Consider the following 57,671-nt stretch of genomic DNA (forward strand, 5'->3'; position numbering starts at 1 on the left):
CGCTCTGGTCATCCGCTTTAATAGCTTTTTGCTTTCTGCTTTCAGCTTTCTGCTCCTTCTAAAGCAATCACTTTGTTACGATGGCTATTTTTCACAATTGGGTCTATCTTAGGCGGAATCAGCTTGTACACTACCGGTGTTACGATACGCGACAACAAAGTAGAACTGATCAAACCTCCAATCAATACTATCGCCAGCGGCGCAATTAACGGGTTGGTAGAAATAGCTACCGGTATCAAACCTCCAATAGCGGTGAGTGAGGTGAGTACTATCGGCAGAAAACGTACTTCTCCGGCTTCACGAATTGCCGCTTCAAGGGAGTGACCCTCCATACGTAGCTGGTTGGTGAAATCAACCAGCAAAATGGTATTCTTTACTTCGATACCCGCCAGCGCAATGAGGCCTATAATCGCTACAAACGACAGCGAATTACCTGTCAGCCACAGCGCGATGGCAGCTCCTACAATACCCAATGGAATCACAGACAATACGATCAACATGCTCTTGAATGTTTTGAACTGCAGGATCAGCACCGCCACAAAGAGGAATACGGTTACAATGATGATACTCATGAAGCCACCAAAGGAATTTTTCCGGCTCTCTACTTCTCCGCCCATTTCATAAGAGTAACCGGCAGGGAGCTTCAACGCATCCATTTGCTTTACAACATCTCCAATGACCTGGTCGGTCAGGAAACCCTTGCGGATAAAAGCACTCACGGCTACTACGCGGTTCTTTTCCTGGTGACGGATCGTCAGGGGAGATGTTTCCAGCTTCAGCTGTGCTACCTGTGAAAGCGGAATCGCGGTCCCCTGGCTGTTGTTGACATACAAATCTTTGAATACATCCATGGTAGGCTTACCTGTTTTTTGCTTCGTGAGCAGGATGTCGTAGTCATTGTCGTTCTGATCATTGTACTGGCCCAGGTTAATACCAGCAATGGCTAAACGTACTACACGATCGATATTTGCCGTGGGAATTCCCAGTTGTTGCGCCTTTTCACGATCTATTTGCACGCGGATATCTGATTTGAGTGTACTCACCGGGTTGTTGATGTAAATAGTGCCCGGTGTTTTTTCCAGCAACTTTTCTACGTTTGCCGCCATGGAGCGTAAGGTATCCAGGTTGTCGCCGAATAAACGTACTTCTACCGGTGCTACCATAGGGGGGCCCTGTTCAAAGTTCTTTACTTCTACTTTTGCACCTGGATAAGGTGTCCATTTTTTACGCAGGGTCTCAATCAGTTTGTTTTTTTCAGCCGGACTGGCATGCTCGTCAAGTTGCACAAAGATCTGCGCATAGTCGCTTCTTTCGTTCTCCTGCGTTTCATTATAGTAGATGCGTGGATTCCCTTTACCGATATTGCTCGCATAAGATTTGATCGCTTTTTCCTGCTTCAGTTCCTTTTCCAGCTGCTCTACCACTTCGTTGGTATAAGCGAGATTAGATTGAGGCGGCGTAAAAATGTTGATCAGGAATTGTGGTTTTTCGGAAGATGGGAACAGGCTGAAGCCAATCACTTTAAACAATCCGATGGCCGCTCCAAAGATCACTAACGATACCACTACGGTCAGTAACGGACGATGTAATGCTTTGTCCAATAGTTTGGCATAGCTGCCATGGATCATTCTCTTCAGCAAACGCATAAAGAAGTTCCCTTCCGGGTTGCCGGTATGTTCCTTCAGCAAACGGCTGGAAAGGAAAGGTATAATAGTCAGCGATACCGCCATGGATGCCAGCACACTGAATATCACGGCCAACGGGAGACTGCGGATAAAATCCCCGCTACCTTCCGGCATAAATACCAGCGGCATGAAAGCAATGATCAGGGCTGCGGTACAACCAACTACCGCTAATCCAATTTGCGAGGTGGCTTTCAGCGTGGCTTCCATGCGACTATGTCCTTCCAGCATCCAGCGCTCTATGTTCTCTACTACCACAATGCTGTCGTCCACCAACAGCCCCAATGCGACTACCAGTCCTACGATACTCAACTGGTTCAGGTTGAATCCAAACAATTGGAGCAACACAATTCCAATAGACAATGACAGCGGAATGGAGATCATTACAATCAGTGCCGGTCGTTGTCCCAGGGGCAGTAAGGTGAAGGCTACGAGCAGGATGGCAATGATGAAATCCTTACCCAGCCCGCTTAAACGGTTGTTTACGGCAGTGGCCTGATCAAAGTATTGCACCAGGTCAATATTGGCCGGTAGTGTTTTTTTGAATTGCTCAATAACGGGCTTGTATTGTTGTTGTGTTTTGGTGATGTTTTCACCGGATTTCTGCGCAGCAGACACCACTACGCACCGGTGGCCATTCAGCCGGACAAAATATTTCTCATCTTCAAAACCATAATAAACGCGGGCAATATCTTTCAGGAAAATATTTTTACCGTTGGCGTTAGAGACGATGGTGTTGCTGATTTCTTCTATATTTTGATAGTTGCCGCTGGTTTTGATATTGAAGCTTTTTTCGCCGGCATCAATACTACCGCCGGGTATATTGGCCATTTCACTTTGAACCGCCGCCATTACTGCGTTAACGGGCAGGTGTAGCTGCGCCATTTTGTCGAGTTGTAATTCCACGCGTACCTGTTGATCCGGTAAGCCGTGCAACTTTACATTTTTCAGGGAAGACACTTTTTCCAGTTCATCCTGCAGCTTATCGGCATAGTAGCGGAGTTTATCACGGGAAGCATTTTCCGAGATGAGTGCTACCTGCAGTACGTTTACATCGGAAGGTTCCTGTTTGTGTACTTCTATGCTGTAGATGTCGGCTGGGAGGTCTTTCCGCTTGTTATTCACTTCTCTTACCAGTTCCTGGTATTTCTGGTCTACGTTGGAACTGTATTTATATTCTACCCGCATCACGGCTACGCCATCGTTGATGGATGTGCGTATCCGTTTGATATCATCCAGTGCATAGATCTCTTTTTCCAGTGGATCTACTACCAGGTCTTCCATGTCTTTAGGGCTGGTGCCGGGATATACCACTACAAGGGTATATTGTGGCGCTCTCATTTCCGGATCTTCAGAGCGGGGCATATTGAGGATGGTGGTGATGCCCAGCACAATGATCATAATGAATATCACCAGGGTAAACTGGTAATTTTTGACGGCGTATCTGGATATTTTCATGATAGTAATTGTTATTGGATGATACGGATGGGAGATTGATCCTTGAGATAGGCGCTGCCGGAAATAATGAGTGCCTTTGCCTGTTCCATGCCATTGCTGATGAGTACATTTTCTTTTTCCATGCCGGCAATAGTGACTGGTATTTTCTGAGCGATTTTGTTATCGTTGGTCACGAATACAAAACCGCTGCTGCCGTTACCGTCCAGCAGGGCAGCATAAGGAATGCTCCAGGCGGTGTTGTTGTTGCCGGCAGCGCCCGTATTGATATGGCAACGGCCAAACATGCCGGCCGCGATAGCGGCGGGCTTGTTGCCGGATAGTTGTACGTCGATGAGGAAAGTACCGCTTTGAGCGTCCACACCTTCTGATTTGCGTGTAACCGTTCCGGTGAGTGTATCGCCTGGTATTCCAGAAATTTCAATGGTGGCTTTGTCGCCGTTTTTCACCTGTGCCCATTCTCTATCGCTAACGCCTACACGTAATAGCCAGTGCGCACTGCTGGCGCCGTTGGTTTGCAATACCGGTGTACCGGCATTCACCATTTGGCCGCTGCTCACCAGCTTATGCAATACATAACCATCCTGGGTGGCGTGAATGGCGGAATAGCTGCGGTTAAACTGGGAAGTACTCAGTTGCTGTTTAGCCTGGTCCATGGCTGTTTTGCTGTTTTCCAACTGCTCCTGTGTGGCCACGCTGTCGTTGTGCAGGCGTACAATACGCTGGTAATCCCGTTGGGCTTTTTCAAAAGCCAGTTGGTCTTTTTGCACCTGGGCATCTATTTCGGTGAGGTTCAGGGTGGCCAGCAATTGTCCTTTACGTACCGGGTCACCTTCTTTCACGAGGATATTGCTGATGATGCCATTGGTTTTAAAAGAAAGATATACTTCGTCGTCGGTGGTAAACTGACCGGATGCATTGATCGTGGTGCTGGTACCTTGTTTGGCCAGTGCCATTATTTTCACCGGGATGGTATCTGAAACAGTGACGGTAGCTGCGGGTTTAGTGCCGCAGGAAAACAGGATCATAGAAACCGGGAGGAGAAGCAATGTATTTTTCATGTGAGTACATTTATTAGTTGTTGTGATTGTCGATATTGTAAGATGCCTGCGCACGTTCTACTCCGGCATACGCCGTTTGCACAGCGGCCTGTGACACGGTAGTTTGCAATTGTGCCTGGGTGAGTTGATTTTGCGCGTCCAGTAATTCTATATACAGTAGTTGTCCTTCCTTATATACTTTCATCTGGTCGCGGTAATATCTTTCTGCAAATGCCAGTTGGCTTTGGGCAGTTTTGAAATTCCGCAGTGCAGTTTGGTAGTTGTTGAGGGCCTGGTATAGCTGTAACTGCAGCTGTTCCGTGGTTTGAGAGGCGGCATTGGTAATGGAAGCCACATCGTTGGCTGCCTGTTTGATTTTGTATTTGTATTTATGAGAAGCAAACAGGTTCCATTCCAGGTTTACCCCAAAAAGATAATAGCGGGTATTGGCATCGAAATTAGCGACCGTTCCCTGCGAGCCCAGGTCAATGAAGGTGCTGAGTTTCGGTACCAGGTAGGAGCGTTGTAATTGTTCGTTTAGTCGGTACACGGTAGTGGCGCTTTTGTATTGTGCCAGCTCTTCACGTTCGTTGATATCCTTCCCTGGCAGCTGTTCCGGCGTAGTCAGCAGTGTGCTGTCCAGTGTAATGTTTTCTTCGAGGCCACGGTTCAGCAGGAAGTTAAAATAGGCTTTGGCATTCTGCCGGTTGTTGATGGCTTTGTTGATGTCAGCGGCTGTTTTCTCTTTCTCTGTTTGCGAGCGGTACAGGGCGGTGTTGTTTCTTACACCGTTGCGTACCATGCTCTCATTGATGCGGATATTTTCGTTGATCAGGGAAAGGGCATTGTTATAAATAGCTACTGCCTGTGCTGCCTGGTAGTATTGATAGTACGCGGTTTTGATATCACGTACCAGTTCCCGTTTATACACGTTCAGGGCTGCCTGTTGCTGCGTGATTTGTTCTCGCTTAATTTTTTGGTTGTAATAAATTTCTGCATTGATCAGTGGTATACTGGTCCTGACTTTAGCGTCATAAAAGTTATCGGGGTTCAATTGAACGCTGGCGTTCTCCAGTGATTTGAAGTTATGGCTGTTTGTCAACTGGTTCAGGCTGTTGTACACTGGGTTCATAATGTCGCCAAGCGGGATGTCGATAGTACGGCCTCCTTTCGATTTGGTGTAACTGCCAAGTAAGGATACATTGGGACCAAACAGGCTTTTGGCTTCCTGTAATGCCAGTAGCGATTTGGTCAGCTGAAAGTTCTGGTCTTTCAACCCTTTATTGTTGCTGAAGGCAGATTGTATGTATTGATCCAGCACGGTGTTTTGTGCGAAGGAGCTGAAACCCGCTACCAGCAGGCCTGTTAACAATGCTCCTTTTGTGAGTGATGTGTACATAGTGAACGGTGTTTATTTAAACCGAAAAAAATAAAGCCGGTAAGGCTTTTGTTATCATTGTTGATATACTAAACGGTGTTTAATTCTGCACTTAAAAAAAAGCCAACACGGCTTTTTGAATTGTTTTCAACGACACATTACTTTCTCACGAATAGAGGGACCTTCACCAGAATGCCTGTTGACGGGCTTCTACCTGTTAAGGCGATTAACTCCAGGAAATATTTTATGTTCTTGAAAAAAAATTAAAGTTTAATCATGCGTAAGTATTCCCGGATGGCTTCGTCTACTACTTTCGGCATATCTTCTTCTGATACCCTCGATACTTTGGAGCATCGGCCACGCAGGTGAAGGCTGATCAGGCCATGGGCAAAACCCCAAACAGAAAGCGTAGCAATGGTAGGATCTTTAAACTTCACTAACTTTTTATCGATACATTCTTTCATCAGGTAAAACAAGGCATCATATGCCGGATCCCCGTTTTTCCATTTCTCTTCTTCTACCAGGGCATTCATCGGCGCCTTAATAATAAACATCAGGTCATACAGCTCCGGATGTTCCCTCGAAAAATCTACATACGCTTTTGCCAGTTGCTCTAGTCGCTTAAACGGATCCGCTTCGGTTATCTTTGTCTGAAACTCTCTCGACAGGGTAGCAAAAGCATCTGTCTGCACATCATACAGCAGTTGGTCTTTATCTTTATAGTAAAGATAAATCGTGGCAGGACTGTACTCTATCTTATCTGCAATGTTGCGGATAGATACTTTTTCATATCCTTCTTCCACAATCATTTTGGCAGCAACGTCTACAATACGCCTGCGCATTTCTGCTTTTTCCCGCTCTTTTCTTTCTATAATGCCCACATTGGATGGTTTACAGTGCAAATATACTGAACGGTGTTTATTTTCCAAATTTTATTTCTGAACCCGGGCCTGACGGGGCCATACATGCGCTAAATGCCCTGATATTGACGTAAATACCCCCACTGAAAAAGCAACGCCACTTTTATCTTTGTTACCAGTAACCTAATAAAAAGCAATATGAGCAGTATCAATAATACCATTGCAGCACTGGAACTGGCTCAGATAGGCTGGGTAGTTCCGGACATTCACACCTCCGTAAAATTCCTGTCTAATGCCCTGGGCATTAGCTTTCCCGAACCGGAATATATCCGTGCGCAGGATCTTGATATGACCTATTATGGCAAAATAGTGGCCGGCGACTGGCTAACTACCCAAACTTATAACGGGGGGACTTTCATTGAACTGATCCAACCTCTTTCCGGTCAAAGCATGTTTCATGATTACCTGGCTAAATACCCGGCAGGTGGCACACAACATCTTGCTTTCCGTTTACCCATCAGTGGTTTTGAACAGGTGGTCCATGATTTGAGGGAGCAGGGATGCACGGTGATCAGTGAAGTAGATCACCCCATAGCCAGGATGGCTTTCTTTGATACCTACCAAACGCTCGGCGTTGCCACCGAAATTATGGGCATTACGCCGGAAGGGTGGACCGCCATCAAACAAATGGAAAAGAACCGGTAACAAAATGTTTAACCATAAAAAACCTGTAATCATGACAGTAGAACAGATCGCCTCACGGCTGGCAGAACTTTGCCGGGAAGAAAAATTTGATGTGGCACAAAAGGAACTGTATGCAGATGATGCAGTAAGCATAGAACCTTACGCTACGCCTGAATTTGAAAAGGAAACCAAAGGCTGGCAGGCTTTAGTGGAAAAAGACAAAAAATTCAATTCCATGGTAGAAGAACGGCATGGCACCACCGTATCTTCACCGCTTGTTGCGGGCAATGTTATTGCCTTTGTATTAACCATGGATCTTAAAATGAAAGGCAAGGAGCGTATGACCGTGAGTGAGCTTTGTGTATATCACGTAAAAGATGGCAAAATCATCTCAGAGCAGTTCTTCATGTAACAACATGTGTCATCAGGACCAAAACGAAACGGTGTTCTAACGGTTAACATCCCCATTGCGGCATTTTTTGCGCAGTCAGATGGCAGGGCGCTGTGCATCCTATTCCACACTAACTTCATCACAGCACAGCGCCGGCTTCTTCCCTTCCACTAACCGCCAATCCGGCAATGTTACGGGGCATTTGGCTGTCACCCGCAGATAGCGGGCGGAGGTGGCTGGCAGTGAAAAGGAGTAATGCAGGATATGTACTCCGAAATCTTCTCCCGGCACAGGAATGTCCTTTACGCCCGCTTCTTTGAAATTAATACCATCGGTAGAAGTAGCAATCAGCAGTTGTGTTGGATTAAAGATATAATGCCGGGCGTCCTGTAAAAAATTCATTTGCACCGTGTGGATGGTTTTATTACTCCCCATGTCAATAGTGGCAATCATATCTTTCCCATAAGTGAACAGCCAGTTATAGGTGAAGTCGTTGCCCCCGAACAGACCATCGGTGAGCGTTGCTTCTTTTTTAGGTGTGTACTCCGGCGTATAGCCGTTCACGAGGGTTACCGGCGCATGCAGCGCCAGGCTGTTGATCCACTTACGGGAGAATAGCGCCTGCCATTCCTGCGCATAGGCATCCGGTGATAAACCGCCTTCTGATAACTCCGTTACCCCGGCAGCTTTACACTGCTCCACGAAACGATTGACCCGCGCCGGCCATTTTGGTACCACGCTGCCGTCGGCCTGTAAATAACCATACTTTTCATTGCCATAAAAACGCGACTGCTGCAATACCACATACTCCAGGAATAACCGGGTCTGATATACATGCTGCAGGTAGGGCGTTTGGTCGCCTGCTGCGGCTTCAGCCTTATCCAGCAGGGTAGAGTATTGGTCAATCAGCGAGGGCGATAAATAATCGCGGGCATTGAAGATAGGATTGCCATAAATATCCAGGGTACTGCGGGTGCTTTTAACGGCGTTACTCAGCGCATCGAGGTATTGCCCTATAAAAGGAGCAGCAGGGCCGTAATAACCCTTTAAAAACGCTGCTTTCACGGTTTTAAGATCTGCATTGGGCTGCCATAACAGTGCCGCCTGCACGTAACTGTTGTATTCCGCCATATCGCCATAGGTTTCCCCACTGCCCTGTGAGAAAACGCCTTTCACCTGGTGTGCGGCAAAATATTGCAGATTGGGTTGCAGGTTGTTGTAATCGGGGAATGGCGCCAGGTAGTTGGTAAACTGTGTAGTATAATCCCAGATGAACAAATTGCCCGTAATAGCGCTCCAGCTCTCAAGGTTTTTCCGGAACCCTGCAGCGGAAGGCGTTTGCGATAATGGATCCTGCCGGAATGCATCAATGGTACTTAGCATAATGTATACATTCCCGGCCGGTTTTGTTTTCAATGGCGCTTTGGCGGTATAACCATAGGCCAGCGTGGTGAAACGCTGCTCCGGGAACTGAGCGGCTACCCGGTTCACAAAACGGATCAGCGATCCCTGTGGCCCGCCTTCTTCGGCATCTGCTTTCTTACACAGGTCACAGGTGCAGGCGCCACCACCATCTTCCGGTGCAATAGACCAGTACATGGCATCCGGGTTATCTGCAATAGCTTTTTTAAACCAGGTTACCGTTAACGCATAAACGTTTTCATTGCTCAGGCAAAGTTGTTGCGCCTGCCTTTTCCCATTTACCAGCGAATAATATTCCGGGTGATCTTTAAAATAAGTAGCCGGTGGTATCAGCTTGAAGAAGGAATGCCCCCAAAGCCCCCACAGATCCTCGAAGCGTTGTAATCCGTGCCACGACAGGTACTCCGCGTCCGTAGAAGCGGGGTAGTAGCTTTCCCGGTAAAGAAATGCCGGCTCCTGTAAGTCTGCAATGTTGCCGGTAATGCGTATATCCTTTGACGTGGGCACTACTGCCGGCCCTTTGGTATCCTTACGGCAGCCCATATACGTTTCCAAAGTATGGTACACACCATATACTACGCCCTGGCCACTACCACCGCGGATATATAGTTGTTTGTCTTTGCTCCCGGTGAAATAGCCATCGCCCTTTATTTTTTCCGGCCCCGTAGTACGTGCGGTGTTACCAATAAAAACGGCCGGCTGATCTTTATATTGACGTTCGGGTATCACCGTTAGTTTTACGCCGGAAATACGTTGTACATAATCCTGGAAAATACCGGCAGCTTTGGTTTCAGCTTTGGTGGCCGATTCTGGTATCACAATCACATAAGCGCTCTGGCCCTGCTTTACCAGGTATAAGTCGTCTGCTTTACCTGGTGCACAGGCACTGTGTAACAACGTCGTCATCGTCAACAAAAGGTAACTCATAGTCCTGTACATTGTAAGTCAGTTAAAATTTCCGCTGAAGCGATACATAAATATCGTATTGGTTCTGGAACCCGGTATCCGTGATTTTCTGGTTAATCCAGGTGCCATATAATCCCAGCGAAGTACGGTAATGCAGTACTTTCTGGTAGCCGGCCCCAATGCTGTGTGTCAGCAACCCGGTAAGATTGGGAAAGTTGACCAACCGGCTCCGGTCGTCCGGAGAAGTACCCAGGCCTGCCACTACCTGCAGATAATCCTGCCGCCTGTTCATATAGTAACGGGTGGTCAGGTTAAACGCTGTATAATTTTTGGAAGACTCACTGATCACAAAGCCACGCAGGTTCACCCAGAAATCGCCGAACGGTTTCGCTACGGACACTACACCGGATACACTGCTGACACTGTCGAGGTTCAGGTAACGTCCACCCAGCTCCACTTCAAAATCTTTTCCGAATGTTTTGAAAATAGAGTAGGCGGCGCGAAGTTGCGGGAACACGGTTTTATTGGAATAAGCTACCATCCCGTAAGAATATAATTTCGGGTTGTGGGTATAATACATTTCTGCAAGGCCCTGTAAGCCGTTACCGGTTTGCCTGCCGGCGTAGTTAAGCTGAAATGCATAAGAACCCCGCTTAATAAACCGCCGGTATTCTATGGTGGCAATATTGTATTTATTATCAGAGTAGTCGTAGCTGGAATTGAGGTAGTACAACCCAAACTGGTTCTTCAACGTTTTGCTTTGGAGATAATCGCGGTAGTCTGTATTCACGGCAGTAGGCTGCAGCTTCACCAGCGAATCCGCTGCCAGTGCGGCGGCGGTAAAATCTTTTTTATTCTCCAACGTTACTACACGCTTCATTAAAAACGCTTCGTTATTGGGATAGTATGTCAATCCCTGCGCGGTATATGCCAGTGCGCTGTCATAACGTTGTTGTCCGTTGAGCGCATTGATGCTATACAGCAATACCATGGAGTCTTTCGGATTCAAGGCCAGTACCCGGTTAAACATGGCCAGCGCGCTATCCGGTTGTTGCCGCCGTTGGTACTCTGTACCGGCGTAAGTAAGACTGTTGATATAAGCAGCTTTGTACTTGAGCGTATACGGATATCGCGCCATCAGGTCAGCGGTGATAGCTGCTGCTGCGGCGTAATCGTGATTGTCCTGTAGTACAGACGCTTTCTTCAGCAGGAAGTCGCGGTTACCGGGATAGTATCCCAACGCTTTATCTGCATAGTACAAGGCGCTGTCTGGCTTACCGGTAGCGCTTTCCATGTTGATCATATAATCCAGTGCATCCTGGTTGGATGGCGCTACGGCCAATACCTGCTCAAACTGTTGTTTGGCAAGATCATATTCTTCTGCTTTCATCAACACGCGGCCTGCTGTCAGGCGCATCTCTGCGAGGTTGCTGTTGAAGCGCTCATCTGAAGGGAAGCGCTGCGCCAGTTGCGATGCTATGGCTGCGGCTTCTTCGTACCTGCCTGCGTCGGAGAGCACACTGGATTTTTTTAGTAAGAAGTAAGTGTTGTCCGGGTAGTAACTGAGAGCCTGATCCAGCACCTTTAAGGCGGCTGGTGTATTTTTTTGGGAGATGTAGGTATTGGCTAAAAGATTGAGTACGGTTGTATCGTTAGGGCTCACAGCCAGTGCGCTTTCGAACGATGCCAGTGCGAGGTCATACTGCTGCTGTGCGAGGTAATCGCGGCCGCTGGCGGTTTGCAGCAGTACCAGTCTTTCTTTTAATTCCGGATTGGGCGAGCGTTGATACAACGTGCCGGCCAATGCCGCAGCGGCGCTGTATTTGCGGTCTCCTTCCAGTACATCCATCTTCAATGCCAGCAGGCGGGCATCGGTGGGATTATTCTTCAGACCTTTGTTAATCCATACCAGTGCTTCTTTATAAGCACCCCGGGCCATGCTGTAGCCAATGAGTTTATCAAGCGCCTCGCGGTTGCCGGGACTTTTTTCCACTACGCCTTCATACAGCGTATAGGGGTCGGTGTTAGCATACCACGCAGCTGCTTCCATTTTAAGCGTGGTTTCCAGTGTACGGGCTTTGGCATCATTGGGATACCGCCGTTGTATTTCTTTGAGGGTGCTGATGGCATCCACATAGGCGTGCATGTCTTGCTGAATCCCCAGTTTACGCATCAGTAAATCATAGGAGCCGGGAGAGGCGCTTAAACCTTCATTCACCTGTTCCAGGGCCGATTGGTAGCTGCCTCCTTTGAGGGCCACTGCCAGGCTGGCTTCCCTGGCCTGTTGGTTGCGTGGATCCACCAGTAATATCCTGTCGTAGCTTTGCCGCGCCATGCCTGCATTATTCAGTTGTTGATAATAGCGGCCGGTCAGCAGGTAATGTTCTATATAGGAATTGCGTACGGTAGTATCTTCCGGGTATTTGCTCATCAGCGTTTCCGCCAGTTCATTGCCACGATATACTTTATGTTGCAGGTCCAGTATGCCCAGCTTCTTGAGCATAAACTCGAGGCTGCCGGGGAAGTAAGCCAGTGCTTCATCGGTATAACATTCAGCTTCGGTATATCTGCCGGTGGTCATCTCCACATTGATGGCATAATAGTAAGCATCCCGGTAACGGGGATTTTTGGTCAGTACCGCTTTCACATATTTGCGCGAAAGGTCGTACTGTTTGGTGAGCATATATAACCTCGCCAGCAATAACTGCTGATCAATAAAATCGGGTTGTTGCTGCAAAGCCTGTTGCGACAAAGCGATAGCTTTGTCATAATGTTGTTGCTTCGTTTCCGCCACTGCCTGGTTATACAGGGCTTCTGCATTATCTTTCTGTTTAAAAACCTGCGCCTGCGTTTGCAACGCCAAACATACTACTATACCGGTGAACAGATGTTTTAATACAGCCATCGCTTTTCCTGTTTATAAGTTTACTTTCGTTTACCAAATCCTTGTCGCTGCATATTTCCCCAGGCAGATTTCTTGCCAATAAGAAAATACCAATATCCGCGCAATGCAAAAAATACGATCAATGGGTGATAGAGCAACGGCTCAAAGAAAGCCATGAGCGCCAATCCGATCACTTCCCGCCAGGTTTTATAATAGCCGTAGGTGATCTGGTCCCAGCAAATGGCCAGTGTGGTAATCATCACGGAATACAGGTATACAAACAATAACAAAATGAGTGCATACTGCCAGTTAACCTGACCGGTAAGACCGAGATAGATATAATAGAGGATACCAATGAATTCAATGACCGGCGCCAGGAACTCAAAAAAGAGGTTGTAGGGTAGTACCACCAATCCCAGCTTTTTATACCGGGGATTAAAAAATAATTTCCGGTGTATGGTGATGATCTCCGCCAGCCCTCGTCCCCAGCGGGTTCGCTGCCGGCTGAATATTTTCATATTGGGTGGCCCTTCCGTCCAGCATTGTGTGGTAGGAATATAGCGGATAGCATATTTCATCTTGTTATCCAGCATATAAGCACACATACGGGTAACGATATCCATATCTTCGGCGAAAGAGGCATGGTCATAACCGCCTGCTTTGATGGCTACTTCTTTATCAAATAGTCCCAGTCCGCCGGATACATTCGGTACACTGTTTAATCCGCTCCAGCCCATTTTCCCCAATACATACGCGCGTATGTACTCCATTTCCTGGAAGCGGGGGAGCAGTTTTTCGGGGGGGCGTACCCGTAGTATCACCCCTTCGTCCACATCCAGAGAGTTGGCCAAACGGAGCGTAGCACCGGTAGCAATCACCTGGCGGCTATCTTCTACTACATGTATAAATCCGCATTGGGGGCAAGGTTCGCCTACTTCCCTGGTTTTCTTATGCTCTTCATCCATGAAGGGCTTCACCATGCGTAGCAGTGTATCTTTTTCTATAATACAATCCACATCTGTACAAAGGAAATAATCAAAGGAAGCAGCATTAATACCGGCATTGGAGGCGTCAGCCTTACTTTTCCCGTTTATTTTATCAATCACCAGCAGTTTGTCGTAGGCCGTGTTGGTGGACTTATACAGTTGTCTTACCGGTTTCGTTACTATCCGCTCGTTGTAGGCAAAGTCTACAGGCACCAGTTCAAATTCGTTGATGAGTTTCTCCAGGGTATCATCGGTGCTGCCGTCGTTTACGATGATCACCTCAAAGCGTGTATAGTTCAACGTTAGCAGGGAGCGAACGTTCATAATAATGGTAACGCCTTCGTTGAAAGCAGGTGCAATCACGGAAATGCCCGGTGTAAGCGGGGAGTCGAGAAGGTGGTCATAGTTGGTAAAGCTGCTTTTTTTGCGAAAGCGTATAATACCACGATACGACATATACGCCAGCAGGGCATACATGAATAATAACGTACAACCATATATGAATACGCCGTGTTCAAAAAAAGTTCTCAGCATACGTTGCTCTTTTCTTTATTTCTTCTTTCCAAAACCTTGCCGTTGCATATTGCCCCAGGTACTTCTCTTGCCGGTCAGGAAATTATAATAACCCCGCAGGGAATTGATCACAATCAGCGGATGGTATAATAAAAACTCCAGGAACGGCATCAGGCAAAGTGATGCTACTTCCCGCCACGATTTATAATAGCGGAAGGAAAGCTGGTCCCATAATATGGAGATGGTGGTAATCATGATAGCGTAGGTATATACAAACAGTAACAGTAACAGCGCATATGGCCAGTTGATCAGGTGGAGCGCTGCCAGTATGATATATACAATGATGCCGCTGAATTCTACCAGTGGTGCTAACAGCTCAAAAAAGAAGTTGAATGGCACCACAATAAGCCCCATCCTGCCATAGCGGGGATTGAGGAACATGCTGAAGTGGGCGGCCATGAGCTGCGCCAGTCCGCGTGACCAGCGAACACGCTGCCGGCTGAATATTTTAATGCTGGCTGGTGCTTCTGTCCAGCAAAGCGTTTTGGGAATATAGCGTACGGCGTAGTTAATATTGTTGTCGTGCGCATACCGGCACATCCTGGTGAGGAGCTCCATATCTTCCCCGAAGGAGCTGTGATCATATCCACCGCAGCGGGTAGCTACTTCCCGGTCAAATAGTCCGAGTCCGCCAGATACGTTTGGCACGCAGTTGATGTAACTCCACCCCATTTTACCCAGTACAAAAGAGCGGATATATTCTACTTCCTGGAAACGGGGCAGCAGTTGTTTCGGTGCACGCATCCGCGTCATCACGCCTTCGTCAAACTCTGAGGAATTGGCAATACGGAGTGTGGCGCCTACAGCGATTACCCGCTTTCTTTCTTCCTGCATCACGGGCCGGATCAACTCCAGCAGGGTATCTTTATGAAGAATACAATCCACATCAGTACATACAAAATAATTGAATGTAGCGATATTGATGCCGGCATTTACCGCATCTGCCTTACTTTTCCCGTTTACTTTATCAATCACCACCAGGGAAGAATAGGCGGGATCGGTAGATTTATAGATACTGCGTACCGGTTTGGTTTGGATCCTTACATTATACGCAAAGTCTACCGGTACAATTTTAAATTCTTTGATCAGTTGCTCCATAGTATCATCTGCACTGCCGTCGTTGATGATGATGATTTCATAACGCGGGTAATTCAGGGTAAGCAGGGAGCGTACGTTGGATACGATGGTCAGGCCTTCGTTATAGGCGGGAGCCAGGATGGTGATGCCTGGCGCCAGGGGGGAGCTGGATAATAGTTCCAGCTGATGGGTATTATTTCTTTTTACATATTTTCTAATGGCCAGCATGGATAAGATGGCCAGCAGGGCATAGGTAAATAATAACACCAATCCGTATACGAAAAGTGTGTTTTCATAAATTTTTCCCGCCGTTTCTAACAATCCATTCATCAGTATTTGATTAACGGGTTCATACAATGTTTGAGGATCAGCAGGCGGCCCGGATCCGCTGTGTCCAGCAGTTCCTGGAGTATTTTGTTGGCGATCGATTCATTTTTCACAATAGACTTAGCTGCACTCTTACGCAGGTCGAAGTTGGTAGAATGCAGGAATTCCTGTTTGAGAAAATCGATATGTTGTCCGCCGCCAATACGCCCGATGGCCTTCAGGATTTCGATCTGGCACTGGAGCGGCTGACTGCTGTACATATATACCAGTTTGTCTTCGATATCCGGTACCCGGAGCTTGCCCAGGCAGTTGATCGCTTCTGCACGGAGGTAGTGATCTTTCGTATCCAGCAGTTGTTTTACCGCAGGTACTGCCGGCAACTGGTTATAATGTACAATCAGTTTTAAGCAGAAAGACACTACACTTCGGTTGGAAGAGTAGGTCACCCAACGTGCAAAGTTAGGAATGGCAATATCTTCTGTAGTGGTGATGATCCGGAATAACTCCACCTGGTCCCACATCAGCAGGGGATCTGTTACCACGTCAAAAAATTTGAACGGCTCATTTTTACTGAGTTTAATATAGGCATGCCTGGCGGCGGCCCTTAACTCACGGTTATGGCTATTCGTTAATGGCAAAATGGTTACGTCGGCAATAGGAATATCCATCTCGATGAACTCTGTCAGCGCCCGGACTTTCCGTTCCCATTTCGACGATTTCATCTGCTTTACATTGTCTTTGTCCAGCTCCAGTTGCAGGTAAAGTGTCCGCAGCAGCCGGCCGGGATTGCCCCGCACATTACGGCGAAAGTGAATGATCCGGTCGGTAGTGGCTTGTCTCGCCCATTTTTTATGGAGCGGGAGTTGGTAAAAAGATTCCAGGTTCAGCTGCACCGCATCCGGCTGGGTTTGAGCCAGTGGATCCTGATTTGCCAGTACTTCTTCTACAATCAGGTTGTCTAACAACGGCAGCAATTTGCCCAGTCTTTTGGCACGCTGGTACCCACGGAAGCGGTTCCTCAGGATAGACACATAGGCAAGGAGCGTGATAACCGTTGTAATAACAATAAATATCATCGCCAGCTGTATAGCCAGTGGCGCTCCCTGGAATAGGTTCCAGGCTGGTTCCAGAAATTCAGGTACTTGTATATACAATATGCAGTTATTTATTCATCAATAATCTTTTCACCCGGATTATTAATTCGGCAGGTATAATAGGTTTTTTCAGAAAATCATCTGCGCCGAGTTTAAAGGCTTCCATAATCATATCTTCATTGCCTGCATTGGAAACAATGATCACAGGTATTGGTTTTTCCCTGTCATGACTTTTAACTTTACTGAGAATTTCAAAGCCATTGGCATATGGCATCATAATGTCCGTGATAATCAGCGCATAGTCATAACCCGTAGCTTCCAGCTTTTCAAATGCTTCCTTCCCATTGGAAACGTGATCCAGCTGATAATCGGGCGGTTGAAGAATTCTGGCAACTACTTTCGGCATGATTTCGTCATCTTCAATTAACAGTATTTTATTCATAGTAGCTGAATTTAATCCCGTAAACAATACCATTACGACATTGTTTAACAGATACGGATATATTAGAAAATTTGTTTTCAATATAGACCATGAAATCAGGAAAATGGTTTCTTAGTTATCATCATCATGCAATCTGCAATTTGCTTAATATATACTTAGAAAGCGTATGGTTAGGTTTTTCAGAGCCGGCACAAATTTTTAATTTAACGGGAATAAGCATATTTTAATGGGCCTCAAAGGTATTGAATATGAAGGCATTTCGGTACTTTTATATCTAAGATAGCAATTTTGTAAAATACAACAATTACCTTTTTGCCGCATTCAACAATGAAAATTTCACTGATTAACAGGCTGTACCTTGGATTTGCAACGGTTGTACTACTGGTATTACTGGGAGGTTTCCTAACCTGGCAAACGTTCGATACCCAAACCGCCGAAGCCGGCTGGGTACAACACACCTATCGTGTATTAAATAATTCTGAAAGGGTACAACGGTTAATATTTGATATGGAGGCTGCCAGGCGTGGTTTCCGCAGCACATTTGAAAGGAGGTACCTCCAACCCTACGAGCTGGCCTTACCTAAAGTGGCGCCGGCAGTAAATGATCTTCGCACCATGGTGGAAGACAACCCGGTGCAGGTAAAAAATGTAGATTCACTGGAAGATGAAGTCAATCACCTGTTAAGTTTTTGGAATGAACTGGATCACTTTTCGGATCAGCAACGTGTCAGTGACAACAGTGCGATTACAGAAAAAGAAACGCTGTTGATCGATAAAGTGAGAGCCAGGATCGGCGCCCTGAACGGGGAGGAACGTCGCCTGCTGGCCCGGCGGGAAAGCGTGAAAAGTGAATCTTTTACCCGGGCCGTAAAAATGCTGTTACTGAACAACGCCTTTATTCTGCTGGTAGGATTTATCCTGATGCGCGTTACCTATGTAGAGTTCAGACGACGACTTAAAGCCCAGAAGGACTTAAACCTTAAACTGGCGGAGGTTGTAGACCTCAATGAGGCGGCCAATGAGAAAAACTGGTTGCTCACCGGCGTAAATAGTATGAACGACAGCCTCCAGGGGATGGATCAGCGGGATGATCTGATGCGCCATTGCCTCGAGACCCTCACCTCCTTTGCCGGATTCGCTGCGGGTGCCTTCTACTGTTACGATGAAATGCACCATGATCTTCGTTTGACCGCTGCCGTTAGTATGCCGGCTTCCCTGCCCAAACAGGCTTCCATGGATGATGGATTCCTTGGCGCCGCCGCCGGCAGCAAAAATATCCGGGTCATCAGCGACCTGCCAGCTACTTACTGGCAACTCGGCTCCGCCAGCGGCCAGGCAACTCCCGGCGCCGTTGTGATGATTCCCCTCCGTATCAAAGAGGAACTGCTCGGCGTAGTTGAACTGGCTTCTTTTAAACCAGTCAACGCCCAGCAGCTCCGCCTGCTGGAACTACTGGAAAAAGATATATCCGTTGCCGTTAATGCCGCCAATGCCCGCGCAAAAGTATTAACATTATTGCAGCAGGTACAGGAACAACGGGAAACCCTGATCAGTCAACAGGAAGAACTGCGGCAATCCAATGAAGAACTGAGCCGGCAGTCGGAAGTACTACAGGCCTCCGAAGAAGAACTACGCGTCCAGGAAGAAGAAATGAGACAGGTAAATGTGGAGATGGTAGAGAAAAATAAGGCGCTGGAAGCCGCACGTGGCGCCCTCGCACTCAAAGCCACCGAACTGGAATCCAGCAGCCGCTACAAATCAGAGTTCCTGGCCAATATGTCACACGAACTCCGTACCCCGCTCAACAGCGTGTTGATTCTTGCCAAAATGCTGCAGGAAAATAAAAGTAAAAATCTCACCGAAAAGCAAATAGAATACGCCGGTATCATTTATAAATCGGGCTCCGATCTCCTCCAACTGATCAATGATGTACTCGACCTCTCTAAAATTGAAGCCGGTAAAGTGGAGATGAACTTCGAAGAGGTAACCGTAGCAGGCATGATGGAAGACCTGTCAGACCTCTTTGATATCGTGGCTAATGAGAAGAAGATTCAATTTATTAAAAACATCGCACCAGATGTTCCCACTACCGTTGTCACCGACAAGCTTCGCCTGCAACAAGTGATCCGTAACCTGTTATCCAACGCCTTTAAGTTTACTCCCAATGGTGGCGTGATCAGCATTTCCTGGTATATGAGCAATGCCAATACCCTCGGTATCAGCGTCACCGATACGGGTCCTGGTATCCCCGTGGATAAACAGGAACTGATCTTCCAGGCCTTCCACCAGGGCGATGGCTCTACCAACCGTAAATTTGGAGGCACCGGCCTGGGATTAAGCATCAGCCGGGAACTCATGCTGCTGCTCCATGGCGAAATACGCCTGGATAGTAGCACGCCTAACGGTAGCACCTTCTCGGTAGTGATCCCAACAAATGGTCAACCGATGGAACAACCGGCAGAACACTTCTACGAGGACGCACCGGTAATTGCCCCTGTGACTGTTACTCCCGCTCCTGTGGCCATTGACGACGACCGGAATAACTTCAGCAAGCAGGATAAACTCATTCTCATCATTGAAGATGATATCTATTTTGCCGATATCCTTCGCGACTTCGCCCGCAACAAAGGCTTTAAAACCATTGTGGCACACAACGGCCAGGATGGATTGGCATATGCCCGCAAATACCTGCCTGCAGCCATTATCCTGGATATGAACCTGCCGGTGATCGATGGTGGCAGCATCCTCAAGATCCTGAAAAGCAGCGAAGAACTCAGCAAAATACTGGTCCATGTGGTCACCGGCGCCGATATACAGGCTATCGCAGGAGATAACATCCATGGCTATACGAGAAAACCGCTGAAATTACACGACCTGGAGGAGGTTTTCATCAGCATCAGCTCACAAATACAAGCCCGGCTAAAGAAAGTGCTGCTGGTATCCGCCGGCCCGCTCAGTGCTGATTCACAACTGAAAACCAAAAGTGACGAAAGAAACCTGGAAACCCAGTATGATGTAGCGGATAGCACGCAGCCCGCGGCATCGCTCCTGGCCACTAAAAAGTATGATGCCGTTATAGTGGAAATAGGAACAGACTTAAATGCCGGCATCACTCAGCTGGAAGCGCTATCCGGTATTCCCGCTGTTGGTGATACACCGCTCATCGTGTACCTCGACCAGGATATTACCAGCCAGGAAGAACAGCAACTGAAAAAATATGCATCCGCTATTGTCCGCAACTCGTCCCATTCTACCGATCGGCTGATGGATGAATTGGAACTGTTCCTCTATAAATTACAGAAGAAAGCAAATGTGGAAACATTGCCGGAACCATCCATGGAAGGCGACCTGTCGGGCAAAAAAGTGCTGTTGGCCGATGATGACATGCGCAATGTTTTTTCTATCAGCGCCCTTATGGAGGAACATGGAATAGAAGTCCTCACGGCAGCGGATGGTCGCGAAGCTTTGGAGGTATTGGATAAACATCCCCGCCTGGACCTGGTGCTGATGGACATCATGATGCCGGAAATGGATGGCTTTGAAGCCATGAAACATATCCGCGCAGACGCCCGTTTTCAACAGTTGCCCGTTATTGCACTCACAGCCAAAGCCATGGCTGGTGACAGGCAAAAGTGTATAGAAGCAGGAGCGTCTGACTATATTGCCAAACCGATAGACAACATTAAGCTGCTATCTTTGTTAAGGGTATGGTTATCATAAATGCCTATGGTAGAAGATATCAGCAACAACGACTTTACTGAGCTGGTGAAAATTATTCAACAGCGATATGGATACGATTTCACAGATTATGCGCCTGCTTCCCTGAAGCGGCGATTTATCCGCTTTACCGGCTACGCCAAAATTAATAGCCTCTTTGAATTAAAACACCGCCTGCTAAACGAAAACGACTTTTTCCAGGAAATGGTCCAGTATATTACCGTGAATGTGACAGAAATGTTCCGGGATCCATCTTTCTATAAAGCCCTTCGTGAACAGGTATTACCAAGGCTGGCATCTTACCCGATTATAAAAATATGGCATGCCGGGTGCGCTACGGGGGAAGAAGTATATTCTATGGCCATCCTGCTGGAAGAAGCTGGTTTACTGGATCGTTGTCGTATATACGCCACCGATATGAACGCTGCCAACCTGCGGAAAGCAGAAGCCGGCGTGATTGCTTTAAAAAATATGAAAGAATATACCTATAATTATATGCAGTCGGGCGGTATTCACGACTTTTCCAATTATTATACAGTCAGGTATGATAATGCTATTATACAGCCCGCTCTGCGCCGTAACATCATTTTCTTTCAGCACAACCTGGTAACAGACCAGGTGTTCAATGAATTTCAGTTGATCTGTTGCCGCAATGTTTTCATATATTTTAACAGAACACTGCAGGACCGGGTGGTGAAATTATTCTATGATAGCTTAACTTCGTTAGGATATCTGGCACTGGGTATAAAAGAATCACTCCTGTATAATGAACAACGACATAAATTTGAAGCCGTCAGTATTGCTAATAAAATTTTCAGACGTAAAGTATAGTTATTGACACTTCCCCATAAATACCGTCTTGTGATCATCGGAGGTTCCGCAGGTAGTATGCCCGTGCTGGTAGAGTTGATGAACCAGTTGCCTTCTCCCTTTAATGTTCCTATTGTGATGGTGATTCATCGCCTGAAAAATGTGGAGAGTGAATTGGACAAGCTATTATCGGTACACCAGACGATTGTAGAGCCGGAAGATAAAGCACCCTTGCTTCCGGGCAATATCTATCTCGCCCCTCAAAATTACCACCTGCTGGTTGAAGAAGACAGCACCTTTTCCCTGGATTATTCCGAACCATTGAATTATAGCCGTCCGGCTATCGACATGAGCTTTAGCTCGGCCGCCACCGCTTTCGGCCCGGAAGTATTGGGCATTTTGCTCAGCGGTGCCAACAACGACGGCGCAGCGGGGCTTTGCCGCATCGTGAGCAAGGGTGGTACAGGAATTGTACAGGACCCGGCCACAGCCTTATTCGCCATGATGCCGCAGGCGGCACTGGATAGATGTACAGGTATAGCAGCCATGACCGTAGAACAGATCATAGCATATTTGAAAAATATAAGCATAGCAAATAAACGTTGACAAATGAAGCAGCAAAAATTAAAAACATTCACTATTCTGCTCGTAGATGATAAACCGGAAAACCTGGTTTCCCTGGAACATATGCTGGAAGGGGAGCACCGCGAAATTTTACAGGCCACTTCCGGTAATGAAGCCCTGAAAACTGTTTTGCGTCATAACGATATCGGGCTGATTCTGCTCGACGTGCAAATGCCCGATATGGATGGCTACGAGGTAGCCCGGCTGTTACAATCCAATCCCAAAACCAAGGATATCTCTATTATTTTCGTAACCGCCATTAATAAAGAAGAACAATATGTGATGCGGGGCTTTGAAGAAGGCGCAGTAGATTATCTCTCAAAACCGCTCGACATCAACGTTACACGTGCCAAGGTAAGCGTGTTTGAAAAACTATACTTTTACCAGCAGGAGCTGAAGGAAGCCATGGTGGAGAAAGAGAAAGTCAACAAACAACTCGAACGTTTTATGTATGTGGTAGCCCACGACCTGAAGTCCCCGTTATCAGGCGCTATCGGCCTGTTGGCATTGATCAATGAAGATGAACGTATTCAAAGCGCTCCTGATCTGAAAGAATATATGTCCATTGTGTTGGGCGCCACCAATCACCTGACGGAAATGATTACCTCTATGCTGGACTATACCCGTCAGAGCGAAATGGAGCAAACAATAGAAGACGTAGATGTACATAGCCTGATCACGGAGCTGTCGAGGTTATTATTTCCCCCGGCGCATATTCGTATTACTACAGAAGGTACCCTGCCGGTGTTGAGCACCAATAAGCTGAAGTTGCAACAGGTGTTCCAGAACCTCATTTCCAACGCTATTAAATATAATGACAAGAAAGAAGGCAGTATTGCTATCGGTGGTACGGATAAAGGCGAGTTTTACGAATTTTATGTGAAAGACAACGGACCTGGTGTGGCGAAACGTGATACCGACCGGATTTTCCGGTTATTCGAAAGAGTGGATAACAACGGTAAAGAAGAGGGTAGTGGTATCGGGTTAAATATCTTCAAATTGCTGGTAGAGGAACAGGGTGGTAAGGTATGGGTAGACTCCCAGCCGGGCGAAGGAAGTACTTTTTATTTCCTGTGGCGGCAGCGGTATTAAGGCTGCTCAAATATCCAGAGGCGGCCGCTGATTTGCTGCGTGGTAACGGGTAAGCAGGATACCTTTAATGTTTTATGTTCCAGTTTCCATATCCAGTTGGAAATAGAATTTTCGGGAGAAGAAAATAACTGTACCGCTTCTTTATAGATCTCGTCTATGTTCAGGGCATTATTCCGCAATTGCATCATTGCTTCGGAAAGAATAGCCGGTAACTGTTCTCCCGGCCCCGATAGCCCAAGCAGTGTGGCGCCTTCCTGGTTCACCCATCCGGAAAAACCATCATTGTTGATAAACACCAGCGCGTAAGGAATGGTGTGCAGGATGGCGGCAAAACGGATTGCGGTCCGTTGAAAATATAATTGTTGCTGGGATTGCAGCAATACTTCCTTGAGTCGTAAGCGGATGGTTTCAATACACTCCAGGAAATCCCCTTCAAATTGCTGGGGCGAGCTCCAGCCCAGTACCAACAGGCTATTGTTGGGCATGGTATTCAGGGGAATAATAATGGCAGATGAAAAGGCCTGCAATATTTCCTGTAGCACATTTTCTTTTGGCGGCGGAATTTCGCGCCAGTAAATTGTTTTAAACCCCTGTGTATATAATAGTTTCTTAATCGGCTCCGGGTTCAGTACCAGGTCGTTCAGGTGAACGGGAGAAGCACATTTTACTTTAGCGGTTTCTTCATCTTCAAATTCCAGTTGCAGGGCGATATCCGCGGCAGTCAGGTTCTTTACAAGAGAAATGCTGAAAGCCAGGAAGGAGGAAATATGTTTATCCTTATCCCAGCGACTGGTTTGATTGATAAAATTTAAGGCTTTACGCTCCCAGGTACTCACAGTAGAAAGTTGAAGAATGAAATAAATTACAGAAACGACTTCATGGCATCAATAACTTCTTCCGGCGCGGTATGCTGCGGAAAGTGGCCATGGGTTTGTACAGGCGTTCGTTTAGCGTTAGGGATACGTGCTTCCATGTATTCACTCACGATGCCTGGCACAGCAGGATCGTTGGCCGTTTGTATAATCAGGGTGGGAACTGTTATTTTAGGCAGGGCTTCACGGTGATCCAGGTAGAAGATGGCTTTGGCCACCTGTATGGCGATGTCCGGGCGTATCTCCGAAAGCGCAGCAGCGAAAGCTTCTGCCAGTTCCGGCTTGTCTTCATGACGTGTCACCAGTTTGGCAAAGCCACTGGCCCAGGCGTGATAGTTGCCTTCCATGGCTTCAAATAAGCTGGTCAGCGCCTGGTTATCGAATCCACCGATATAACCATCTTTTGCATCGTTGAGATAACGGGGACTGGAGCCCAACAGGATAAGCCGTTCTATCATGCCGGGATAAAGTAAGCTGGTCAGCACGCCCACCATCCCGCTCACGGAGTGTCCTATAAACGTAACGTTTTTGGCTTCCAATGCCTGTATAATATCTGCTACATCGGTAGCGTAGCCACTGATGGTTTCATAACGTTTAGGGCTGTACGCTTTCAGCTCTGCTTTACCGCCACCAACATTATCGAATAATATAATCTTGTAATCGTGTTCGAATGCCGGGATAATTTTTGAGAAAGTATGTTGATCCAATCCAAAACCATGAGCAAACATAAGGGTTTGAAGGGCATCCTGGTTACCAACAACATGGATGTTATTTCTCTTAATAATGTCCATAAACAACGAATATTTGAAATGATGTACTATAGCTGCTAAACAGGGTAATTTTGAGTGGGCGGACTAAACCGTGGTGTTAAGTAGGTTTAGTCCGCTTTTTGCAGGTTTTACACGGTTCAGAAAGTCACATCTTCAAATATAAGTAATTCCTACGAACCAACTACTTGCCTACTTCCAGTATCTTAAAGGTACCAGCCGCGATTTCCGCTTTGGCACTGCCTTTGGCCGGCAGGAAGTCAGCTACGGGCAGGTATACATGATGCGTTTGTGGATCTGCTACCAGTGTTCTGGCTCCTTTACGGGTAGGAGTAGGTTTTTGGGAGACATATTTATCGGCGTTTATTTCTTCTATTACAGATAAGGTGCCTTCGCCATTGGAGGCAAAGATAGTGTGGGTACCTGCATCAAATGCTACACCATCGCAGCCGTCACCAATAGGAAGGGAGGTAACCACCTTGCCATTGTCGGTGTTCAGCACTACCAGCAGTTTATTATCACAGCCGGAAAACAACCGGTGAGTAGCCACATCTATGGCCAAACCAGTAGGCGCTTCTCCTTTGCCCAGCGCCCAGTGTGGGCCGGCAGTAAAAGTGCGGGCATCTACCTTCACTACTTCACTTTTATCTTCCAGGTTTACATAAAGATTACCTTTCCCGTCGGTAACCGCTGTTTCAGGGCTACCGCCCAGTGCTACGGTGGCTACTACCTGATCGTTGGCAGGATCCACAACGGTGAGACTGGCACTATTGGCATTACAAATAATAATTTTTTGGGAGAAGGGATCAAACAGGATGGCATCTGGTTTTTCACCTGTTTTTACTTCGCCCAGTACTTTGTTGGTTTGTATATCGAATACGGTAGCGGTATTCAGCTTACCATTGGTGGTATATCCTTTTTTGAACTTTTCTGCAAAAGCTACACCATGTACACCGGTGGTATGATCGATAATCCCAACCGCCTGGCCGGTTTTTTTATCAAGGATGTTCACCACGGTACCATGCGCGGCATATAAATGCCCGGTTACCGGGTTGAGGGCAATATAATCCCACTTACCATCTCCCGGTACGGAAAAGGTCCGGGTAACATGATAAGTGCCGGATTGCGCCATGGTGGCGCTGGCAGAAAATAAAAACAGCGCGGTTAAAACTTGTTTCATGGTATGAATTGTTATCCGGCAAAACTCGTGGTTGATTCTGGAGACAACCTGTAGTGCTTTGGCTAACACTAAATACACCTTGCTTTTTTGAAACGCTTTTACATATATTTACGTTAAAACGTTTTGGGGATTGATGCACTTGCCGGATACCGCGTTGCTGGAACGTATGCAGTTACTGGATGATAAAACTGCCTTCGATGAATTGTATCACCGTTACTGGGAGAAATTATACATCGCGGCTTATGCCAGATTGCAAAATGAAGCAGACGCAAAGGACTGTTTACAGGAAGTGTTTGTAGCCCTTTGGCATAAGAGAAAGGAAATTGTGATCCGGCAACAGTTGGATGCATACCTTTTTATTTCGCTCAAATATCGTGTGCTCAATCATCTCCGCCACCGCCAGCATTACCAGAAACACCTGGATATATTTGCTGATTTTCCCACACCTGTTTTGCCTTCGGCAGATGACCACCTTTCTTTTACGGAAATTCAGGATATTATCACCAATACCATTGCCGATATGCCCGACAAAATGAAAGAAGTATATTTACTTAGCCGCCGGGATGGCCTGTCAGTACAGGAAACTGCCACGAAGTTGGGTATCTCCGGACAAACCGTAAAAAATCAGCTCACTTCTGCACTGAAAAGATTGAAAGACAGGCTACAGCGCTACAAATAATTTTTTTTTCTCCTTACATAGTACTACCGTTTTGCACGGGTGTCTTTAATACTACAAATGGTTAAAAGCGTGGATGCTCAAGATAAAATAGCAAAGATCCTCCAGCGGCTTGAAACCGGAACCTGTACTCCACAAGAACTGCAATGGCTGCAGGACTGGTATGATCACCAGCCCGAACAACCTATGCATACATTCCGGGATGAAGCCCACCGGCAGCAGCTGCAAGCTGATCTGCTTCAGCAGATCCATGCTCAGTTGGAGCCGGCAGCGGCACCCGTGGTGAAGATGCGGCAACGTTGGTGGATAGCGGCAGCAGTGATAGCAGGAATGGCGCTCACCGGTGGATGGTGGTTCGTCAATAACTGGCAACCCCGGCATCGCATGATCATTGTGCAGGTGGCTACCGGACAACAACAGGAACTGGTATTGCCCGATAGTTCCCGCGTATGGCTCAATGCCGGCGCCAGGATGGAATACCCGCAGGAGTTTGGTGCTGTTCGTACGGTGAAGCTGGACGGAGAAGGATTCTTTGACATACAACCTGATGCAAAACATCCGTTTGAAGTACATACCAATGAACTCAATGTGCAGGTACTCGGTACTTCTTTCGATGTGAAAGCTTACGGTACCCTCGATGAAACGCAGGTGACCGTGAAAACCGGTATGGTAAAGGTATCACATGCACAAAAAGGACTGGATGTACTCAGTGCAAATGATCAGCTCACCTTTAGCCGTTCGGCCCAGCAGTACATGAAATCGAAAGTCAATAACCAACAAATAAATGAATGGGCCACGGGCATGATCAGCTTGTCACAGGCCGGTTTCGCTGAGCTGGCCCTCATTTTGGAAAATCAGTATGGTGTACATATCCGGTTTAATCCGGCAGAGATGAAGCAAGACGAATATACTTTACGATGCAGCAACCAATTAACAATTACGGAGGTGCTGGATCTGATAAGCACGATACACCCTTTACAATATGATATAAAAGAAAAAGAAATTACTATACACCGTAAAAACTAATACGCATACAAGGAGGATGCAACCAAAATAAAACCGGGATGGACCAACAATACCATCCCTTGCGATAGCTATGTTCAGTATAGCTGTTAGCTATTAGCTTTTAGCTAATGCAGCGGATGTAATCAAATGCCGGTCTTTGCTGCATTTGCTAACAGCTAATGGCTAACAGCTAACAGCTAAAAAAAACCGCAGCTGTTGGAGCAGCTACGGTTTTTAGAAAGTTATACAACAGTCAGGCAGTGATTTGCAGACACGCTTGATGACTGTTATATGCATTTAGTTAACACTAAAATCAACCAAATATATGCAAAAATCGCTTACGCTAACTTTTATACCAGGTCTTATGAGATGGAGCGTAATGGTCACTGTTTTTATACTGGGAGGTTTCACCCTCCTGTATGCCAGTAAAGGATATAGCCAACTATTACGGCAGGTAAGGGTAACTGAAAAATTCGAAAACGAATCACTCGCTTCCTGCGTGAAAAAACTGGAATCAGGGTATCATCTTTCCTTCGGATATGATAACCAGGAATTGGTACGTTACCAGGTGAAAAAATTAAAATTTGTAAACGAGCCACTGGCTAATGTATTGGATGCCTTATTGGCCAATACGCCATTGAAGTATGTAGAAAGAAATGGCGTGCTGCTCATCATCAAACAAGCGCCTGCACCTGCAAAAGTCACCATGCTGGCCATCCCGCAAACAGGTCCCGGCAAAATAAAGGGAGTAGTCAGAGAAGGTCCGCAAGGAGCACCGGTACCCGGTGTTACGGTAAAAGTAACGGGCACGAAATATTATGCCGTTACCAACCCCGACGGCACTTTTGAAATCAACCTGCCAGCCGGCACATATAGCATGAGTTTTACTTCCATCGGCTATGGCGCGGTTACACTGCCTGGCGTGAAAGTATTATCCGATGCAGTTACCAGCAGGGACGTCACATTATATATACAGGCACTCCGCCTGACTGAGGCAGTAACTATTGGATACGGCGTACAGGAAAGGCGAAGCCTCCTGGGAGCTGTAGCTACTTATAAAGCCGGTGAAGAACCGGGACAATCCCCGCTCACCATCGACCAGGCCATGGTCGGAAAACTGCCTGGCGTATTCATTGCACCCTCCAGCGGTGTGCCGGGAGCCGCTTCCAATATTACCATACGAGGTATCAGTACGCTCAACAGCAGTGGCAACTCCCCATTGATTGTGGTAGATGGCGTGCCTATTTATGGCATTGACCCCAACCTCAATACGGTCGACTATAACAAAGGCAGCTCCCCGGAATTTGCTTTCGGCGGCAACCAGGTGGTCAATGAATACCGGCAACCTACTACCTTTGAAAAGAATCCACTCGCTACCCTCAACCCGGATGATATTGAATCAGTAGAAGTACTCAAAGATGCTTATTCTACTGCCATCTACGGCTCCCGTGGCTCCGCCGGCGTAATCCTTATTACTACCAAAAAGGGAGCGAAAGGAAAAATGCGTGTAGACGTTCAGGTGAGTTCCTCTCTCAGCAAGCCACGGCAACTGCCTGCTGTCATGACCGGTAAGCAATTCGGAGATTTTTATACAGAATTATTCCGGCAAAAAGATTCTATTGGTAAAGCTACCAGCGGTAACTGGTATACGCCGTTAAATTATAAATTCCCGACCAACGTCAACACCAACTGGCTCGATGAGGTAGTGCGCAATGCCTGGGGTACTAATGCAGTGGTGTCCATGAGCGGAGGTACAGATAAAACCAACTACTATGTGAGCCTGGGCTATAATAAAGACCAGTCATATATCATCAATAATGAACTTACCCGCTACCAGGGTCGGGTGAACTTCGATAACCAGATGAGCAAATCACTGAAAGTAGGTGTGAGTATGACGTTGAATCAAACGCTGAACAACGCCCTCAGTGCGCAAAATGTGTATCGCAACGCTATTCAGAAAGCGCCGAATATCAGTGTATTCGATAGCACCGGCACCAAATACAACTGGTTATACGGCAACAACCCAACCGGACCGGAAAATGTATCCAACCCGGTGGGAGAGGCGCGCACCGGTAAAAATTATAACACCGACAACCTGGTGCTGGGTAATGTTTTTGCCGATCTGAAAATATTACCCTGGCTCACCGCGCATTCAGATGTAGGAATCGACTGGATCAGCTCCCGCGCCTATGATCGCATCATAGACCGTCCGCAGAATATCGGGGGCTCCGCTACCGAAACACAACAACAACTTCGCAAATGGGTGATCAATAACCGCATTGATATCAATAAAATAGTGGGTGATGGTCATGCCATCAGCGCCATGCTGGGACAAAGCTTTGAGAAGTCAGTAGAGAATACCAACAGCGTAAATGGACGTGGATTTATGAACGATGATATGCTCAGCATTGCCACTGCCACAGATAAAAGAGTATCCAATTCGCTGGAACAGCAATGGGCACAGGTATCCTTCCTGAGTCGCATTAACTACGAATACAAACATAAATATCTTGTTGGGACTACTTACCGCCTCGATGGCTCTTCCCGTTTTTCTGCTAACCACCGCTACGTTGGGTTCCCTTCTTTCGCGTTGGGATGGGCATTGAGTGAAGAGAATTTTCTGAAAGGGTCAAAAGTTATCGAGCAGCTGAAACTGCGTGCCAGCGTAGGGTTTACAGGTAACGACGGTGGCAATGGATACTATGGAAACCAGGGGCAATATGCCATTGGCGTTTATGGTGCTACTTACGGTAACGTGCCTACGATTGATAATAAGCAGCCTGCTAATCCTAACCTTCAATGGGAACGTACCACTACCTGGAACATCGGTGCCGACTATAGCCTATGGCAGGGCCGTGTCAGCGGTGCTATCGACTATTATCGCCGCCAAACAGCTAATGCTATCCTGCAGTCTGCACTGCCTTATTTTATGGGTTTTGATATGCAGCAGCAAAACCGCGCAGACCTGACCAATAAAGGTATTGAGTTCAGCGTCAACAGTCAGAATGTGAATACAAAAAATTTCCGCTGGAATACCAGCTTTAATATATCCGGCAACCGTAATACGGTTACACGCCTGCATCAGATTGATGAAGAGCAGCTGGCAGCAGAAAATGAAATTACCGGCGCCCGTTTCTGGCGTGTGGGACACTCTGCTACGGCCTTCTACCTGTATGACTGGGTAGGTGTGAATCCCGCTAATGGTCAACCACAATGGTCGGATGGCACCGGTAAAGTATCCGAAGTGCCTATACAAAAGCAATATCCCGATAAGCCTTATGTAAACCGGAAGTACATGGGAGATGCGATGCCTGTGGTGTTTGGCGGATTGGGTAATACATTTGGTTGGAAAGGCTGGGAAATGAATTGCTTTTTCTCATTCTCCGCAGGTAATAAAATATACAACGGTGCCAAAGCGGCTATGTATAGCTATCTCGGCAGCTCTTTCTTTGCCAATAGCACGTATAACCTGTCTGCGGAATTGCTGAATTACTGGAAAGCACCTGGTCAGCAAACCAATGTCCCGGCATTGATCAATGCATCCAATTACTCGCAGGTTGGTTTCGGCACCTCGTACGACTATACGCTGGACCGCCAGAATTCCCGCTTCCTGGAAGACGCATCCTTTGTGAAGTTGCGCAGCCTGTTGTTGGGATACAGCTTCAATGGCCGGCAGTTGAAAGGTACACGGGTATTTACCGCATTGAAATTATATGCAGAAGTAAACAACCTCTTTATCCTGACCAAATATTCCGGACTGGATCCAGAGGTGAGCGCTTATGGTTCTTCTGCCCTGAATATGGGATTTGATGAACTTACTATGCCTTCTCCCCGTACATGGAGGCTCGGCATAAAGGCTTCTTTTTAACATTATAAACTGAGCTGGATATGAAAAAATATATGCACCATATAAGCCTGTTTACATGGCTACTGACGATGAGCGCCTGTAGTAAACAACTGGATCTGAAGCCGGAGGGTACCATGGTAGAATCGGAACTGCTGAAAAATGAACAAACAACAAACGGCTATCTGGCAGGTACTTACCTGACCATGATGGATGCTGTAGCCGGGAATAATTATCAGTTAGGTGATATCAGTGCCGGTGTTGCCGCTACCTTCGATCAGAATGTGGTGAAAGGGACTATAGACCCACGCGACAATCAATATTCCTCCCTCTGGGAAAAACCCTATCAGGCCATAAACCAGTGTAATGTTATCATAGGGCAACTGCCCAAATATGCGCAGTTTGATAAAGGTAAACAAGCTGCATTCATTGCAGAAGCCAGATTTATACGGGCTTACTGTTATCTGTCACTATTACGACTATACGGAGATGGGGCACTGCAGAATAAGCCCGGAAATATGGGCGTACCGCTGCGGTTGGATCCTTTTGACGGATATGATGGTTCTCAGAATATTCCCCGGTCCACCAACGGAGAAGTATATGCGCAGATACTCAAAGACCTGGATACAGCTATCCCGGATTTGCCGGTATCCCGGGGCGATGCCCTTAATCAGGCCAGCCGGGCTACTAAAGGAGCCGCCAATGCCCTGGCTGCAAGGGTATGCCTGTATGAGCAGGCGTATGATAAAGCCGCCACATATGCACAGGCAGCCCTGACTGGAAACGTATATCAGTTGCAACCATCCTTCTGGGCACTATGGCCGGATCACTATACCAGCGAGGGTAGCTACTCTCTGAGTACAGAAATATTGTTTGCTTTCCCGGAAAGCTTCAATAAATCTTCCCGCTCTAATGATAATAATGGCATTTACTATGCTTATGGTTTTAGTAATCCCATCCCGGAATTCCTGAATAGCTACACCTCAGGGGATGAACGACTGGATAGCCTGATGTTGTCTGATCATCCCATAATGCGCAAATTCACCGATCAGAATATCAGGGACAACGTGCCAATGATCCGCCTGCCGGAAGTAATGCTTACGCTGGCAGAAGCCCTGGCGCAAACCAAAGGGATAAACAACACGTCCATTGATTTACTGAACCAGGTATTTGCCCGCGCTTACTCAAAAAAAGGACCGCCGAAAGTATATACCGCAGCCGATTTTGCTACGCCTGCAGCTCTTGTAAGCAGAATACTACAGGAACGTAAATGGGAACTGGCTTTTGAGGGATTTGCCCGCTATGATGCCATCCGCACCAATACGGCGCCTAATCCGCAAATGCCTGCCAACCGTTATGCATGGCCCATTCCGCAACACGAAATTGATATCACAAACGGCCTCATTAAACAAAATGCAGGTTATTAATCATCATACCGGAAACATAAATAAATGCAAAAGCTAAAAATCTCCGGCGTTATAGCCGCCACGCTGATAAGCATGGCCAGCTACGCCCAAACCCAGCCACAGATTACATTACAGGGTACCATCGCAGGTGACCTGAAGGGACACAACAAAATGTATATCTATTCGCGTACGTATAATGATTCTGCGACAATAGAAAATGGTCACTATGCCTTTAAAATTCCTTTTAAGGAGCCGGTGTTCCTGATGCTCGTTCCGGAATATGTATTGAAAGAAGGACAAATGTACCGGCCCTTCGGTATCCTGATGGACGAGCCCATCACCTACACCGTGACTACAGATATGGCAAACGGGGGGATGGATGCCTCTACTATAAAAGGCTCCGAGGCAGTAGAACTGCTGCAGGCTTACGGCAAGGAAAAAGAGGCCGCATGGACGAAGATCAGCGAAGAACTGAAGAAGGAATACGGACAACCCTGGATGCAGGAAGATGATCCCAAATACGCCGCTTTTGAAGCCAGACAAAAAGCATTACAGAAGAAGTATATTGTTCCACTACTGCAAAAGCTGGTAAAGGAGCATCCTAATTCTTTCGCTTCCGTATTTAGCCTGTCAGATGCCCGGGAGAATACGACCCCGGAAGAGCAGGAACTATTGTATGCGAAGCTATCTCCCAAAATGCAACAAACAAAAGAAGCGAAGGAATTCAAAGAGTTTTCTCAGGGAATTAAAAACTCCGCAGTGGGAAAAAAAGTGAAAGACTTTACGCTGCCGGATGAAAAGGACAAGGCATTATCGCTTAGCCAGTTCAAAGGAAAATACCTGTTGATCGACTTCTGGGCCAGCTGGTGCAGCCCCTGCAGGCAGTCGTTTCCACACATGCGCGAAGTATACCAGCAATATAAAAATCAGCCCTTCGATATCTACAGCATCTCCATCGATAAAAGTAAAAGCGACTGGCTGAAAGCAGTTGCCGCTGAAAACAATCCCTGGAAGCAGGCATTGGATAATATCAACATTGCCGGTAAAGGTTTTGCTATTACAGGTGTTCCCACTACTTACCTGATCAGTCCTGATGGCGTTATCCTGATGAAAGAAGTAGGCTTTAATCCCGACGGCTCCGGCGAAATTGAAAAGAAACTGGCATCTCTTTTTGGCAGCAGCGTGAAACCTGCAGAAAAGCCGGCTAAAGAAGAGGGTAAAGTAACAGAGGCAGTTCCATTGCAGGCGATCCAATAACTAACATTATCTAAACAGCTACATACAAATGAAGAAGTATCAAAGCAAGTTAACCAGCATCTTCTTGCTGATGGCAGGTTTTGCCACCGCAGCCTCCGCACAGCAGGCAAAGAAATTCATTACCGTAAGCGGTAAAATTAAGTTTCCGCCTTCGGCAGAACAACAACAGAAATTCCCATTCCGGGTACAGAAACAGGTGGGCGATGACCGCGTAACCATAGATACTATTCACCTGAAGGCGGACGGTACCTATAGCGTGAAAATCGATGCTACCCGGCCACAATTCTATATCCTCAACGAATTTGAGGAAGATCGTCTCACCATATGGGCCGGTAAAGACAACCTGAAAATTGATTTTCGTGGAGAGGATACTGCATTTATTAAAATCAAAAATCCACCTTATGTATTTATTGAAGGCAGTAAGGAAAATGATCTCATCAATCAGGTGAACTTTATTAATTATCGCAATTACCAGAACATGATCCAGGTTGGACAGTTGCAATACAAAGCCTCCCTGGCGAAGGATACCGCGTTGGAGCATGCATTAACGGAACAGTTTAACTGGCTGTTTGATGATATGACAGAACGTATTAAACTGCTGGTAAAAATGAACCAGCATACACCGGTTTTAATGTACGCACTGGACTTCCTGCATCCCCGTAAAGACAAAGATCTGATCCTGGCGGAGATTAGCCGCTTATCGAAAGAATTTCCCTGGCTGGCGGAAGCAAAGCAAAAGAAGATAGACATGGAGAGAGCGGAAGCTATTGCAAAGAAAACAGCGATTGGCGTGACGGCAATGGACTTTAGTCAAAACAACACAACAGGCAAACCAGTCAAATTATCTGACTATCGTGGCAAATACGTGCTGCTCGATTTCTGGGCCAGTTGGTGTGGTCCCTGTCGCGCAGAGAATCCGAACGTATTGGATAACTACGAAAAGTATCACAGCAAAGGATTGGAAATCCTCGGCGTGTCACTGGACGATAAGAAAGACGCCTGGCTGAAAGCCATTAAAGACGATGGCCTGGAGTGGGCACACGTCAGCGATCTGAAAGGATGGAAAAATGCAGTGGCTAAAGAGTATAATATTAACGCGGTACCAAGCAATTTCTTGCTCGATAAAGAAGGGAAAATTATTGCTAAAGACTTGCGTGGAGAAGAACTGAGTCAAAAGCTGGCGGAAATTTTTGGTAAATAAATAGATCACCTGTAATTATATTGAGTTATGAAGAAGTTATGGATACTGTTGTTAATCTGTTGTAGCACTGCTGCCATGGCGCAAATGCAGGCGGCTAAGAAAATCATTCCTGATTATACACATGAAACGGTGATCAAGGCGCCGTCCGTAAAAATATGGCGGGTGATCCGCAACCTGCCACAGGTAAAGGATTACTCAAATGGCATGATCAAAGATGTACAAATTGTTACTGAAGGAGAAACTCGCTACCGGGATATCACGTTCACGGATAATCGTAAACGCCGCGATGTGATAGAACAGGTACATGAGTCCTATAAATTCTTTGTGTTCAATATACAGTCTCCTTTACCCAACGGTATTACCCAGGCTACTGTTACTGCACTCGTGGAATCCCAGCCGGATAAGGAGGACAGCTCCGTAGTACGTTGGAGCATTATACTGGAAGGAGATAAAAATAGCCGCAAACCTTTGGTGGATACACTGGCCGCGGAAATAGGCAACTACGAAGCAGGATTGAAGAAAATGCTGGAATAGCGGTTAGCCATTAGCTATTAGCAAATGCAATGAAAATCATCCACTCTTGGACTTCGTTGCATTTGCTAATAGCTAAGGGCTAAAAGCTAACTGCTTTAAAAATTCCGTGTATCTTTGCGCCTTACAAAAAAAGGCACAATGAACCAGCAGCAAAAAGCATTTATATTCGACCTCAACGGTACCATGATTGACGATATGGAATACCACCTCGAAGGATGGTATAACATGCTCAACAAACTGGGCGCCAACCTGCCACGGGAGATTGTAAGAAGTCATATGTATGGCAAGAATGAAGAGTTACTGGTGCGCATCTTCGGGGACACCCACTTTACCCCGCAACAAATGCAGGAAATTGCGCATGAGAAAGAAGTACTATACCAGGAAGCTTTCCGTCCCCACCTGAAGCTGATTGAAGGGCTGCCGGCATTCCTGGAAAAGGCGGCTGTCAGCAACATTCCAATGGCCATTGGCTCTGCTGCCAACACTTTCAACATCAATTACGTATTGGATAACCTGGATTTACGCCATTACCTGAAGGCGGTAGTAAGCGCCGGCGATGTAGCCACCAGCAAACCGAATCCGGAAGTATTCCTGAAATGTGCCTCTTTACTGGGCGCTACACCCGCCAATTGTATTGTGTTTGAAGATGCGCCTAAAGGCGTGGAAGCTGCGGCAAATGCAGGCATGCAAGCGGTAGTGCTCACTACCATGCATACACGGGAAGAATTCGATGCTTACAACAATATCATCGCATTTGTGGCAGATTATACGGATCCGGTGTTACAACAACTGTTTTGATTCATTGGAAATATATCGCAATATAATTTCCTAATGTCAGCCGGGTGCTATAAATTGCCGGCCTATCTAAATAGTTCGCGTTATGATACGTTATTCAGGGCAATCAAGAATGCTGGTAGCAGTTGATTGTATCATTTTCGGTTTTGATGGAGAAGAATTGAAGCTGCTGCTGATCAAGCGGGGATTCGAGCCACAAAAAAATAAATGGAGCCTGATGGGCGGATTTGTACAGGCAGATGAAAGCTTTGAAACAGCTGCTGAGCGCGTACTCCACAAGCTAACAGGACTTGAGGGCGTATACATGGAACAGCTCTTCGCGTTCGGGGAACCCTCCCGCGACCCCGTAGAACGTACCGTTTCCATCGCCTACTTTGCCCTGATTGATATCAACCAGCTAAAGTTACAAATCAGCGATGACTACCACGCAGAGTGGATTTCATTGGATAAACTGCCGGACCTGGTTTTTGATCATACTGATATGGTGAAGATGGCCCAGGAAAAAATTCGCTATAAAGCCGCTATACACCCTATTTTGTTTGAACTGCTACCACTGAAGTTTACGATACCCCAATTGCAGCTACTGTATGAAGCCGTATACGACGTAACATTCGATAAACGCAATTTCAGCCGCAAAGTATTGTCAACAGGACTGCTGATAAAACAGAAAGATAAAGATCGCCTCAGTTCCAAACGGGGCGCCTTCTACTTCAAACTGGATAAACGCAAGTACAACGCTAAATTTAATGCCTTCCTGAACTTTGTAACAGATCCGGGCAACCTGCGCTAGGAGAGGGGGAAAGGAAGAGGGACGCGAAACGCGTCCCTCTGTGAACTATTTAGAGCCGAAAGCATTTCAGCATCTTCGCGTGTATTTCATTATTCTCATACACCCCACGGAACAGTTGGGAATTAGGACCGTAAGCAAACACCATTACCGGGATACCCGTGTGATCATTGGTGGCAAAGTGACCGCGTAAGGTACCTTTTGCAATATCGCCGTCCATCAGGGCCAGGCCGCCGGTTTCATGGTCTGCCGTTACAATCACCGTCGTTTGTTTGTCTTTATCTGCAAAGCGCAGGGCTTCTCCAATGGCATCATCAAAATCAAGCATTTCACGCACCAGGTAGTCCAGGTCGTTGAAGTGCCCGCCATGGTCTATACGGGAACCTTCCACCATCAGGAAAAATCCCTTCCCGGAAGCATTTAACTGTTGTAAAGCCTTTTTCAAAGCTGTTTTCAGGTATGCTCCCCGGCCATTACGCATAGACGTAACTACTTTGTCGCTGAGGATCACCAACGTCCTTTTTTTCATCGCCGGATCCCAGCTATCCAGGTTATCATACATTTGAATGCCTGCATCAGACAGGGCTGCGCCGCCGTCTCTCTCCAGTTCTTCTCTGCCACCACCTACTGCCAGTTGCAGCTTGCTGCTGAGTAATTGCCTGTTCAGGGTATAGGTGCTGTCCCGGTCTGGCGTATGACCGTAGAAAGAGCCTGGGGTAGCGCCGGTAATTTCTTCCGTTACAATCACCCCACTCTGGATACCCTTGGGCGCCAGCACTTCCGGAAGTACCGGGATGGAAACATACGTGTTGTCCATACCAATAGCCCGGTTGTGGGTTTTGCTGCCGGTACCCAGCGCAGAGCCGCCTGCAGCGGAGTCAGTATGGTAGTTATCGGTCGACTGGGTTTTAGACAGGCCAACCTGTTTCATCTGGAAGATATTGAGCGCGCCTTTGTTGGCGGTATAACCTGCAAACATTTCTGCCAGGCCGGTACCATCACCGATAAAGAGGATGACGTTTTTAGAACGTACCTGTGTGGCATCAGATACATAACTCGGTGTATATACAGGATGTACCGGCATATCACCTGCAGTGGTATGCGTGGTTTTATGCATCACATCATACAATTCTTCCGGATGGTCGGTTCCAATCCAGTCTACACCCAGGTCCATCAATTTATAATACGTGGACCGGGTAGAAGGAGCGCCCCAGAAACGGAAAGCATACCCTTGCTGGTGTACCTGGTCAATTACCTGGGTCACTTTTTTCAGTTCCGCCGGTACCAGGGTGCCTTTGCCATTCCATTTGGCGTATTGGCCGAAGTCCACGCTCAGCATAGCGATGCGGGATTTTAACGCCGCCGGATATACGCTGTCTGGTCTGCCGTCAAAAAAGAAGATAGGATCGAATTTTTCCCATTCGGTCATTGGAGGCAGGTTACCGGAGATCACGAGCTTCACTGCGGATGGGTTGGTGTTGCGGTCGAAATATTGGCGGTATGGCAGCAGCAGGGTTTGTAATGCCTGCAGGGTGGAACTGCCTTCTGTTTTAATATCTATCAGTAACTGCATGGGAGAGTTATCTGCATAAGGTTTGCCGTTATACAGGGCAAACTGGCGCAGTACCGGTTGCAGGTACATTTCTTTAAAGGTACGGAAGGGAGTGATAGCACTGGGATCATGTGCTACGTATATGACACCCTCTTTCAGGTGTATATCTGCCTCAATAGACCCAAACTGCAGGGAGGCGGCAGCATAAAAGGGCGTTGCACGTTCATAGTCGTTGTGCGAATGCGCCGCTGCCATCGTGTATTGCCTGATTTGTGCATGTGCACTGGCCGCCAGTAATACACCCGACAAAACCGAAACAAAATTCTTCATTGTATAATTCATCTGTTGTAAAATGCAGTGGTTACTTTGTAAATAAAGCGTTCCCCCGTTTAAAGGGGGCAAAGGTAGCAACAATCTTATCTGGCAGCCTTCCGGTAGTAGTTTATCATTATGTTAATTGTTGCCGTTGAAAAATCGATTTAGTTGAGCATTCAGCAACTAAGATATTATTTTTTGCCGGCAAAAGAAAAGTATTGGATAAGCAGGGAAAGAAGGAGATGGAAATCGGGGAAATTACAGGTTAAACAAGTTGGCAGTAAATCATCAGAGAGTAGGCCAGTTTTGAACCAGTTCTTTCAGCAGGTTTTGTCCTTCCTGCCATTCTCCCAAACCGGATTCACTATTGATATGACCTTTGGCGCCGGCATTCACAAAACGGCTGCCCCATTTACCGGCAAAAAAAGCCGCCCGCTCCAACGAACAATACGGATCATTAGTACTGGCTACAATAATGCTTTTAAAAGGCAGCTTCACCAATGGAATGGGCGAAAATCCTACCGCAGCAGCCGGAAACCCTGGTCTTTCTGCATCTGCCGGGGCTACCAGCAACGCAGCGGTAATTTTGGTTTTGCTTTGCGCCGCCCAATGCGCCAATGCAATACAAGCCAGGCTATGGGCGGCAATCACCACCTGTGGCCCCGCCGCTTTTACCGATTGCTCTATCTGCGCTATCCAGCGTTCGCAAACCGGCGCGTCCCAATCCGTTTGCTCAATCCGCCTGGTACCGGGTATAGACTGTTCCCACAGGGTTTGCCAGTGTAAAGGACCAGAGCTACCCAACCCTGGTGCAGTCAGAACTTTAATTTCCATGACGTTATTTGTGTGTTGAAAGATAGCAAAAGAATAACGAATTATGAATTACGTATGACGGATGGCCGGGAAAAGGCTATTATAAAATAGCCGGAGCTGGAAAGCCCCGGCAACAGGTAACAACCAAAACAGCATTGATTAATACTGAGTATTTTAACGAAAGAGTGTTATTCCGGCTAATGCCAGTATGATAAACTTTTAATTGTTATGGATTAAAGAATAGGAAAACATTATTCAACACGTGGATTTTATGGGTTTAAAATGTCTAATTGACAATTATTATGGTGCGAAAATACGGTACAAAAAGGTTATAAAAAAAAGAAAGGTCGAAAGAATTCGACCTTTATTGCTAAAATTCCACGTTATGGCACTCAGGTCCATAAAAAGTTAATCAGCTTGTCCGGCGTAACCGGTATATAATGTGTGATATTTACGCTTTGGTTGGGGTATTTCTCCTCCTGCTGTACAAAAGTAAATGAAGCTAAAACGATTGTCAAGGAATTAGCAAATAATATTTTAAAAAAAATGAAATGAAGCCATGGGCGGCTGTTCTAGGCAAACAAGATAATTTCAAGGCCCCCTTGTTATAATCTTTAAAGATAAATGAGTACTTTTTTACCAATCTGAACATCCATGAAACGCATCCTGACAAGTACGCTGTTGTTATGTAACCTGGCGATCAATGCTATCGCCCAACAGCAGCCGGGTAAAGCACTCACCGTTACCCTCGATTACTATTACAACAACGAGTTTAAGCCCGGTAAAGATGGCACACCGGTACGCTGGCACTATATCTGGAGCGAAACAGACATGGGAGGCCTGTCTATATGGGGACACGTTTTTGACTCCCTGGGCGTAAAAAGAGATAGCCTGCTCCAGGCGCCCACTGCGGCCAACCTGGCAAAAACGGATATCTATATGATCATTGACCCGGATACCGACAAAGAATCTCCCCACCCCAACTATATGAATAAAAAGGATGCTGCAGCTATCGCCAACTGGGTAAAAGCCGGCGGTGTCCTGGTGCTGTTGGAAAACGATTCCGCCAATGCGGAATTCGATCACTTTAATCAACTGAGTGAAAAATTTGGTATCCACTTTAATGGGGATAGCCGTAACCGTGTGAAAGGTAAAAACTGGGAGCAGGGTACCTTTAACCTCCCTGCAGGACACGAAATTTTTACCCGCGGGGAAAAAGTATACATCAAGGAATTATCGACTATACAGCTGAAGTTGCCTGCCAGAGCCGTTTTTAAAGACGGCGATGATGTAATCATGGCAGTGGCCCGGGTGGGAAAAGGAACGGTATTCGCCGTAGGAGACCCCTGGTTTTATAACGAATATGTAGATGGAAAGAGATTACCGGCATCTTACCAAAATATAGAAGCAGCAACAGACCTGACCCGGTGGCTGATTGAAGCAGCTAGCTTTTAGCCATTAGCTTCTAGCAAAATGCAGCGGAGATTAACATTTAATGTTCTCCGCTGCATTTTGCTAGAAGCTAATGGCTAAAAGCTAACCGCTTAAAAAATCCAGGTTACGGCGAATCCCACCAAACTTGCTGCGCTTAAGGGGAGAATGACGGAAAATGGTTTTAAAAGCTTCTTCTGTCAACTCTTCCCAGTCGCGGGTAGAGAAGTTAAGAATAGCCGGTATAGGCGTAAACTCCGCCTCCTGGTGGGCTTTGGAAAACCGGTTCCATGGACACACATCCTGGCAGGTATCACAGCCAAACATCCAGTCATCAAACTGCCCCTTCATCTTATCCGGTATCAACTGGTCTTTTAGCTCTATGGTAAAGTAGGAAATACATTTGCTGCCGTCTACTACGCCCGGTGCTACCAGCGCTTCCGTAGGACAGGCATCCAGGCAACGTGTACAGGACCCGCAGTAGTCGCCCACCGGGCCATCATACTCAAGCGCCAGATCCGTAATCAGCGTGGCAATAAAGAAAAATGATCCGGCCTGTTTATGAATAAGGTTCCCGTTTTTACCAATCCAGCCCAACCCGCTACGCCTGGCCCAGGCACGCTCCAACACCGGCGCAGAATCCACGAAACCGCGGCCCTGAACTGGTCCTATATGCTCCTGCATGCGCAGCAACATGGTTTTCAGCTTTGCCCGGATCACCTCGTGATAGTCATGACCATAAGCATATTTGGAAATACGCGGGGCATCGCTGCGCTGCCGCTCGGAAGGAAAGTAATTAAACAACAAGGTAATTACAGACCGGGCGCCATCTACCAGTTTACGGGGATCTATACGCTTGTCGAAATGATTCTCCATATACTGCATGTTGCCATGCATGCCCTTACTCAGCCAGGCCTCCAGTCTGCGCGCATCCTCATCCAACTGCACCGCCTGCGCGATACCGCAGTGATCAAATCCCAGTTCCCTGGCCAGCTCTTTTATGAATAAAGTATGCGTCATCTCCGCGAAATTACATGAAATTTTATACCTTCATCCCGCATATTATCCGATATGTCCTTATACTGTATGCGCTATAACATTGTTTCGCTCGTCTGCCTCACGGGCAGTTTGTTTACCCTGCGTGCCACTGCCCAGGATCCCGCCAAAATGAAATTTGGAAAAGTTGATAAACAGGAATTTACTATCGAAAAGTTCGACAAAGACACCGGCGCCCACGCCATCGTGCTGTCCGAGATCGGCTCGTCGAAGTTCGAAACAGATGGTAACGATCTGCGGCTGGTCTACAAAGTACACCGCCGGATTAAAGTTGTCGACAAAAACGGCTACGACGTGGCCACTGTAGAAGTACCCCTGTACAAATCTGAAACACAGGAAGAAAAATTGCAGAACCTGAAAGCCGCTGCCTATAACCTCGAAAACGGAGAAGTAGTGGAGACCAAAATGGACAGCAAAAGTGTGTTCAGTGATAAACAGGATAAGTCCGTGATGGTAAAGAAATTTACCCTTCCTGCCGTAAAAGAAGGCACCATTGTGGAGTACACCTACACGATTACTTCGCCTTACTACCGCCACCTGCGCTCCTGGGATTTCCAGGGTGAATACCCGCGGCTGTGGAGTGAATATAGTGTATCCATTCCCGAGTACTTCGACTATATGCTCATCCCACAGGGATACGAAAAGTATGTAGTGAAAACAAAGGACTACAGCCGTTCTACATTCACCTTCCGCAATGAATCGCATGGCGGGGCAGGTCCTTCTCAAACGGTGACGGTTACCCCCAATATCACTAACTATAAATGGGCACTGAAAGATGTGCCGGCTATTCATAGTGAGAGCTTTATCACCACTACAGATAACTACGTAAACCGCATGGAGTTCCAGCTGTCGGCCTACAATTGGCCGGACCAGCCACGTAAACCGGTGCAGAGCACCTGGGATCAACTGATGAAGGATATGCTGAAAGATCCCGATATGGCCGGTGCACTGGATAATAATAACGGCTTCCTCGCAGGTACTGTTGATGAACTGGTGAAAGATGCCAAAACCAACCGGGAAAAAGCACAGAAAATATTTACCTGGGTACGTGATAATTTTACCTGTACCAGTTACCACGCCTTGTGGATGAGAAAATCGCTGAAAACCGTTTTTAACACCAAAAGCGGAACGGTGGCAGATATCAATATCCTGTTGGTCGCCATGCTGAAGAAAGCGGGACTCTTCGCGTCTCCCGCCATTCTCAGCACCCGCAGTAACGGTTATGTATACCAGTTTTATCCGCTGTACACCCGCTTTAACTACGTGGTAGCTACTGTAAATCTCGGCGACGAAAACATTACACTGGATGCTTCCCATCCATTGCTGGGCTTCTGCCGGCTGCCATCTGAATGTTATAACGGCGCCGCCAGAACGGTAGATGAATTTGCTACTCCCATTGCACTGGGAGCCGATTCATTGAAAGAACAAAAATTTACCAGCGTCATGCTCGGAAAAATAAAAGACGGAATGATGGAAGGTTCCTTCATGCAAAGGCCCACCTACTTTGAATCCTATGCAGTGCGCAATAAGGTGAAAGAAAAAGGGCAGGACGAGTTCTTCAAACAAATCGGAAAATCCTATACCGGCGACATGGAACTGAAGAATAAAGAAATAGAAGATCTTAAAAACCTGGAAGACCCGGTAATGGTGAAATATGAATTTGACATGCAGTTGGGCAACGAAGATATCTTATATATTAACCCCATGCTGGGAGAAGCATATAAAAGCAATCCCTTTAAATCCATGGAACGTAAGTTCCCGGTGGAAATGACAAGCGTTTCAGACGAAGTATATTCCTTTAACATGGATGTGCCGGATGGATATGTGATAGATGAATTACCCAAACCTACCATCGCCAACTTCAATGAAAACGAAGGCCAGTTCCAATACCTGATTCAGCAGGCGGAAAACCATATCCAGCTGCGTTGCCGCATTAAACTGAATAAAGCCAATTTCGGACCGGATGATTACCCCACCCTGCGGGAATTTTTTGATCTGATTGTAAAAAAGCAGGCCGAACAAATTGTCTTAAAAAAGAAAAAATAATATATGCGCAAACTGTTAATAATCTGCGCAGGATGTTGGCTGTCCATTGCCGCGCAAACCGCACAGGCAGGGGATCCGGTATATCCGGCTAAAACAATCCCGGCCGCACTGAAAGAACATGCACATACCGTGAAACGGCTGGATGAAACCACCGTTAAAATCAATGATCCGTTAGATACCCGTGTTACCTTTCATTATATCACCACCGTGTTGGATGAAGAAGGAGCAGGAGATGTACGGCTATACGAATACTACGATAAACTTAGGGAAATACGTTCCATCTCCGGCGCATTATATGATGCCAATGGCGAACTGGTAAAACGGTTAAAGCAAAGTGATATCAAGGATGTCAGTGCAGTAGGGGATGGTAGCCTGATGACAGACGACCGCATGAAAATTCATCAGTTTTATCATACCGTGTATCCATATACGGTAGAATATACAGTTGAAGTGCGTCAGAATCATACTGCCTGGCTACCGCAATGGCAACCCCAGGAGGGCATCGACTGTACAGTAGAACAAAGTAAGCTCACCGTTATAACCCCGCAGGATTATGCACTGCGTTACCGGAGTTACCTGTATAATGGTGAACCGGTCATTACAACAGACAAAAGTACCAAAACATATACCTGGGAGGTAAAGCAACTGGCAGCATTAAAACAGGAAGTGAATCCTGATGAATTTTACCGTCGCACACCCGGCGTTTTTCTTGGCGCTACCGATTTTGAAATAGAGCGTTATAAAGGAAATATGAGCTCCTGGAAAGACTTCGGCAACTTTGTTTATAAACTGAATGAAGGCAGAGATGTGTTGCCTGATAATATCAAAGCCAAAGTACAGGAACTGACAAAAGGACTTTCTTCCCGCAAGGAAAAAATAGACGCCTTGTATAAGTATATGCAGCAGAATACCCGCTATATCAGTATTCAACTGGGCATAGGCGGCTGGCAGACGTTTGACGCCATGTCTGTTGCGTCAAAAGGATATGGCGATTGTAAAGCATTGTCTAATTATATGATGGCATTGTTGAAAGAAGCTGGTATCAAATCGAATTGTGTACTGGTAAAGGCAGGAGAGTATTCGCATACCCTCCGGGAAGACTTTCCTTCTTCTCAGTTTAACCACGTTATTCTCTGTGTGCCAGACAGCAAAGATACTACCTGGCTGGAGTGTACCAGCAGTATAAAGTCTGCAGGGTACCTGGGCGACTTTACGGACGACCGGCCCGTATTGCTGGTAGATGAGAAGGACAGTAAGCTGATTCGTACACCTTTTTACAATATCAATTGTAATCAGCTGGTGCGTACTATCAACGCCGTAGTGGATTCCAGTGGCAATATTGATATCAGCACCAGAACCGTCCGTACCGGGCTTCAACAGGACTATCAGCATGAAATGATTCATCGGTTGAGTAAAGAAAAACAGTTGGAACGGTTGCGGGAAGGACTCGATCTCTCAAGCTATGATATCACTGGTTATCATTATAAAGAAATACCTGGTGTCATTCCGGCTATGGAGCAAACATTACAGATCAAAGGACATAACTATGCAACGGTAACGGGTAAACGAATGTTTCTGTTGCCTGATATTCTTAACCGCGGCGGCATAAAACTGGATGCAGAAGAGGGGCGGAAATCAGAGATCAGGTTTAACTTTGCTTACCGGGACATCGATACCGTGAACATTACTTTACCGCCAGGTTATCGCCCGGAAGCAATGCCTGCGCCTGTAACGGTATCCGGAAAATTCGGAAGTTACAGTGCTTCCTCCATCGTAAAAGGGAATACGATCATCTATATACGAAAAATAGAACAACAGGCTGGCGTATTTCCCGCCACTGATTTCCCGGAATTAGTGAAGTTCGTGGGCGCCGTTTACAAAGCCGATCGTAGTAAGATAGTGCTGGTAAAAGAATAGCAGAAAGCAAAAAGCATAAAGCATAAAGCTATTGAGGCGAATGATCTGAGCGAGTATAATATCCGCTTTAATCATTCGCCTCAATAGCTTTTTGCTTTCTGCTTTATGCTTTCTGCTCAGCAATTATTTCTCCCGTACACTCACCGAAATATGCCTGTCCTTTTTCCTTTCTTCATCAGGAGCATTAGCAGCGGCTTTTGCGAATTGAGAGCCATAACCTTCTGCTCCCAGTAACTGGGTTGCATTGGTTTTCTCCTTCTTCAACGATGTCACCACTGATTCAGCGCGCTCTTTCGACAGGCGCAGGTTAGCAGTGCTATCACCGGTGCGGTCAGTATAACCACCTATTTTTATCTTAGCTTTCGGAAATGCTTTCATGATAGCGGCAATATTACCCACCTGCTTCATGCTTTCCTCTGTCAGTTCAGCACTACCTGTTTTGAAGTTGAGATTATCGAAGTCAAACCATACATCTTTGCCGGCAGCTTTGCTACCATCTTTCAGGAAGGTGACTAGTTGATCTTCAATGCCACCTTTATATGCATCCAGTACTACGCCATCAGGAAGAGTTACTTTAATGCTTTCCCTGGTTTCAGTAACAGGTGGGGTCGTGGCTACACCCATGGAAGCAGAATCAGCGAGCTGACTGGTAGTAATGCTGTCTGATACCGGTGTGCCACCAGGTTTATTGTTGCCGCAACCACGCATCAGGTACCACAGTAAAATGATGGCAATTAATATCAGCAGCAATGACCACACCCAACGATTGCTGCTACCACCAACAGGCTTGATGTTCACGGCGCCCGCACTGGTAGTGGCAGTATCTGTGCCGATACCCAGTTTTTTACCCAGGTCGCCCAGGTTAGCCAGCCCCAGGATGCCGGCAATATTTAATCCACCGGGAATGGCCCCCAGTATTTTATCTTTTTGAGAATCCAGTAAAGAAAGGAAAGAGTTAGGACTAAGATTATTTTGTGCCGCATATTGGCCTACAGTGCCCAGTGTAGCCGGTGCAGCCGTTTGCAGTAATGTGTTGGCGGAAGATTCTTTGATGCCGGCAAATGAGGATAACATACCCACGATAGAGCCTACCTTATCGCCAAACAGGCTACGGAGTAAATCGGCGCCTTTGCTCATCAGTCCACCTGCGCCACCCTGAAGCGCGCCTGTAATGGCCGATGGATTTGCATCCCCGGCTACCCCTTTTACCATATCGAGCAACCCGCCGGCACTTCCTGATGATCCTGCCTTGCTGAGCAGACCACCTAAAATAACCGGTACTATGCCACCAATGGCTTTCTGAATTCCTCCCTCACTTTCCCCAAGTTGTGAGGAAGCCTGACTAACCACATTGTTGTTGAAAATACTTTTAGCGCTTTCCAGTAAGTCGAAAGACATAATTGTAGGGTTTAATGATGATGAATGTATAGATCAGTTTGAATCTCGATTATCCGGCTGTTAGCGGAAACAGACAATTGCATCTCGTAGGAATGGTATAACAACAGAGTCCGCGTTGTTGTTTGAATCCCTGTACAATTGCCATAAATAGCATTTTTGTTATATAATAAATTGTAAATAAAGTATTGGTTTTTAGAGAGATGGATACCTTTATAGGTGTTTTCCTTGGCAGCGCAGTCATTTTTTCGTACCTTCGCCTCGCTTTACGCATTTTCGACTGTTGAATGTGCCTTCCGTGCACCACGCAATACGCTATAACAGTCAATATTTATTGGATTGATCATTTGTCGGGCCACATCGCGCCCGGTTTTCATCTCCGGCTAGCTGTTTTACACAGTTGTATGCACATAGGATACCTGTGTCGCCTGGAAAACGATCAGCTTAAACATATTTGAAAATTGATAACTATGATTCAACGATCATCGTATTAGCTTCTTTATGTGCATAGCTGATCCGGCCAGCGCATCTTGTACCGGATTGAAAACCCGCCGTCCCGGCAGCGCTAAAAACTATGCAACAATGCCTAAACTTCAAATCGATAACCTGACCCTCATCTTTGGCCGTGAGCGCAACGCCGCCCTGCAAATGCTGAAGGAAGGTAAAAGCAAAGCAGCCATCCTTAAGGCTACCGGCTGCACTGTGGCCGTAAAGGAAGCTTCGTTTCAAATTGAAAAGGGAGAATTCTTTGTAATCATGGGTTTGTCCGGCAGCGGAAAGTCAAGCCTGCTGCGCTGTTTAAACCGCCTGATAGAACCCACTGCCGGAGATATTTTACTTAACGGTACCAACATCACCAGGCTGAACGAAGCCGCTTTGCAACAAACCCGCAGAAAAGAAATTTCCATGGTGTTCCAGAAATTCGGCTTGCTGCCACACCGCACTGTGCTGGAAAATATTGCTTTCGGGCTGGAACTGCAGGGCATCCCCATGGCAGAAAGAACAGACAAAGCCCGCGCGGTAGTGGAGCTTGTAGGACTCATGGGTTACGAACAAATGCTGCCGGCAGAATTGTCCGGTGGTATGCAGCAACGTGTAGGCCTGGCCCGCGCACTGGCCAACGATCCGGAAGTGCTACTCATGGATGAAGCCTTCTCTGCACTCGATCCGCTCATCCGCACGCAAATGCAGGATGAACTGCTCGACCTCCAGGAAAAGATGCACAAAACCATCATATTTATCACCCATGATCTCGATGAAGCCATTCGCCTCGGCGATCGCATCGCTATCATGAAAGATGGTGAAGTGATACAAATAGGCACACCGGAAGAAATCCTCACGGCGCCCGCCAACGATTATGTATCCTCTTTCGTGGAAAAAGTGGACCGCAAAACGATTATCACCGCCTCCTCTATGATGGATACCAAACCCACCATGGCAGTATTCCGGAAAGATGGACCAGAAGGAAGCCTGCGTAAAATGCGCGCCACCGGCCTCGATATCCTCCCGGCAGTAACCGTCGATAAACACTTCCTCGGCTTTGTATATCTCCGGGAAATACTGGAAGTAAAAAGGAGGGGCGACAAAACCATCGAAGCGGCCATCCATCGCGATGTACCGGTGGCACACCCGGATACTACGGTAGAACAAATGTTGCCCTTTATCGCTGAAACAGATAAGCCGGTGGCAGTAGTTGATCCGCAAAGCAATAAACTGCTGGGATTAATTTCACAAACATCGCTCATTATTGAAACCACCGGTAATCAGCCGGTATAACCCCAATGGATAAACGAATTAAGATATGATCAGAATAGGAAAATATATAGAACATTTCATCAATTGGCTAACCCATAACTTTGGTCCCTTCTTTAAGGCCCTCAAAATAGGGGTGGAAGCAATGGTTGGCAGTGTGCAATGGCTGCTGACCTTCACCCCCTTTTATATCGTGATTACTTTACTGGCATTCCTGGCCTGGAAACGGGCCGGCTGGGGTGTGGGTATAATGACCCTCCTGGGCCTCGGTTTTATTTACGGTATGGGATACTGGGGGCAAACCATGGAAACGCTGGCATTGGTCCTCGTATCGGCCGTTATTGCCTTGTTAATTGGTATTCCACTGGGTATCTGGGCCGCTAAAAGTAATACTGCCGGCAAAATGATGCGCCCGCTGATGGACTTCATGCAAACCATGCCCGCCTTTGTATACCTCATTCCCGCAGTGTTATTTTTTGGATTGGGAAAAGTGCCCGGTGTATTCGCTACCATCATCTTCGCGATGCCGCCGGCAGTCCGCCTCACTACGCTTGGTATTAAACAGGTGCCGGAAGATATTGTGGAAGCCACCCACTCTTTCGGCGCAACGTCCCGGCAGTTGCTCTTCAAGGTTGAGCTGCCGCTGGCCATGCCTACCCTGTTGGCGGGCGTTAACCAAACCATCATGATGGCACTGTCGATGGTGGTGATTTCAGCTATGATTGCCGCCGGCGGACTGGGAGAAGTGGTCCTCAAAGGGATCACCCAACTGAAGATAGGCGTGGGCTTCGAAGGCGGTATTGCCGTCGTAATCCTGGCCATCATCCTGGATCGCATCACGCAGTCGTTTGGAAAAAGAAAACAACGGACTTCAAAAACAACCTGATATGAAGCAAATATTTTTATTCGCACTGGCAGCGCTCATGCTCGTCGTCGTTGCCTGTAATACCGGTGACGCCAATGGCAAAAAGAAAATTACGATTGGCTGCGTCAACTGGGCAGAAGGTGTGGCCATGACCTACCTGGCTAAAAACATACTGGAGCAAAAAGGCTACGAGGTTACCCTGAAAAATGCCGACGTGGCGCCCATATTCGCGGCCGTTGCCGGCGGCGATGCCGACGTATTCCTCGATGCCTGGATGCCGGTAACGCATCAACGCTATATGGAAATGTTTGGTCAGCAGCTCACCGTATTAAATACCAGCTTTGAAGACGCCAGGGTGGGATTGGTAGTACCAGGCTATGTAAATATTCACAGCATCGCGGAACTCAACGCCGCCAAAGATAAATTCAATCGTCACATCGTTGGAATTGATGCCGGCGCTGGTATCATGGGCAAGGCTGAAGAGGCTGTGAAAGCTTACACCCTGGACTATGAGCTGCAAGCCTCCAGCGAAGCAGCTATGATGGCAACACTGAAGAAAAGCATCGATGAAAAGCAACCCATCGTTATCACGGGCTGGGCGCCTCATTGGATGTTCTCCCGTTATCAGCTCCGTTTCCTCGATGATCCCCAACAGGTTTTCGGTGCCACTGAAAAAATTCAAACCATCGCCAATAACGAATTTAGTATAACCGACACCGTAGCCGTTCAATTCTTCCGTAAATTCCAGTTGAATAGTGAACAACTGGGCTCTCTCATGGGTGCCCTGGCCGATACAGACAGAGATGAGGATGCCGCTGTGAAAAACTGGATGCAACAGCACCGGGAATGGGTAGAGAGTTGGTAAAGCAGAAAGCATAAAGCATAAAGCAAAAAGCTATTGTAGCGAATGAATAGTGCGGGTCAGTAACTTCAATACCCGCACTATTCATTCGCTACAATAGCTTTTTGCTTTATGCTTTATGCTTTCTGCTTTTACAGCGTCATTCTCTGCTGATTCCTGAAAATAACCAGTGGCACTTTTTTATCTCCATACAACTCATCCGCTTTCGTCAGGTCTTCTTTGGTATTGATTTTTTTATCGCCCAGTTGCAGGATAACATCACCTGCTTTTATAGGGTATTTGTGGCCGCTTTCTGGTACAGCTACCACAAAGGCGCCTTTGTTATCCGGTAAACCGGTGGCAGAACGTTCTCCCAGTGTTTCAATATTTTTCATGAGAGCACCTTGCCAGCCGGAAAAGCTGGGTTCTTCATTAAGCACTTCCTTTGCCAATACCGGCAATGGTGCTTTTTTAGCCTTTGCTTTCAGCGCTGCCGTAGTAACCCCAAATTGATCCATCGGGAAGTTACGGAAGCCTGTTTTTAATGCCGGCGAAGTTCGTTGTACCCGGTAATCACCGGTAGCAGGGGAAATGAACATTGGGTCACCTGCCAGTGAATGGCCATCTGTAGGGGGCTTGATAGCATTTTGCTCCGGGAAAAAGTTGTGGTCTATCTCATCTCCCCAAAACTCAATAGCAATAGGCTTATAAGTACGAGTTACAATATTATGTCTGAAAATATCGTGACTGTTCTCAAACCATACATGCGGATGGAAGGAATTATTCAGCATAATGTTATTTTCGACGGTACGGTAAAAGCCTTCCCGTAGTTTAAGTCCGCCATTGAGGCATACGTTGTTGTAGATATGATAATTGGAGGAACCATCATCCAGGTCAATGTCCCAGCCGTGATCGCAACGGAAACGATTATTCCGCAGCACGTTGGTTTTCACGGCATCCTGCCTGATCAGCCAGGGATGTACTGCCACCAGGCTATCCAGCTGCTCCCGGTTCGGATACCACCAACGGTCGCGCCCCCAGGAATTAAAGGCGCCGTGGTCGCCCGTTTCCAATACGGTGTTAAATACGTCATTATACTCAATGATATGTCCGCCCCAGGTACCTTCACTCACGTTAATGCCTGCACGTGGTACATCATAAATGGTATTATGCGATACCGTAATATCCATGGCCATAGATATTTGTACGCCGGCAGTTTGCTTTTCAATCCGGCCAGTACGATAAATGAGGTTGTCAGCAGCCACGCAGGAGGCCGGATAATCAGGGCTTTTGGGGCCTGCAGCGGTGTCCATACCATTAAATGCCTGTGACTCGTTGTACTCAAACAACGGTGCTCTTACCGCATCTTTATTACCAACGAAACAAATGCCGCTGCCACCCGCATCATGAATTTCGTTACCGGAGATGTAGGCACGGCGGTTATAGTTGCTCACAAAAACAGCGTTGCCGCCATTATGATCAAATTCGCAATCAAGGATGCTACAGTCCGTGGTGCCATCCAGTAATACAGCGCCGCCACGGTAAATGGTCCAGTCGCTCCGCAACAGCGGCTCACGGGTATCCATAAACGTAGCATTGCTATGTGCAAAGCGTATATTCCTGAACGTTATATTTTTCACGGGCTTATCTGCAGTTCCTTTTAATGCCACAATTTCCGGCAGGCGGGAAATAATGACACTCGCCTTTTCCGGTGATACACCGGCAACAGGTTTATAATAAAGCGTTTTACCCGCTTTATCGTAATACCATTCGCGGGGAGCATCCAGCTCTTCGAAAATATTTTCTACAAAACGCTCCTTTTCATTCATCCCCATCTGCCGGTTGTTCTGGTAACCGCCTTCCAGTTGCAATGTGCCATCGGTGTTTATACCGGTAATGCGATAATGGTAACCACCCCATTCATGCTTGTGGAGGGCATGTATATAACCCCCTTGCGGATGTTTCCAGGTTTTAATCCTCTCCGGGCTGAGCACATCATCGGCCGTTCCATTGAAATGTTTGGCGCTGCTGTCAAAATTAGGATAGCGGGCACGGATTTGTTGTTCGTTATTGATATAAAGATGACTGAACTCAAAAGGTACGTCCAGCGGGGCTTTATAAATACCGTCTTTCCATAATGTCCACTGAAGGCGTAAAAGCTGCCCGCCACTAAGGGTAACAGCTGCCGGCGCTGTATGTGGCTTTTCATTTCCGGCGCTGGTCACGGTGATGCTCCCTTTGCCCGGTGGCAGATCAGCGGAAGACAATACCAATGTGCTATCCAGGAAATAGGTGCCTGGCTTCAGATAAATGGTAATATTGGCATCCGGTTCTTTTTGAAGGAGCGCTTTCGCCTTTGAAATACTTTCGGATAGGCTGGTTTGGTTGGTGGACGTAGTGGCGGCATAAATAGTCTTCCGCTGGGCCAACAGGCTTCCAGGAAGCAGCGATAACGCTACCGCATATACGATACAGGTACTTCTTCTCATGGTTGATTTTGCTAATCCGCGAATATATACACTACACAAACCGGATTGTAATGAAAAATTAGCAGTTACTAAGCTATTTTTCTGCTAAAAATGCAGTGAAAGTTTGTTTTATATGTCATAATTACCGGTTATAGAACATTGGATCATGGTTTGTTGTTACCTAAACACGTTTGAGAAATCAAAAAAAGGAGCAAAAAAAACGTATTTATGAACTTGAATAATTTCACTATAAAATCGCAGGAAATACTGCAACAGGCGCAACAACTGGCATTTAATAACCAAAACCAGTCGATTGAAACAGGACATCTCCTGAAAGCCTTATTAAATGATGAAGATAGCCCCATTGAATACTTGCTGAAGAAGAATGATGTCAACACTACTTTCGTAAACAGTAAGCTCAATGAGCAGATAAATAAATACCCCCGGATGGCAGCCGGTGAAGGCGGTCAGTCCCTCAGCCGCGATGCCAATAATGTAATATTAAGGGCAGGCGCAGCGATCAAAGAATTTAAAGATGAATTTGTGAGTGTAGAACACCTGCTGTTGGGAATTCTCGGCGGTAGTGATGATACTGCCAAGTTATTGAAAGATGCGGGTTTAACGGAAAAAGGCCTCAAAGCGGCTATCCGGGAACTGCGCAAAGGTGATACGGTGAACTCACAAACCGGCGGTAACCAGTATAACACCCTGCAGAAGTATGCGAAGAACCTCAACGAAATGGCCCGGGAAGGGAAACTGGATCCGGTCATTGGTCGTGATGAGGAGATCCGCAGAACCTTGCATATCCTCTCCCGCAGGTCAAAAAACAACCCTATCCTGGTGGGTGAACCCGGTGTTGGTAAAACCGCTATCGTCGAAGGATTGGGCCATCGCATCATCAATGGCGACGTACCGGAAAACCTGAAATCCAAAACTATCTACGCTCTCGATATGGGTGCGTTGATGGCCGGTGCCAAATACCGCGGTGAGTTCGAAGAAAGATTAAAAGGAGTGGTAAAAGAAGTAGCAGAAAGTAATGGGGAAATCATCCTCTTTATTGATGAAATCCACACCCTGATTGGCGCAGGCGCCATGGAAGGTGCCATGGATGCCGCTAATATCCTGAAGCCGGCATTGGCCAGGGGAGAACTGCGTGCTATCGGTGCTACCACCCTCAATGAATACCAGAAATATTTTGAGAAAGATAAAGCCCTGGAACGCCGCTTCCAGAAAGTATTGGTCGACGAGCCTTCCGTAGAAGATGCAATTTCCATTTTACGTGGATTGAAAGAAAAATACGAAAGCCATCACCACGTACTGATAAAAGATGAAGCCATCATCGCAGCGGTAGAATTATCACATCGTTATATCACGGATCGTTTCTTACCAGACAAGGCGATTGACCTGATCGATGAAAGTGCCGCTAAACTCAGGCTGGAAATGAATTCCATGCCGGAGGAGCTGGATGAACTGGAAAGAAGAATCCGTCAACTGGAAATTGAAAGAGAAGCAATTAAACGGGAAAATGACGAAGATAAACTCCGCGAACTGCGCGAGGAAATTGCCCGCCTGAGTGAAGAACGTAACACCTTTAAAGCAAAATGGCAGGCGGAAAAAGAAGTAGTAGACCAGATCCAGAACGCTAAATCAGCGATCGAAAACCTGAAGCTCGAAGCGGAACAGGCAGAGCGCAACGGCGACTTTGGCCGCGTAGCTGAGATCCGCTACGGTAAAGTGAAGGAACAGGAAAAACTGGTGACTGATCTTACAGAAGAATTGAATAAAATATCTGCCAATCATAAACGTCTTCTTAAAGAGGAAGTAGATGCAGAAGATATCGCGGAAAACGTAGCCAAGGCTACCGGTATCCCGGTATCAAAGATGATGCAGAGTGAAAAGGATAAATTACTGCACCTGGAAGAAGAACTGCATCAGCGTGTAATTGGTCAGGACGAAGCCATCATCGCCGTATCTGACGCTATACGCCGCAGCCGCGCCGGATTGCAGGATCCCCGCAGGCCTATCGGGTCATTCATTTTCCTCGGTACCACCGGGGTCGGTAAAACAGAGCTGGCCAAAGCATTGGCAGAATACCTGTTCGACGATGAAAACATGATGACACGTATAGACATGAGCGAATACCAGGAAAAACATTCGGTAAGCCGACTGGTAGGAGCGCCTCCGGGATATGTGGGATATGATGAAGGTGGACAGCTCACTGAAGCAGTACGCCGTAAACCGTACTCTGTTGTCCTGCTCGATGAAATCGAAAAAGCGCACCCGGATACTTTTAACATTTTGTTACAGGTATTAGATGACGGTCGTTTAACAGATAACAAAGGCCGTGTGGTGAACTTTAAAAACACTATCATCATCATGACCAGCAACATGGGTAGTCATATTATCCAGGAGAATTTTGAAAACATTAACGATTCCAACAGAGAAGAGATCGTTGATAAGACGAAAGATGAAGTAATGAATGTGCTGAAACAAACTATTCGTCCTGAATTCCTGAACAGGATTGACGAAGTGATTATGTTCCAGCCGTTGATGAGAAGTGAAATTAAAGGAATAATTAACATACAGTTACAACAGTTGAAGGACATGGTTGCAAAGAATGGCATGATATTGGAATTTTCAGATTATGCGCTTGAATACCTTTCCGTTCAGGGTTACGATCCTCAATTTGGTGCAAGACCATTGAAACGCCTGATTCAGAAGGAAATCATTAACCTGCTGAGTAAGAAAATTCTCAGCGGTGATATTGATAAATCCAAACCAGTGTTGATAGATGTGTTTGATGGCGTAGTAGTAATCAGAAACAATTAATTCTAAATACGACGATACATAGTTAACGATAAGCCCCGCGATTCTTCGCGGGGCTTTTTTGTGTTCCGTCATCGCAGGTATTCTGCGCAGCTTTCGTTAAATTTGAATGAACCAAAAAATGACCATATGCCGGGAGAAAGAGAAAAACGATTTATGCAACACGCCATTACGTTGTCACGCAGGGGTATGGAAAACGGCGATGGGGGACCCTTTGGCGCTATTGTAGTAAGAGGAGAGGAAATTGTGGGAGAAGGGTGGAACCAGGTGTTGACAGATACCGATCCTACGGCGCATGCAGAAGTAGTAGCCATCAGGCAGGCATGTAAAAACCTGGGGACTTTCCAGTTGCACGACTGCGAAATTTATACTTCCTGCGAGCCTTGTCCGATGTGTTTGGGCGCTATTTACTGGGCCAGGCCAGCACGTGTATATTATGCCAACACCAAGGAAGATGCGGCAGCCATTGATTTTGATGATTCATTTATTTACAGGGAAATCAGTAAATCACATACAGATAAGAAAATTCCTTTGATTGCGATGCCGACAGCAGCGGCATTAAGTGTATTCAGAGATTGGAAAGAGAAGGGGGATAAGACGTTGTACTAGCAGTTAGCTGTTAGCTT

At 46.8% G+C, this 57,671-nt stretch carries 41 protein-coding genes; 23 read left to right on the forward strand and 18 right to left on the reverse strand.

The annotated features are described in order from the left end of the window. Positions 1 to 41: 41 nt before the first annotated feature. From J7623_RS15090 to J7623_RS15105, 4 genes are all read right to left on the reverse strand, one after another. Positions 42 to 3,140 carry an efflux RND transporter permease subunit gene (locus J7623_RS15090; RefSeq protein WP_291921541.1) on the reverse strand — a complete coding sequence of 1,033 codons (3,099 nt, stop codon included), beginning with the start codon at positions 3,138 to 3,140 and terminating at the stop codon, positions 42 to 44. An 11-nt stretch (positions 3,141 to 3,151) separates the two neighbouring features. Next, complete coding sequence (locus J7623_RS15095) at positions 3,152 to 4,198, reverse strand: efflux RND transporter periplasmic adaptor subunit (RefSeq protein ID WP_291921543.1); 1,047 nt, start codon at positions 4,196 to 4,198, stop codon at positions 3,152 to 3,154. Positions 4,199 to 4,211: 13 nt separating this feature from the next. After that, positions 4,212 to 5,576 (reverse strand): TolC family protein, encoded by a 1,365-nt coding sequence (locus tag J7623_RS15100; RefSeq protein ID WP_291921545.1) that lies wholly within the window; start codon positions 5,574 to 5,576, stop codon positions 4,212 to 4,214. A 242-nt stretch (positions 5,577 to 5,818) separates the two neighbouring features. Beyond that, positions 5,819 to 6,457, reverse strand: a complete 639-nt coding sequence (locus J7623_RS15105) for a TetR/AcrR family transcriptional regulator (protein ID WP_291921547.1) — start codon at positions 6,455 to 6,457, stop codon at positions 5,819 to 5,821. 156 nt (positions 6,458 to 6,613) lie between these two features. Here J7623_RS15105 and J7623_RS15110 point away from each other — a divergent pair, with 156 nt between their 5' ends. After that, positions 6,614 to 7,120: a VOC family protein gene (locus J7623_RS15110; protein WP_291921550.1), complete on the forward strand. Its 507-nt coding sequence runs from the start codon at positions 6,614 to 6,616 to the stop codon at positions 7,118 to 7,120. A gap of 31 nt (positions 7,121 to 7,151) precedes the next feature. After that, positions 7,152 to 7,511, forward strand: coding sequence for a nuclear transport factor 2 family protein (locus J7623_RS15115; RefSeq protein ID WP_291921553.1), 360 nt, complete (start codon positions 7,152 to 7,154; stop codon positions 7,509 to 7,511). Between the two features lie 99 nt (positions 7,512 to 7,610). Here the strand turns inward: J7623_RS15115 and J7623_RS15120 are convergent, their stop codons facing one another. The 6 genes from J7623_RS15120 to J7623_RS15145 are packed head-to-tail and all read right to left on the reverse strand — an operon-like array spanning position 7,611 to position 17,201. After that, positions 7,611 to 9,839 carry a DUF4838 domain-containing protein gene (locus J7623_RS15120; protein WP_291921555.1) on the reverse strand — a complete coding sequence of 743 codons (2,229 nt, stop codon included), beginning with the start codon at positions 9,837 to 9,839 and terminating at the stop codon, positions 7,611 to 7,613. A 22-nt stretch (positions 9,840 to 9,861) separates the two neighbouring features. Then, a complete protein-coding gene (locus J7623_RS15125; protein WP_291921558.1) occupies positions 9,862 to 12,723 on the reverse strand; it encodes a tetratricopeptide repeat protein in 2,862 nt (953 codons plus the stop codon). A gap of 20 nt (positions 12,724 to 12,743) precedes the next feature. Continuing rightward, on the reverse strand, positions 12,744 to 14,222 hold the full coding sequence (locus J7623_RS15130) for a glycosyltransferase (protein WP_291921561.1): 1,479 nt from the start codon (positions 14,220 to 14,222) through the stop codon (positions 12,744 to 12,746). A 15-nt stretch (positions 14,223 to 14,237) separates the two neighbouring features. After that, complete coding sequence (locus J7623_RS15135) at positions 14,238 to 15,668, reverse strand: glycosyltransferase (RefSeq protein WP_291921564.1); 1,431 nt, start codon at positions 15,666 to 15,668, stop codon at positions 14,238 to 14,240. Further along, positions 15,668 to 16,819, reverse strand: a complete 1,152-nt coding sequence (locus tag J7623_RS15140) for a HEAT repeat domain-containing protein (RefSeq protein ID WP_291921567.1) — start codon at positions 16,817 to 16,819, stop codon at positions 15,668 to 15,670. The genes J7623_RS15135 and J7623_RS15140 overlap by 1 nt, the downstream gene beginning before the upstream one ends. Positions 16,820 to 16,826: 7 nt before the next feature. Next, positions 16,827 to 17,201 (reverse strand): response regulator transcription factor, encoded by a 375-nt coding sequence (locus J7623_RS15145; protein WP_291921570.1) that lies wholly within the window; start codon positions 17,199 to 17,201, stop codon positions 16,827 to 16,829. A gap of 327 nt (positions 17,202 to 17,528) precedes the next feature. Here J7623_RS15145 and J7623_RS15150 point away from each other — a divergent pair, with 327 nt between their 5' ends. From J7623_RS15150 to J7623_RS15165, 4 genes are read left to right on the forward strand one after another with little or no spacing between them, the layout of a single operon-like run. After that, entirely contained in the window at positions 17,529 to 20,921 is a 3,393-nt protein-coding gene (locus J7623_RS15150) for a response regulator (protein ID WP_291921573.1), read from the forward strand. 6 nt (positions 20,922 to 20,927) lie between these two features. Beyond that, on the forward strand, positions 20,928 to 21,749 hold the full coding sequence (locus tag J7623_RS15155) for a protein-glutamate O-methyltransferase CheR (RefSeq protein WP_291921575.1): 822 nt from the start codon (positions 20,928 to 20,930) through the stop codon (positions 21,747 to 21,749). 30 nt (positions 21,750 to 21,779) lie between these two features. Continuing rightward, complete coding sequence (locus J7623_RS15160) at positions 21,780 to 22,334, forward strand: chemotaxis protein CheB (RefSeq protein ID WP_291921577.1); 555 nt, start codon at positions 21,780 to 21,782, stop codon at positions 22,332 to 22,334. 3 nt (positions 22,335 to 22,337) lie between these two features. Beyond that, positions 22,338 to 23,444 (forward strand): response regulator, encoded by a 1,107-nt coding sequence (locus J7623_RS15165; RefSeq protein WP_291921580.1) that lies wholly within the window; start codon positions 22,338 to 22,340, stop codon positions 23,442 to 23,444. Here the strand turns inward: J7623_RS15165 and J7623_RS15170 are convergent. The 3 genes from J7623_RS15170 to J7623_RS15180 form a co-directional block, all read right to left on the reverse strand. Further along, positions 23,441 to 24,280, reverse strand: a complete 840-nt coding sequence (locus J7623_RS15170; protein ID WP_291921582.1) for a hypothetical protein — start codon at positions 24,278 to 24,280, stop codon at positions 23,441 to 23,443. The two genes, J7623_RS15165 and J7623_RS15170, sit on opposite strands and share 4 nt — an antisense overlap. A 26-nt stretch (positions 24,281 to 24,306) precedes the next feature. Beyond that, positions 24,307 to 25,107 (reverse strand): alpha/beta hydrolase, encoded by an 801-nt coding sequence (locus J7623_RS15175; protein ID WP_291921585.1) that lies wholly within the window; start codon positions 25,105 to 25,107, stop codon positions 24,307 to 24,309. A gap of 160 nt (positions 25,108 to 25,267) precedes the next feature. Next, a complete protein-coding gene (locus tag J7623_RS15180; protein WP_291921588.1) occupies positions 25,268 to 26,263 on the reverse strand; it encodes a YncE family protein in 996 nt (331 codons plus the stop codon). A gap of 133 nt (positions 26,264 to 26,396) precedes the next feature. On the opposite strand from J7623_RS15180, the gene J7623_RS15185 reads away from it, so the two are divergent. The 9 genes from J7623_RS15185 (at position 26,397) to J7623_RS15225 (ending at position 37,771) form a co-directional block, all read left to right on the forward strand. Beyond that, complete coding sequence (locus J7623_RS15185) at positions 26,397 to 26,942, forward strand: RNA polymerase sigma factor (protein ID WP_291921590.1); 546 nt, start codon at positions 26,397 to 26,399, stop codon at positions 26,940 to 26,942. 69 nt (positions 26,943 to 27,011) lie between these two features. Beyond that, the gene (locus J7623_RS15190) at positions 27,012 to 27,965 is read left to right on the forward strand and encodes a FecR family protein (RefSeq protein ID WP_291921594.1); all 954 of its coding nucleotides are present in this window, start codon (positions 27,012 to 27,014) and stop codon (positions 27,963 to 27,965) included. A gap of 343 nt (positions 27,966 to 28,308) precedes the next feature. Then, positions 28,309 to 31,812, forward strand: coding sequence for a SusC/RagA family TonB-linked outer membrane protein (locus J7623_RS15195; protein ID WP_291921597.1), 3,504 nt, complete (start codon positions 28,309 to 28,311; stop codon positions 31,810 to 31,812). A 20-nt stretch (positions 31,813 to 31,832) separates the two neighbouring features. After that, on the forward strand, positions 31,833 to 33,215 hold the full coding sequence (locus tag J7623_RS15200) for a RagB/SusD family nutrient uptake outer membrane protein (RefSeq protein WP_291921600.1): 1,383 nt from the start codon (positions 31,833 to 31,835) through the stop codon (positions 33,213 to 33,215). A 24-nt stretch (positions 33,216 to 33,239) separates the two neighbouring features. Next, positions 33,240 to 34,451 carry a TlpA disulfide reductase family protein gene (locus J7623_RS15205; RefSeq protein ID WP_291921602.1) on the forward strand — a complete coding sequence of 404 codons (1,212 nt, stop codon included), beginning with the start codon at positions 33,240 to 33,242 and terminating at the stop codon, positions 34,449 to 34,451. A gap of 28 nt (positions 34,452 to 34,479) precedes the next feature. Then, on the forward strand, positions 34,480 to 35,652 hold the full coding sequence (locus J7623_RS15210) for a TlpA disulfide reductase family protein (protein ID WP_291921604.1): 1,173 nt from the start codon (positions 34,480 to 34,482) through the stop codon (positions 35,650 to 35,652). A gap of 27 nt (positions 35,653 to 35,679) precedes the next feature. Beyond that, positions 35,680 to 36,186 carry a hypothetical protein gene (locus J7623_RS15215; protein WP_291921607.1) on the forward strand — a complete coding sequence of 169 codons (507 nt, stop codon included), beginning with the start codon at positions 35,680 to 35,682 and terminating at the stop codon, positions 36,184 to 36,186. Between the two features lie 138 nt (positions 36,187 to 36,324). Continuing rightward, positions 36,325 to 36,984: an HAD family phosphatase gene (locus tag J7623_RS15220; protein ID WP_291921610.1), complete on the forward strand. Its 660-nt coding sequence runs from the start codon at positions 36,325 to 36,327 to the stop codon at positions 36,982 to 36,984. An 82-nt stretch (positions 36,985 to 37,066) separates the two neighbouring features. After that, the gene (locus J7623_RS15225; RefSeq protein WP_291921613.1) at positions 37,067 to 37,771 is read left to right on the forward strand and encodes an NUDIX domain-containing protein; all 705 of its coding nucleotides are present in this window, start codon (positions 37,067 to 37,069) and stop codon (positions 37,769 to 37,771) included. Between the two features lie 49 nt (positions 37,772 to 37,820). Here the strand turns inward: J7623_RS15225 and J7623_RS15230 are convergent, their stop codons facing one another. Beyond that, positions 37,821 to 39,650: an alkaline phosphatase gene (locus J7623_RS15230; RefSeq protein ID WP_291921615.1), complete on the reverse strand. Its 1,830-nt coding sequence runs from the start codon at positions 39,648 to 39,650 to the stop codon at positions 37,821 to 37,823. Positions 39,651 to 39,923: 273 nt separating this feature from the next. Further along, entirely contained in the window at positions 39,924 to 40,469 is a 546-nt protein-coding gene (locus tag J7623_RS15235) for an alpha/beta hydrolase (RefSeq protein WP_291921618.1), read from the reverse strand. Between the two features lie 633 nt (positions 40,470 to 41,102). Between J7623_RS15235 and J7623_RS15240 the strand changes: the two genes are divergently transcribed. Then, on the forward strand, positions 41,103 to 41,903 hold the full coding sequence (locus tag J7623_RS15240) for a DUF4350 domain-containing protein (RefSeq protein WP_291921620.1): 801 nt from the start codon (positions 41,103 to 41,105) through the stop codon (positions 41,901 to 41,903). Positions 41,904 to 41,984: 81 nt separating this feature from the next. Here J7623_RS15240 and queG read toward each other — a convergent pair whose 3' ends face one another. Beyond that, positions 41,985 to 42,899: a tRNA epoxyqueuosine(34) reductase QueG gene (gene queG / locus J7623_RS15245; RefSeq protein WP_291921623.1), complete on the reverse strand. Its 915-nt coding sequence runs from the start codon at positions 42,897 to 42,899 to the stop codon at positions 41,985 to 41,987. A gap of 51 nt (positions 42,900 to 42,950) precedes the next feature. On the opposite strand from queG, the gene J7623_RS15250 reads away from it, so the two are divergent. After that, complete coding sequence (locus tag J7623_RS15250; protein WP_291921626.1) at positions 42,951 to 44,981, forward strand: transglutaminase domain-containing protein; 2,031 nt, start codon at positions 42,951 to 42,953, stop codon at positions 44,979 to 44,981. Positions 44,982 to 44,984: 3 nt separating this feature from the next. Next, the gene (locus tag J7623_RS15255; RefSeq protein ID WP_291921629.1) at positions 44,985 to 46,898 is read left to right on the forward strand and encodes a DUF3857 domain-containing protein; all 1,914 of its coding nucleotides are present in this window, start codon (positions 44,985 to 44,987) and stop codon (positions 46,896 to 46,898) included. Positions 46,899 to 47,021: 123 nt separating this feature from the next. Here the strand turns inward: J7623_RS15255 and J7623_RS15260 are convergent, their stop codons facing one another. After that, positions 47,022 to 48,296: an OmpA family protein gene (locus tag J7623_RS15260; RefSeq protein ID WP_291921630.1), complete on the reverse strand. Its 1,275-nt coding sequence runs from the start codon at positions 48,294 to 48,296 to the stop codon at positions 47,022 to 47,024. A 579-nt stretch (positions 48,297 to 48,875) separates the two neighbouring features. Between J7623_RS15260 and J7623_RS15265 the strand changes: the two genes are divergently transcribed. Genes J7623_RS15265 through J7623_RS15275 form a run of 3 tightly spaced genes read left to right on the forward strand, consistent with a single transcriptional unit; the run spans position 48,876 to position 51,775 of the window. Next, positions 48,876 to 50,069 (forward strand): glycine betaine/L-proline ABC transporter ATP-binding protein, encoded by a 1,194-nt coding sequence (locus J7623_RS15265; protein WP_291921633.1) that lies wholly within the window; start codon positions 48,876 to 48,878, stop codon positions 50,067 to 50,069. Positions 50,070 to 50,094: 25 nt separating this feature from the next. Then, a complete protein-coding gene (locus J7623_RS15270) occupies positions 50,095 to 50,931 on the forward strand; it encodes a proline/glycine betaine ABC transporter permease (protein WP_291921635.1) in 837 nt (278 codons plus the stop codon). 1 nt (position 50,932) lies between these two features. Beyond that, positions 50,933 to 51,775 (forward strand): glycine betaine ABC transporter substrate-binding protein, encoded by an 843-nt coding sequence (locus J7623_RS15275; protein ID WP_291921638.1) that lies wholly within the window; start codon positions 50,933 to 50,935, stop codon positions 51,773 to 51,775. 128 nt (positions 51,776 to 51,903) lie between these two features. Here J7623_RS15275 and J7623_RS15280 read toward each other — a convergent pair whose 3' ends face one another. Continuing rightward, positions 51,904 to 54,240, reverse strand: a complete 2,337-nt coding sequence (locus J7623_RS15280) for a PDZ domain-containing protein (protein ID WP_291921640.1) — start codon at positions 54,238 to 54,240, stop codon at positions 51,904 to 51,906. A 207-nt stretch (positions 54,241 to 54,447) separates the two neighbouring features. Here J7623_RS15280 and clpB point away from each other — a divergent pair, with 207 nt between their 5' ends. Further along, a complete protein-coding gene (gene clpB, locus J7623_RS15285) occupies positions 54,448 to 57,048 on the forward strand; it encodes an ATP-dependent chaperone ClpB (protein WP_291921643.1) in 2,601 nt (866 codons plus the stop codon). A 126-nt stretch (positions 57,049 to 57,174) separates the two neighbouring features. After that, positions 57,175 to 57,654, forward strand: a complete 480-nt coding sequence (locus J7623_RS15290; protein ID WP_291921646.1) for a nucleoside deaminase — start codon at positions 57,175 to 57,177, stop codon at positions 57,652 to 57,654. Positions 57,655 to 57,671: the final 17 nt, after the last annotated feature.

Source organism: Chitinophaga sp. (genome assembly GCF_017745275.1).
In the GTDB taxonomy this organism is placed as follows: Bacteria; Bacteroidota; Bacteroidia; order Chitinophagales; family Chitinophagaceae; genus Chitinophaga.

What these genes read in the sequence shown, in the direction of transcription:
- J7623_RS15090 (WP_291921541.1), bottom strand. Translation starts at nt 3,140, where the DNA reads ATGAAAATATCCAGATACGCCGTCAAAAATTACCAGTTTACCCTGGTG.
- J7623_RS15095 (WP_291921543.1), bottom strand. Translation starts at nt 4,198, where the DNA reads ATGAAAAATACATTGCTTCTCCTCCCGGTTTCTATGATCCTGTTTTCC.
- J7623_RS15100 (WP_291921545.1), bottom strand. Translation starts at nt 5,576, where the DNA reads ATGTACACATCACTCACAAAAGGAGCATTGTTAACAGGCCTGCTGGTA.
- J7623_RS15110 (WP_291921550.1), top strand. Translation starts at nt 6,614, where the DNA reads ATGAGCAGTATCAATAATACCATTGCAGCACTGGAACTGGCTCAGATA.
- J7623_RS15115 (WP_291921553.1), top strand. Translation starts at nt 7,152, where the DNA reads ATGACAGTAGAACAGATCGCCTCACGGCTGGCAGAACTTTGCCGGGAA.
- J7623_RS15120 (WP_291921555.1), bottom strand. Translation starts at nt 9,839, where the DNA reads ATGAGTTACCTTTTGTTGACGATGACGACGTTGTTACACAGTGCCTGT.
- J7623_RS15125 (WP_291921558.1), bottom strand. Translation starts at nt 12,723, where the DNA reads ATGGCTGTATTAAAACATCTGTTCACCGGTATAGTAGTATGTTTGGCG.
- J7623_RS15130 (WP_291921561.1), bottom strand. Translation starts at nt 14,222, where the DNA reads ATGCTGAGAACTTTTTTTGAACACGGCGTATTCATATATGGTTGTACG.
- J7623_RS15135 (WP_291921564.1), bottom strand. Translation starts at nt 15,668, where the DNA reads ATGAATGGATTGTTAGAAACGGCGGGAAAAATTTATGAAAACACACTT.
- J7623_RS15145 (WP_291921570.1), bottom strand. Translation starts at nt 17,201, where the DNA reads ATGAATAAAATACTGTTAATTGAAGATGACGAAATCATGCCGAAAGTA.
- J7623_RS15150 (WP_291921573.1), top strand. Translation starts at nt 17,529, where the DNA reads ATGAAAATTTCACTGATTAACAGGCTGTACCTTGGATTTGCAACGGTT.
- J7623_RS15155 (WP_291921575.1), top strand. Translation starts at nt 20,928, where the DNA reads ATGGTAGAAGATATCAGCAACAACGACTTTACTGAGCTGGTGAAAATT.
- J7623_RS15165 (WP_291921580.1), top strand. Translation starts at nt 22,338, where the DNA reads ATGAAGCAGCAAAAATTAAAAACATTCACTATTCTGCTCGTAGATGAT.
- J7623_RS15175 (WP_291921585.1), bottom strand. Translation starts at nt 25,107, where the DNA reads ATGGACATTATTAAGAGAAATAACATCCATGTTGTTGGTAACCAGGAT.
- J7623_RS15180 (WP_291921588.1), bottom strand. Translation starts at nt 26,263, where the DNA reads ATGAAACAAGTTTTAACCGCGCTGTTTTTATTTTCTGCCAGCGCCACC.
- J7623_RS15185 (WP_291921590.1), top strand. Translation starts at nt 26,397, where the DNA reads ATGCACTTGCCGGATACCGCGTTGCTGGAACGTATGCAGTTACTGGAT.
- J7623_RS15195 (WP_291921597.1), top strand. Translation starts at nt 28,309, where the DNA reads ATGAGATGGAGCGTAATGGTCACTGTTTTTATACTGGGAGGTTTCACC.
- J7623_RS15200 (WP_291921600.1), top strand. Translation starts at nt 31,833, where the DNA reads ATGAAAAAATATATGCACCATATAAGCCTGTTTACATGGCTACTGACG.
- J7623_RS15205 (WP_291921602.1), top strand. Translation starts at nt 33,240, where the DNA reads ATGCAAAAGCTAAAAATCTCCGGCGTTATAGCCGCCACGCTGATAAGC.
- J7623_RS15210 (WP_291921604.1), top strand. Translation starts at nt 34,480, where the DNA reads ATGAAGAAGTATCAAAGCAAGTTAACCAGCATCTTCTTGCTGATGGCA.
- J7623_RS15215 (WP_291921607.1), top strand. Translation starts at nt 35,680, where the DNA reads ATGAAGAAGTTATGGATACTGTTGTTAATCTGTTGTAGCACTGCTGCC.
- J7623_RS15220 (WP_291921610.1), top strand. Translation starts at nt 36,325, where the DNA reads ATGAACCAGCAGCAAAAAGCATTTATATTCGACCTCAACGGTACCATG.
- J7623_RS15225 (WP_291921613.1), top strand. Translation starts at nt 37,067, where the DNA reads ATGATACGTTATTCAGGGCAATCAAGAATGCTGGTAGCAGTTGATTGT.
- J7623_RS15230 (WP_291921615.1), bottom strand. Translation starts at nt 39,650, where the DNA reads ATGAAGAATTTTGTTTCGGTTTTGTCGGGTGTATTACTGGCGGCCAGT.
- J7623_RS15235 (WP_291921618.1), bottom strand. Translation starts at nt 40,469, where the DNA reads ATGGAAATTAAAGTTCTGACTGCACCAGGGTTGGGTAGCTCTGGTCCT.
- J7623_RS15240 (WP_291921620.1), top strand. Translation starts at nt 41,103, where the DNA reads ATGAAACGCATCCTGACAAGTACGCTGTTGTTATGTAACCTGGCGATC.
- queG (WP_291921623.1), bottom strand. Translation starts at nt 42,899, where the DNA reads ATGACGCATACTTTATTCATAAAAGAGCTGGCCAGGGAACTGGGATTT.
- J7623_RS15250 (WP_291921626.1), top strand. Translation starts at nt 42,951, where the DNA reads ATGTCCTTATACTGTATGCGCTATAACATTGTTTCGCTCGTCTGCCTC.
- J7623_RS15255 (WP_291921629.1), top strand. Translation starts at nt 44,985, where the DNA reads ATGCGCAAACTGTTAATAATCTGCGCAGGATGTTGGCTGTCCATTGCC.
- J7623_RS15260 (WP_291921630.1), bottom strand. Translation starts at nt 48,296, where the DNA reads ATGTCTTTCGACTTACTGGAAAGCGCTAAAAGTATTTTCAACAACAAT.
- J7623_RS15265 (WP_291921633.1), top strand. Translation starts at nt 48,876, where the DNA reads ATGCCTAAACTTCAAATCGATAACCTGACCCTCATCTTTGGCCGTGAG.
- J7623_RS15270 (WP_291921635.1), top strand. Translation starts at nt 50,095, where the DNA reads ATGATCAGAATAGGAAAATATATAGAACATTTCATCAATTGGCTAACC.
- J7623_RS15275 (WP_291921638.1), top strand. Translation starts at nt 50,933, where the DNA reads ATGAAGCAAATATTTTTATTCGCACTGGCAGCGCTCATGCTCGTCGTC.
- J7623_RS15280 (WP_291921640.1), bottom strand. Translation starts at nt 54,240, where the DNA reads ATGAGAAGAAGTACCTGTATCGTATATGCGGTAGCGTTATCGCTGCTT.
- clpB (WP_291921643.1), top strand. Translation starts at nt 54,448, where the DNA reads ATGAACTTGAATAATTTCACTATAAAATCGCAGGAAATACTGCAACAG.
- J7623_RS15290 (WP_291921646.1), top strand. Translation starts at nt 57,175, where the DNA reads ATGCCGGGAGAAAGAGAAAAACGATTTATGCAACACGCCATTACGTTG.